This is a genomic window from Lentzea aerocolonigenes (assembly GCF_000974445.1).
GTDB lineage: Bacteria > Actinomycetota > Actinomycetes > Mycobacteriales > Pseudonocardiaceae > Lentzea > Lentzea aerocolonigenes.
The window spans coordinates 57,672-101,655 of the sequence record NZ_BBOJ01000032.1 but is presented as its reverse complement, the minus strand read 5'-3'; the positions used below and the strand labels follow the sequence as shown (position 1 = coordinate 101,655).

44 protein-coding genes (1 of these 44 running past the window's edge) are annotated in these 43,984 nt (G+C 69.2%); 18 read left to right on the top strand and 26 right to left on the bottom strand.

The window, feature by feature from the left end:
* The first annotated feature begins 554 nt into the window (after positions 1-554).
* Entirely contained in the window at positions 555-1,742 is a 1,188-nt protein-coding gene (locus tag AOM45_RS44040; protein WP_059362998.1) for an IS481 family transposase, read from the top strand.
* Positions 1,743-2,011: 269 nt separating this feature from the next.
* On the opposite strand, the gene pcrA is transcribed toward AOM45_RS44040, so the two are convergent.
* Together pcrA and AOM45_RS44030 are read right to left on the bottom strand one after the other, a co-directional pair.
* Positions 2,012-4,318, bottom strand: a complete 2,307-nt coding sequence (gene pcrA / locus AOM45_RS44035; RefSeq protein ID WP_030471956.1) for a DNA helicase PcrA — start codon at positions 4,316-4,318, stop codon at positions 2,012-2,014.
* 60 nt (positions 4,319-4,378) lie between these two features.
* On the bottom strand, positions 4,379-4,870 hold the full coding sequence (locus tag AOM45_RS44030; protein ID WP_156094257.1) for a hypothetical protein: 492 nt from the start codon (positions 4,868-4,870) through the stop codon (positions 4,379-4,381).
* 204 nt (positions 4,871-5,074) lie between these two features.
* Between AOM45_RS44030 and AOM45_RS44025 the strand changes: the two genes are divergently transcribed.
* A complete protein-coding gene (locus AOM45_RS44025; RefSeq protein ID WP_269083678.1) occupies positions 5,075-5,374 on the top strand; it encodes a chorismate mutase in 300 nt (99 codons plus the stop codon).
* A gap of 19 nt (positions 5,375-5,393) precedes the next feature.
* On the opposite strand, the gene AOM45_RS44020 is transcribed toward AOM45_RS44025, so the two are convergent.
* A complete protein-coding gene (locus tag AOM45_RS44020; protein WP_030471959.1) occupies positions 5,394-6,446 on the bottom strand; it encodes an arginase family protein in 1,053 nt (350 codons plus the stop codon).
* 70 nt (positions 6,447-6,516) lie between these two features.
* Here AOM45_RS44020 and AOM45_RS44015 point away from each other — a divergent pair, with 70 nt between their 5' ends.
* The 6 genes from AOM45_RS44015 to AOM45_RS43990 all read left to right on the top strand — a co-directional run bounded on the left by AOM45_RS44015 (position 6,517) and on the right by AOM45_RS43990 (position 13,060).
* Positions 6,517-6,843 carry a hypothetical protein gene (locus AOM45_RS44015; RefSeq protein WP_030471960.1) on the top strand — a complete coding sequence of 109 codons (327 nt, stop codon included), beginning with the start codon at positions 6,517-6,519 and terminating at the stop codon, positions 6,841-6,843.
* Between the two features lie 103 nt (positions 6,844-6,946).
* Positions 6,947-7,798, top strand: coding sequence for a hypothetical protein (locus AOM45_RS44010; RefSeq protein ID WP_030471961.1), 852 nt, complete (start codon positions 6,947-6,949; stop codon positions 7,796-7,798).
* A 172-nt stretch (positions 7,799-7,970) separates the two neighbouring features.
* A complete protein-coding gene (locus tag AOM45_RS44005) occupies positions 7,971-8,780 on the top strand; it encodes a hypothetical protein (protein ID WP_030471962.1) in 810 nt (269 codons plus the stop codon).
* A gap of 166 nt (positions 8,781-8,946) precedes the next feature.
* Positions 8,947-9,846 carry a hypothetical protein gene (locus tag AOM45_RS44000; RefSeq protein WP_030471963.1) on the top strand — a complete coding sequence of 300 codons (900 nt, stop codon included), beginning with the start codon at positions 8,947-8,949 and terminating at the stop codon, positions 9,844-9,846.
* Positions 9,847-9,990: 144 nt separating this feature from the next.
* The gene (locus tag AOM45_RS43995) at positions 9,991-11,313 is read left to right on the top strand and encodes a serine/threonine-protein kinase (RefSeq protein WP_030471964.1); all 1,323 of its coding nucleotides are present in this window, start codon (positions 9,991-9,993) and stop codon (positions 11,311-11,313) included.
* A 118-nt stretch (positions 11,314-11,431) separates the two neighbouring features.
* The gene (locus AOM45_RS43990) at positions 11,432-13,060 is read left to right on the top strand and encodes a serine/threonine-protein kinase (protein WP_030471965.1); all 1,629 of its coding nucleotides are present in this window, start codon (positions 11,432-11,434) and stop codon (positions 13,058-13,060) included.
* On the opposite strand, the gene AOM45_RS43985 is transcribed toward AOM45_RS43990, so the two are convergent.
* Positions 13,061-13,963, bottom strand: a complete 903-nt coding sequence (locus AOM45_RS43985; RefSeq protein WP_030471966.1) for a LysR family transcriptional regulator — start codon at positions 13,961-13,963, stop codon at positions 13,061-13,063.
* Positions 13,964-14,044: 81 nt separating this feature from the next.
* Here AOM45_RS43985 and AOM45_RS43980 point away from each other — a divergent pair, with 81 nt between their 5' ends.
* The 3 genes from AOM45_RS43980 (at position 14,045) to AOM45_RS43970 (ending at position 17,000) form a co-directional block, all read left to right on the top strand.
* Complete coding sequence (locus tag AOM45_RS43980) at positions 14,045-14,971, top strand: DMT family transporter (protein ID WP_030471967.1); 927 nt, start codon at positions 14,045-14,047, stop codon at positions 14,969-14,971.
* A gap of 121 nt (positions 14,972-15,092) precedes the next feature.
* Complete coding sequence (locus tag AOM45_RS43975; RefSeq protein WP_030471968.1) at positions 15,093-15,512, top strand: SsgA family sporulation/cell division regulator; 420 nt, start codon at positions 15,093-15,095, stop codon at positions 15,510-15,512.
* Positions 15,513-15,713: 201 nt separating this feature from the next.
* On the top strand, positions 15,714-17,000 hold the full coding sequence (locus AOM45_RS43970; protein WP_051784441.1) for a serine/threonine-protein kinase: 1,287 nt from the start codon (positions 15,714-15,716) through the stop codon (positions 16,998-17,000).
* Here the strand turns inward: AOM45_RS43970 and AOM45_RS43965 are convergent.
* The 3 genes from AOM45_RS43965 to AOM45_RS43955 are packed head-to-tail and all read right to left on the bottom strand — an operon-like array spanning position 16,984 to position 19,397.
* The gene (locus AOM45_RS43965) at positions 16,984-17,574 is read right to left on the bottom strand and encodes a phosphatase PAP2 family protein (protein ID WP_301314640.1); all 591 of its coding nucleotides are present in this window, start codon (positions 17,572-17,574) and stop codon (positions 16,984-16,986) included. The two genes, AOM45_RS43970 and AOM45_RS43965, sit on opposite strands and share 17 nt — an antisense overlap.
* A 6-nt stretch (positions 17,575-17,580) precedes the next feature.
* Positions 17,581-18,231, bottom strand: a complete 651-nt coding sequence (locus tag AOM45_RS43960; protein ID WP_030471971.1) for a response regulator — start codon at positions 18,229-18,231, stop codon at positions 17,581-17,583.
* On the bottom strand, positions 18,228-19,397 hold the full coding sequence (locus tag AOM45_RS43955; RefSeq protein ID WP_372497490.1) for an ATP-binding protein: 1,170 nt from the start codon (positions 19,395-19,397) through the stop codon (positions 18,228-18,230). The genes AOM45_RS43960 and AOM45_RS43955 overlap by 4 nt, the downstream gene beginning before the upstream one ends.
* Positions 19,398-19,529: 132 nt before the next feature.
* On the opposite strand from AOM45_RS43955, the gene AOM45_RS43950 reads away from it, so the two are divergent.
* Entirely contained in the window at positions 19,530-20,699 is a 1,170-nt protein-coding gene (locus AOM45_RS43950; protein ID WP_030472042.1) for a PspC domain-containing protein, read from the top strand.
* Positions 20,692-20,886: a hypothetical protein gene (locus AOM45_RS43945; protein ID WP_035912919.1), complete on the top strand. Its 195-nt coding sequence runs from the start codon at positions 20,692-20,694 to the stop codon at positions 20,884-20,886. Before AOM45_RS43950 ends, AOM45_RS43945 begins: the two co-directional genes overlap by 8 nt.
* A gap of 33 nt (positions 20,887-20,919) precedes the next feature.
* Here AOM45_RS43945 and guaA read toward each other — a convergent pair whose 3' ends face one another.
* Positions 20,920-22,479: a glutamine-hydrolyzing GMP synthase gene (gene guaA / locus AOM45_RS43940; protein WP_030471974.1), complete on the bottom strand. Its 1,560-nt coding sequence runs from the start codon at positions 22,477-22,479 to the stop codon at positions 20,920-20,922.
* 19 nt (positions 22,480-22,498) lie between these two features.
* Here guaA and AOM45_RS43935 point away from each other — a divergent pair, with 19 nt between their 5' ends.
* Both AOM45_RS43935 and AOM45_RS43930 read left to right on the top strand, forming a co-directional pair.
* Complete coding sequence (locus AOM45_RS43935; protein ID WP_162185737.1) at positions 22,499-23,167, top strand: phosphotransferase family protein; 669 nt, start codon at positions 22,499-22,501, stop codon at positions 23,165-23,167.
* Positions 23,168-23,176: 9 nt separating this feature from the next.
* Complete coding sequence (locus tag AOM45_RS43930) at positions 23,177-24,622, top strand: aldehyde dehydrogenase family protein (RefSeq protein WP_030471976.1); 1,446 nt, start codon at positions 23,177-23,179, stop codon at positions 24,620-24,622.
* Here the strand turns inward: AOM45_RS43930 and AOM45_RS43925 are convergent.
* From AOM45_RS43925 to guaB, 9 genes are all read right to left on the bottom strand, one after another.
* Positions 24,613-25,866: an FAD-dependent monooxygenase gene (locus AOM45_RS43925; protein WP_051784443.1), complete on the bottom strand. Its 1,254-nt coding sequence runs from the start codon at positions 25,864-25,866 to the stop codon at positions 24,613-24,615. The genes AOM45_RS43930 and AOM45_RS43925 overlap by 10 nt on opposite strands.
* Positions 25,863-26,822, bottom strand: a complete 960-nt coding sequence (locus AOM45_RS43920; protein WP_030471978.1) for an MBL fold metallo-hydrolase — start codon at positions 26,820-26,822, stop codon at positions 25,863-25,865. The genes AOM45_RS43925 and AOM45_RS43920 overlap by 4 nt, the downstream gene beginning before the upstream one ends.
* 12 nt (positions 26,823-26,834) lie before the next feature.
* Positions 26,835-28,511 (bottom strand): FAD-dependent oxidoreductase, encoded by a 1,677-nt coding sequence (locus AOM45_RS43915; RefSeq protein ID WP_030471979.1) that lies wholly within the window; start codon positions 28,509-28,511, stop codon positions 26,835-26,837.
* A gap of 33 nt (positions 28,512-28,544) precedes the next feature.
* The gene (locus AOM45_RS43910; RefSeq protein WP_030471980.1) at positions 28,545-29,084 is read right to left on the bottom strand and encodes a type II toxin-antitoxin system RelE family toxin; all 540 of its coding nucleotides are present in this window, start codon (positions 29,082-29,084) and stop codon (positions 28,545-28,547) included.
* Positions 29,077-29,397 carry a type II toxin-antitoxin system Phd/YefM family antitoxin gene (locus AOM45_RS43905; protein ID WP_030471981.1) on the bottom strand — a complete coding sequence of 107 codons (321 nt, stop codon included), beginning with the start codon at positions 29,395-29,397 and terminating at the stop codon, positions 29,077-29,079. The genes AOM45_RS43910 and AOM45_RS43905 overlap by 8 nt, the downstream gene beginning before the upstream one ends.
* A gap of 30 nt (positions 29,398-29,427) precedes the next feature.
* Complete coding sequence (locus AOM45_RS43900; protein WP_156094258.1) at positions 29,428-29,625, bottom strand: hypothetical protein; 198 nt, start codon at positions 29,623-29,625, stop codon at positions 29,428-29,430.
* A 39-nt stretch (positions 29,626-29,664) separates the two neighbouring features.
* Complete coding sequence (locus AOM45_RS43895; RefSeq protein ID WP_236704046.1) at positions 29,665-29,967, bottom strand: hypothetical protein; 303 nt, start codon at positions 29,965-29,967, stop codon at positions 29,665-29,667.
* A gap of 102 nt (positions 29,968-30,069) precedes the next feature.
* A complete protein-coding gene (locus AOM45_RS43890) occupies positions 30,070-31,203 on the bottom strand; it encodes a GuaB3 family IMP dehydrogenase-related protein (protein WP_030471983.1) in 1,134 nt (377 codons plus the stop codon).
* A 41-nt stretch (positions 31,204-31,244) separates the two neighbouring features.
* Positions 31,245-32,756, bottom strand: a complete 1,512-nt coding sequence (gene guaB / locus AOM45_RS43885) for an IMP dehydrogenase (protein WP_030471984.1) — start codon at positions 32,754-32,756, stop codon at positions 31,245-31,247.
* Between the two features lie 141 nt (positions 32,757-32,897).
* Here guaB and AOM45_RS43880 point away from each other — a divergent pair, with 141 nt between their 5' ends.
* Positions 32,898-33,281, top strand: coding sequence for a DUF5319 domain-containing protein (locus AOM45_RS43880; RefSeq protein ID WP_030471985.1), 384 nt, complete (start codon positions 32,898-32,900; stop codon positions 33,279-33,281).
* Positions 33,282-33,638: 357 nt separating this feature from the next.
* Here AOM45_RS43880 and AOM45_RS43875 read toward each other — a convergent pair whose 3' ends face one another.
* The 5 genes from AOM45_RS43875 to AOM45_RS43855 all read right to left on the bottom strand — a co-directional run bounded on the left by AOM45_RS43875 (position 33,639) and on the right by AOM45_RS43855 (position 37,930).
* Complete coding sequence (locus tag AOM45_RS43875; RefSeq protein ID WP_051784444.1) at positions 33,639-34,520, bottom strand: anti-sigma-D factor RsdA; 882 nt, start codon at positions 34,518-34,520, stop codon at positions 33,639-33,641.
* Positions 34,521-35,093 carry a sigma-70 family RNA polymerase sigma factor gene (locus AOM45_RS43870; RefSeq protein ID WP_030471987.1) on the bottom strand — a complete coding sequence of 191 codons (573 nt, stop codon included), beginning with the start codon at positions 35,091-35,093 and terminating at the stop codon, positions 34,521-34,523.
* Between the two features lie 308 nt (positions 35,094-35,401).
* Positions 35,402-35,998 carry a response regulator transcription factor gene (locus AOM45_RS43865; protein ID WP_030471988.1) on the bottom strand — a complete coding sequence of 199 codons (597 nt, stop codon included), beginning with the start codon at positions 35,996-35,998 and terminating at the stop codon, positions 35,402-35,404.
* Positions 35,999-36,079: 81 nt separating this feature from the next.
* Positions 36,080-36,976, bottom strand: coding sequence for a hypothetical protein (locus AOM45_RS43860; RefSeq protein WP_051784445.1), 897 nt, complete (start codon positions 36,974-36,976; stop codon positions 36,080-36,082).
* Positions 36,977-36,988: 12 nt separating this feature from the next.
* Positions 36,989-37,930 (bottom strand): MerR family transcriptional regulator, encoded by a 942-nt coding sequence (locus AOM45_RS43855; protein WP_051784452.1) that lies wholly within the window; start codon positions 37,928-37,930, stop codon positions 36,989-36,991.
* 180 nt (positions 37,931-38,110) lie between these two features.
* On the opposite strand from AOM45_RS43855, the gene AOM45_RS43850 reads away from it, so the two are divergent.
* Positions 38,111-38,407 carry a WhiB family transcriptional regulator gene (locus AOM45_RS43850; protein ID WP_030471991.1) on the top strand — a complete coding sequence of 99 codons (297 nt, stop codon included), beginning with the start codon at positions 38,111-38,113 and terminating at the stop codon, positions 38,405-38,407.
* A 195-nt stretch (positions 38,408-38,602) separates the two neighbouring features.
* Here AOM45_RS43850 and groL read toward each other — a convergent pair whose 3' ends face one another.
* Both groL and groES read right to left on the bottom strand, forming a co-directional pair.
* A complete protein-coding gene (groL, locus tag AOM45_RS43845; RefSeq protein ID WP_030471992.1) occupies positions 38,603-40,225 on the bottom strand; it encodes a chaperonin GroEL in 1,623 nt (540 codons plus the stop codon).
* A 244-nt stretch (positions 40,226-40,469) separates the two neighbouring features.
* The gene (gene groES / locus AOM45_RS43840; protein ID WP_030471993.1) at positions 40,470-40,763 is read right to left on the bottom strand and encodes a co-chaperone GroES; all 294 of its coding nucleotides are present in this window, start codon (positions 40,761-40,763) and stop codon (positions 40,470-40,472) included.
* 173 nt (positions 40,764-40,936) lie between these two features.
* On the opposite strand from groES, the gene AOM45_RS43835 reads away from it, so the two are divergent.
* Positions 40,937-42,442: an alkaline phosphatase D family protein gene (locus AOM45_RS43835; protein ID WP_030471994.1), complete on the top strand. Its 1,506-nt coding sequence runs from the start codon at positions 40,937-40,939 to the stop codon at positions 42,440-42,442.
* Positions 42,443-42,622: 180 nt separating this feature from the next.
* Here AOM45_RS43835 and tsaD read toward each other — a convergent pair whose 3' ends face one another.
* Together tsaD and rimI are read right to left on the bottom strand one after the other, a co-directional pair.
* Complete coding sequence (tsaD, locus tag AOM45_RS43830; RefSeq protein ID WP_030471995.1) at positions 42,623-43,678, bottom strand: tRNA (adenosine(37)-N6)-threonylcarbamoyltransferase complex transferase subunit TsaD; 1,056 nt, start codon at positions 43,676-43,678, stop codon at positions 42,623-42,625.
* A protein-coding gene (gene rimI, locus AOM45_RS43825; protein WP_030471996.1) for a ribosomal protein S18-alanine N-acetyltransferase crosses the window boundary here: on the bottom strand, positions 43,671-43,984 show its 3' portion. The gene runs 145 nt beyond the window's last position; 314 of the gene's 459 nt are visible here — the last part of the coding sequence; the start codon falls outside the window, past its right edge; its stop codon occupies positions 43,671-43,673. The genes tsaD and rimI overlap by 8 nt, the downstream gene beginning before the upstream one ends.

Genomic DNA, 43,984 nt, shown 5'->3' with positions numbered 1-43,984 from the left:
CCGCCACCGGCACCGCGGCTATTCCCCCCTCAGGACTGGACTGACCACCTACCCCGCATCCACACCGCGATCGCGGCCATGCGCATCCCACCCCGCCGCCACCGCACCTGCCCCCGCGCCGTCAAACGCATACGCCACAACAGCTACCGCGTCAAACAGCACAACGAACCCGCCAGCACCCGCCACCCCGGACCCGCCACCATCCGCTTCTACTTCCTCCAACCCCACACACCAAGATCAACTTAAGCTACGCGGCATTGGCCCCAGACCCCGCCAATCTGATCAAAGACCGGTCCAGCGCCGTCGGCAGGCTGATGGCACGCCGGTTGCTTCGGGCGGCTTGCTGTTGCGCAGGTGGGTTGCGTAGGCGTGGGGTGGTCCCGTCACGAGTCGCGCCAGAGCGAGCCACACCCGAGAGGTCAGGTCAAGCCGACGAAAAGCGTGTCTCTTCAGTCTCAGCTGAGTTGACACAGTTCGTGTCGCGGAGCAAGTGACGCACCCTGGTCGGGTGGTGTTGCGGGATCTGTCGCTTGATCGGCGTTGTGGTTGCGGCCATGGCGCGGAAAGAGGCGATGATGCGGCTGATGGACGCGATGCATGCCGCCGGGGTGGAGATCCCGAACGTGTCGGAATGGTGCCGAATCAACGGGGTGGACCGGCGCACGTTCTACCGGCATCGGGCCCGTGCGCTGGCCGAGGGCCAGTGGCGGCCGCGGTCCCGGCGCCCGCACACGATCCCGCACGCAACCCCGCAACCGGTCGTGGCCGAGATCGTGCGGTTGCGCGAGTCGCTGGCCCAGGACAACGGCGCCAGCTACATCCGTGACGCACTCACCGTCCTGGCCGGGGAACAAAGCTGGTCAGGGAAGGGCTGGCGGGTGCCGTCGCGGGCCACGATCAACCGGATCCTGGACCGGCACGGCCTACTGCAGTCCAACCCCCGCAAACGACCACGCTCGTCGTGGCGGCGGTTCAGCTATGCCCGGCCACGCGACTGCTATCAGATCGACGCCACCGAAACCACGCTCGCCGACGGCACCACCGCCGTGATCTTCGACGTGCTCGACGACCACTCCCGGCTGCTGGTCGCCTGCCACGCCGCCCGCGCGGAGACCAGCACAGCCGCCACTTCCGCGATCACCGCCGCGTTCATCGAGTACGGCGTGCCAGGGATCGTGTTGTCCGACAACGGAGGCGCGTTCACCGCCCGCTTCATCCGTGACAACGCCGGGCCCACCCGGTTCGAGCTCGCCGTCACCGGCGCCGGCGCCCGGCTGATCCATTCAAGCCCCTACCACCCGCAAACCTGCGGCAAGGTCGAACGCCACCACCAAACCCTCAAGAAATGGCTGGCGCACCAGCCCGCACCCGCCACCCTGGCCGAGCTGCAGACACTGCTGGACACCTACCGGGTCCGCTACAACACCGCACGCGCGCATGGCGCACTCGGTCGTCGCACACCACAACACGTCTGGGACGACGCCGAGCACCACGGCGGCCCCAGCCATCCGCCCGCCCAGACCGACGCCACCGTCCACTACCTCAAAGCCGACCGCCGTGGCGGTGTCAGCATCGGCAGGAAACTGCAGTTCCGCGTCGGATCCGAGCACGCCAACCAGGCCATCACCGTCATCCGCGACCTCAACCGGATCACCGCCTACACCTCAGACGGCCACCCGATCGGCTACATCCACCTCGACCACACCAAGACCTACCAAGGCACCCTCATCCCAGCCGCCTAACCTGAGTCACAACAACCGAGACAAAACCGCGGCAGATCAACCGAGACACGACAGACGAAAAGCGTGTCGGCTTGACCTGACCTCTCGGGCGCGGCCTGAGCTGTGGCACGACTCGTGACGGGACCACCCCACCAACGTTGTTTGCCAAGAACTGCTCGGCTCCGCCATCGCTTCGGCTCGCCTTCGGCCTCGCCTTGGGGTGGCTGGCCTTCGTCCTCGGCGAGTGGTGGCTCGCCTTCGGCTTCGCGCTGGGGTGTGTGGCGTGTGGGTTAGAGCTTGGTCATGGGGACGCTGCCGATCAGCATCAGGCGGACTGTGCCTGAGCCGCCGAAGTCGATCGTGGCTGTCGCCCTCAGGCCCGCGCCGTCCACTGCCACCACTCGGCCCAGGCCGTACTTGTCGTGGGTTACTCGGTCGCCCACTTCCAGCTTCATGGCCGGGGCGTCCTTCCAGCCCGTTTTGGACGGGGCTGGGCGGGTCAGGCCTCGGGAGGCTATGCCGCCTGAGGCTGAGCGGCCCCACGTCGTGGCGGCTGCTGGGGCTGAGCGGGAGGGCTCTACTCGGCGCCAGTCGAGCAGGTCTTGGGGGATTTCGCCCAGGAAGCGGGAGGCCGGGTTCGCTGAGGGCTGGCCCCAGGCCGAGCGGACCAGGGCCCTGGAGAGGTAGAGGCGGCGTTGGGCCCTCGTGATGCCCACGTAGGCCAGGCGGCGTTCTTCTGCCAGCTCGGCCGGATCGCCCAGGGCTCGCATGTGGGGGAAGACGCCGTCTTCCCAGCCCGTGCTGAAGACGACCGGGTATTCGAGGCCCTTGGCCGTGTGGATGGTCATCAGGGTTACCACGCCGTCGGATTCGGCGTCTGGGATCGAGTCGGCGTCTGCCACCAGGGAGACGCGCTCCAGGAAGGCCGGGAGGGACGGGACCGGCTCCGCGCCTTCCGGGAGTTCCAGTTCGGTGAACTCGCGGGCGACGGTGACCAGCTCGTTGAGGTTTTCGATCCTCGTGTGGTCCTGGGGGTCCTCGCTGGCTTCCAGCTCGGAGCGGTAGCCGGTCTTTTCCAGGACCGCTTCGAGGATGTCGGCAACGTCGTCCTCGCGTGCCACCATCTCGCCGAGCTCGTCCATCATCTCCACGAAGCCCGCGATGGCGTTGCGGGAGCGCGGGTTCAGCATCGGGACTCGGTCGAGGTCGCGCAGGGCCGCGGCGAAGCTGATGCGTTCGCGTTCCGCGTAGGCCGAGACGCAGGCTTCCGCTCGCTCGCCGATGCCGCGTTTCGGGACGTTGAGGATTCGGCGCAGGGAGACCGTGTCGTCCGGGTTGGCCAGCGTCCTCAGGTACGCGAGGGCGTCGCGGACCTCTCGGCGCTCGTAGAAGCGGACGCCGCCGACGACCCGGTACGGGAGGCCGAGGCGGATGAAGATCTCCTCGAAGACTCGCGACTGGTTGTTGGTGCGGTAGAAGACGGCGATCTCGGAGTTGTTGACCTCGCCGCCGTCGACCAGGCGGTCGATCTCGTTGGCGACGAAGGCGGCCTCGTCGTGTTCGTTGTCGGCCACGTAGCCGACGATCTTCTCGCCCTCGCCGAGGTCGGACCACAGGGTCTTGTCGCGGCGGTTGGGGTTGCGGGAGATCACCGCGTTGGCCGCGGTCAGGATGTTCTGGGTGGAGCGGTAGTTCTGCTCCAGCAGGATCGTGGTGGCGTCCGGGTAGTCGCGCTCGAACTCCACGATGTTGCGGATCGTGGCGCCGCGGAAGGCGTAGATGGACTGGTCCGCGTCACCGACCACGCATAGCTCTGCCGGTGGGATCTCGCCGCCCGCCTTGCCGACCAACTCGCGCACCAGCGTGTACTGCGCGTGGTTCGTGTCCTGGTACTCGTCCACCAGGACGTGGCGGAAGCGGCGGCGGTAGTGCTCGGCCACGTCCGGGAACGTCTGGAGGAGCTCGACGGTCCTCATGATGAGGTCGTCGAAGTCGAGCGAGTTCGACTCGCCCAGACGCCGTTGGTAGACCGTGTAGACCTCGGCCACGCGGCGTTCCAGGTCGTTCGTGGCCTGGGCCGTGGCGGTCTCGGGGTCGATCAGCTCGTTCTTGAGGTTCGAGATGTGCACGGCCAGGGTGCGGGCCGGGTACTTCTTCGGGTCCAGGTCGAGGTCGCGGGCCACGAGCGTGATGAGCCGGCGCGTGTCGTCGCTGTCGTAGATCGAGAAGTTCGACGACATGCCCAGGGTCTTCGCCTCGCGGCGCATGACTCGGACGCACATCGAGTGGAACGTCGACACCCACATCGAACGGGCGCGGGCGCCCACCATGTCGGCGACGCGCTCCTTCATCTCCGCGGCGGCCTTGTTCGTGAACGTGATGGCCATGATCTCGCCGGGGTGCACGTCACGTTCCGCGAGCAGGTACGCGATCCGCCTGGTGAGGACACGCGTCTTGCCGGAGCCGGCGCCGGCCACCACGAGCAGGGGTGAGCCGGCGTGCTCGACGGCACGGCGCTGCGCGGGGTTCAGATCGTCGAGCAGATGACCCGCGCGGGAAACGGGAGGACTTGAGGGCAAGTCGAACAAGGCGCTCATCGTCCATCCACGGTACCGGGCGGCACCGACGAATCCGGTACCGCCCGACCACGTGTTCGATCAGGTGCTCAGATCGATGCGGTACGGAACGCCCGTGTGCGCGCTGTACTCACCCGTCGTTTCCGCGTACACGTCGAGGGTGTCGGTGTGGTGCTCACGTCCCTTGGTGTGGACTTTGAGCGTCGGGAACGTCTCGTCCGGCACGGCGAGGAAGCCGTCCGTCGTGCAGTGAAGGCCCTCGTAGCCGGGATGCCCGACGACGTCCCAGCACGTCCAGTAGTCGCCCTCGTAACCGGTGACCTCGAGCTTGTCCGGCGGGAACGAGAGGCGGACGTACAGGTCGCTCACGTCGTGACTCGACCTGTTGGTGATGTCGATGTCGATCGTGCCCGGCCAGCCACCCCGCATGTACCAGTAGCCGGTCTGCAGGACCTTCCACCCTTCGACCGGCGTCATCTCGACGCTCGCCCAACCGGACTCCGCCGCGGTGGCGGGAACAGCGGAAGCCGACAACATGAGCAGTGCTGTCGCAATTCCCAGTACGCGTTTCATGGTGACCCCCGACGGTCGCTCGCTGAGACGGGCGGCAGAGTACTCGGCGACGGTTGCAACACAAGAGGCTTCCCTGTGGCACACTGAGCCCATGCGCGCGACGTTCTTCGAGTTTTTCTACGGGACCCGGACTCCGGCTCCCGTGGTCGTCTAGCGCTGAAAAGCCACCACGAAGCCCCGGAGTCCTCGGACACCGGGGCTTCGTTGCTTCCGGGCCAGGACTCGAAGAGTCGAGAGGTCACCACCATGGACACCACCACCGAGCCGGACATCAACGAGCTGCGCCAGGAGATCGACCACCTGGACGCGGAGATACTGCGCCTCGTGCAACGCCGCGTCGAGGTATCCAAGATCATCGGTGCGGCCCGCATGGCGGCCGGCGGCACGAAGATCGTGCACAACCGCGAGATCGACGTCCTCAACCGCTACAAGCCGCTCGGCCCGGAGGGCAAGGACCTCGCGCTGATCCTGCTGAAGATGGGCCGCGGCCCGCTCGGCAGGTAGGACAAGCGCCGGCCCGGCGTCACAGCACGCCGGGCCAAAAAGGCCTCAGGGCCTGAAGAACGCGAGCGAAGTCCGCGTCCACGAGCTGGGAGTCGTCCGGCAAGTAGGCCAGCGGATCCTCGAGCAACGGCTCCGGCAGGTCCAGGAGGCCCTCGACCAGCGCGTGCAGGCACAGCGCTGCGTATCCGCGCAGGTAGCCACCCTCCTGCGTGAGCACCGCACGCGTGCCGAACGACGCCACCCGGCGTCCGATCTCGCGGTAGCCGGCGGCCGTGAGGTTGTGGCGGCCGTTGGGGTCGAACGTCGATCCGTCGAACCCGGACGCACACACCAGCAGGTCCGGTTCGTACTCGCGCAGCAGCGGGAACGCGATCTCGTCGAGCGCGCGCATGTACGCCGTGTCACCCGCCCCCAAAGACAGTTCGATGTTCACGTTCCGCCCGTTGGCGCCCACCTCGGAGGGCGCACCCGTCTGCGGATGGTTCGTGCCCCACGAGCCATGCCGCATGTGCACGGAGATGGTCAGCACGTCCGGCCGGTCGTAGAACACCTCCTGCGTGCCGTTGCCGTGGTGCACGTCCCAGTCCAGCACCGCTACCCGCAGCCCCTGCCGCCGCGCGGTCTCCGCCACCAGCGCCGCGTTGTTCACGAAGCAGTAGCCGTCCGCCATGTCCGGTTGCGCGTGGTGCCCCGGTGGTCGCACGAGCGCGTACGCGAGCTGTGCTCCCGACTCGAGCGCCGCCAGCGACGTCCCCGCCGCCGCGCACACCGCACGCCACGTCTCCGGTCCCACGACCGTGTTCACTTCCAGCGCCACACGCGTCGACACGCGCAACGAGTCCAAGTACCCGGCCGTGTGCACGCGCAGAAGCTCGTCAACGGACGCATGCCGTCCCTCGTGCCACTTGAGGTGTGACGCCACCGGGCCGTGCATCAGCGCGTGCCGGAACGTGCGCAGCCGCGCGGCGTTCTCCGGGTGCGGCTCGGCGACGTCCAGCCACGGCCAGGAGCCCGGCAGCTCCCACAAACCCTCGCCGGCGTCGTGCTCGAGGCAGTCGTCGTGCCAGAACATGTCCACCCGAACCGGATATCAGGGCGATCACGGATGGTCCACCGAAAAAATCTGGGGGCACACTGGAGACATGGGCCTCATCGCCGCACTGATCGCCATCGCCGGCCTGCTCGCCGCCTTGGCGCACGACGCATACCTGGGCTTGCTCGGCTCGGCCGCGAACAAGAAGGGCCTCGCCGGAGCACCTGTCTCGCAGTTCGTCCGCAGCCGCTGGAAGACCGCCATCCTCACGACCGCAGGCGCGGTGATCGGTCTGCTGATCACCAACGGCGACTCGCTCGGCGCCGACGTGATCGGCGCGCTGATCGCGGGTGGCAGCGGCCTGGCTGCCATCAACGGCGTGCAGAAGACGCACAAGCAGTTGAACAGCGGTCAAGCGCAACTCCCGCCTCGCTAGAAACTCCACACGATCGAGTGTCACTCGTCCTGAACGCCCCCTTTTGGTTGCTTCGGCACCTCCGGACGGCCCTACCCTGATTGCGTCGCAGAGGGGTGTCGGGATGGACGAACAACCGGGCAAACATCGTCTCGGCGACGGTGCCGCCCCGCCGCAGGAGGCGCAGGCGCGGCCCGTCGTCGGTGGTGACCGCATCCCGCTGCCCCGGCGCCGCCAGATCGACCCGCTGCAGGACACCGACGGCCTGCGGAAGTTCAACATCGGTCTGGTGCCCGCCTCGGTCACGCCTCCGCGCACCTGGAAGCGCGCGGCGTGGTTCGCGGTCATCTCGTCCGTGCTCGTGCTGGTCGGGCTGAGCGTCGCCGCGGCCAAGCTGGTCGGCGGTGGCGGCGAGGTCGAGACCGTCGGCCTGCCCGGCTACCCGTCGGACGTGCCGTTCATCTCCGGGCTGCCCACCAGCCCGCCGAGCCCGTCGGTCACCGGCACGCGTCCCTCGGCCGCCAACACCGGCCGGGGTGCGGCCGTGCCCGGCACCGGCGCCAGCGCGCCGGGCAGCAGCGCCGCGGGATCCGCACCGGGCACCGCACCGCCCGGGACCGCACCGCCCGTGATCACCACGGTGCCCGTCAGCCAGGCGCCGGTCGTCGACGGCGGCAAGATCGCCCAGCGGACCGCGAGCTTCTACCAGGAGATGGCGACGAACGCGGACACCGCGCTCGCCCTGACCACGGACACCGTGCGCTCGAACGCCGGCGCGCTGCTCGAAGGGCGCCTGGCCGACATCTCGCTGATCGAGGTGAAGGAGATCGCGGTCGACCCGAGCAAGGGCCTCACCGTCAGCCTGCTGCAGGTGACGAAGAAGGACGGCTCGGTCAGCACGGAGAAGCGCGAGCTCAGCTTCACGGTCGGCGAGCTGCCGTTGATCAACGGTGAACGGTTGAAGCTCGGCGGCTGAAGTGGCTAAAGGTCACGGCCCGAGTTACCGACCGTAAGAAGTAGCACCTTCGAGCGAATCCCAAGCACCGCTGGACGCCACGAACGGCTGAAGTCCGTTCAGATGCTGGCGTCTGAGCGCGATGCCACGGTACGTCTTCTGGTGACCACGGAGAGTACGGAGGACGAGTCCAGTGCAGCGTCCCGCGACGACCGGACGGCGGCACAGCCGCGCCGGATCGATCAGCGTGGCTGAGCTGATCAAGCAGCAGCCGATGCGCATCCCGTCGAGCGAGGAAGCCGCGACCGACGCACTCGTCACATCGCTGCTCGGTCCCACCGAGAACATGACCGCGACGACCGCGGTGATCCCGGCCGTGCCCGGTCGCCGCCGCCGCTCGAAGAAGAACCGCCTCGCCAAGGCCGCCGGCCTGCTGACCGGTGCGATCGTGCTGGTCTCGTCCGTCACCGGTGCGGCGGTCCTCGCCGGCAAGCGCCCGGTGAACACCGGCATCCCCGTCTCCGAACGCCCCGTCGCGCTGTCCGGCGCGAGCGCACTGCGTCCGGACGTCCTGTCCGCCCAGCTGCCGAACGAGCGCCCGCCGCTGCAGACCGCCGCCGACACCCCGATGCCGCAGCCGTCCGCGCTGCTGCTGGAGACGCCGGAACCGACCACCCCTGAGGTCTCGGTCGGCCCTCAGCCGCAGGTGGACGTGGTGAAGCGGTTCTACGAGCTGCTCACGACCAAGCCGAACGCGGCGGCCAAGCTGCTGTCACCGGACCTCGTCGGCAAGAACCCCAAGGAGTTCGTTAAGGCCTGGGGAATGATCAAGACGGTGAACGTCGACCAGACGTCGGTCCGGCCGGACGGATCGGTGCTCGCGGTGGTGTCGATGCAGGAGCTCGACGGGAGCTGGCTGCGCATCGAACAGCTCTTCTGGCTCACCGACACGACCCAGCCGCGGATCATCGGCACCGAGGTCCTTTCGGCGCAACGGAGTTAGGTCGCACCCAACTGGGATCGCCGTTCGCAGTCGAACGGTGACCGCTCGTCGCGGAAACCCAGTTTCGGACGTGAAAATTCCCCCGAAGGGGTTACATCTCGGGTCACGATTCGGTATCCATGTTCCCGCCAGTGCGCAGACGCGAACTTGGAAGGGTGAACGAGCGGTGTCGATTGAGGACCATCGTCGGCGGCTGAACGGTTCGGCGGAGTCGACCGGCCAGCTGTCCGTCGCCGAGCTGATCGCCCGCCGCGAGGCGGAAACCGTGGAGATCCCGGTGATCACCGACGACATCACCCCCGAGGCGTTCGAGCCGACGGTCAAGTTCAAGCCGGTCAAGGCCTCCGGCAGCAAGCTCCGCAAGCAGCCCATGAAGGAGCTGCACATCACCGAGCTGCTGCGTCGTGAGGGCAAGGCCGACGACACGCAGCGCGGCGGGTTCACCGTCGGCAAGCTCGCCGTCGCGGCGAGCGGTGGCGTGGTCCTCTGCGGGTCGATGGCGTTCGCCGCCTCCTCGTGGCTGTCCTCGCCGGACGAGCGCCCGCTCGCCGAGGTGCGGTTCGACGAGCGTGCGCAGGCCCGTGGCGCGAGCGCCGGCACCGAGGGCGTCGTGAAGCTGCCGTCGAACAAGACCCAGCAGGCCGACTCCACCGAGACGCAGGCCGACCCGACGACGGAGCAGACCCAGACGCGCGTCGCCCCGTACGTCCAGACCCAGCAGCCGCAGCGTCCGACGCAGCAGACCCAGCAGCCGACGCAGCAGCCCACGTCCGAGACGACTCCGCCCGCGAGCACGCCGTCGACGTCCACGCAGACAAGCCAGCCGAGCACGCCGCCGTCGAGCGAGACGCCGCCTCCGCCGCCGAGCTCGTCGACCACCACCCCGCCGACCAAGACCAACGGCAACGGCAACGGCAACAGCAACGCCAACCCGCCCAGCTCGACCCCGCTGCCCGCGCCGGCCAACCCGGTCGACGTCAGCGTGGACCTCGGCATCCTCGACCCCGTGTTGAACACCGTGGGCGACACCGTCGGCGGCTTCGACTTCTTCACCCCGGTGAACTGACGCACGACGGGTAGCTCAGCGGCGGCCTGCGACAGGTACCCTGTGCGGGCGATTCCGGACGACCGCTGACTACCGCACGAGGAGCACGAGCGTGGGACCTGCTGCCGCAGCCGCAGTCACGCTGTGGACCGCCTGGGTGGTCTTGTGACGACGTCCGACACCTCGGACGGCCGTCTGATCGCCGACCGCTACCGCTTTCTCGACCGCATCGGCTCCGGCGCGATGGGCATCGTCTGGCGCGCCCACGACGAACGCCTCGGCCGCGAGGTCGCCGTCAAGCAGCTGCTGCTGGCGCCCGGCCTGGACGAAGCCGAGCAGGACGAGGCCATCCAGCGCGCCATGCGCGAGGGCCGCATCGCCGCCAAGCTGCACCACCCGAACGCCATCGCCGTGTACGACGTCGTCGAGGAAGACGGCGTCCCGTGCCTGGTCATGGAGTACCTGCCGTCCTACAGCCTCGCGGACGCGCTGGCCGAGGGCGGGCCGATGGACCCGATCGAGGTCGCCCACATCGGTGCCCAGTGCGCGGCGGCACTCGCGGCGGCGCACGCGGCGGGCATCGTCCACCGCGACATCAAGCCGGGCAACGTGCTGATCGCCGAGAACGGCGTCGTCAAGATCACCGACTTCGGCATCTCGCGCGCTTCCGACGACATCACGGTCACCAAGACCGGCCTGATCGCCGGCACGCCCGCGTACCTCGCGCCGGAGATCGCACGGGGCCAGGACCCGACGCCGGCCTCCGACGTCTACTCGCTCGGCTCGACGCTGTTCGCCGCCATGGAGGGCGAGCCGCCCTATGGAGTGAGCGAGAACACTCTCGGTGTTCTGCACGCCGTCGCGGCCGGGCGGATCAACCCGCCGACCGTCGACCACCCGCTCGCCGACACGCTGCTGTACCTGCTGAACTTCGAGCCGGTCGACCGGCCGACCATGCCGCAGGCCCGCGAGCTGCTGGCCGCGGTCGCGAACGGCCGGTCGCCGTCGTTCAGCGGTCTGCCGGTGCCCGCCGGACCCGATCCGACGGCGATCGTGGAACCCGATCGGACCCGCGTGGTTCGTCCTGTCGCCAGGGCCACCGCGCCTGCCCGCACCGCGCCGCCGATGGCGCCCGCCGGCAGGCAGCAGGACAACCGACCGCTGGTGATCGCCGCGATCGTGCTGGCGTTGTTGCTGGTCATCGGTGGGCTGATGGTCGCGCTGGGTGTGTTCAACAAGGAGCAGAAGAACCCGTCCGCGCCTCCGACCTCGAGCTCGCAGACGGTGCAGCCGACCTCGTCGACGACCGAGGTGACGACCACCACGCCCGAGGCAACGACAACACGCGAAACGACGTCTAGCACTACGACGACTACAACTACGACCACCACGACGACGACAACGACGACAACGCCGCCGCCATCGTCGACCACTACGACGACCACTACGACAACGACGACGACAGCTGCCAAGCCGTCGACGCCCTAGCGGCTGTTCTGTCGTAGATATCTCGTAAGGTGGGTACCCGCACCGATGGGTGATCTGAACCCGGACGTGTGACGAGCCGTTGAACAGAGAGCAAGTGACCGCACAGCGGGGAGCAACTGTGACCGACGATGGCCGATTGGTCGCTGGTCGCTACCGATTGAGCCAGCGGATCGGTAGTGGCGCCATGGGCGTCGTCTGGACCGCACACGACGAACGTCTGCACCGCACCGTCGCGGTCAAACAACTGCTCTTGCAGCCGGGACTCGCCGAAGCCGACACGGACGAGGCGAAGAGACGTGCCATGCGCGAGGGCCGCATCGCCGCGCGCCTGCAGCACCCGCACGCGGTCGCCGTCTACGACGTGGCCGAGGACGACGGCCAGCCGTGGCTCGTGATGGAGTACCTGCCGTCCAAGAGCCTCTCGGCGGTCCTGTCCGAACGCGGCACGCTTCCGCCGCGCGACGTGGCGTCGATCGGCATGCAGGTCGCCTCCGCGCTGGCCGCCGCGCACAACGCGGGCATCGTGCACCGCGACATCAAGCCCGGCAACGTGCTGCTCGGCGACGACGGCACTGTCAAGATCACCGACTTCGGCATCTCCCGCGCGACCGGTGACGTCACGGTCACCGCGACGGGCATGCTCGCCGGCACCCCGGCCTACCTCGCACCCGAGGTCGCCAAGGGCTACGACCCGGGTTCGCCGTCCGACGTGTTCTCCCTGGGCTCCACGCTGTACGCGGCGATCGAGGGCGAGCCCCCGTTCGGCCTGAGCGAGAACACGATCGCGCTGCTGCACAAGGTCGCGTCCGGCAAGGTCAACCCGCCGCGCAACGCCGGCCCGCTGACCGCGCTGCTGATGCGCCTGCTGCGCGCCGAGCCGGAAGACCGCCCCACCATGGCCGAGGCTCGCGACGCGCTCGCCGCCGTCGCGAACGGCCAGGCCGCCCCCGCCTTCACCCCCGCCGTGGTCACCCCGACGCACCCGCCGTCGTGGCGCGGCGCCCCGGTGCAACAGCAGCCGCAGCAGCAGGCCGCCACGCGCGCCCTGACGCCCCAGGCGCCGCCTCCCGCCGCGACGCGAGTGGACCTGCACACGCCGCCGCGCGCCGTGCCCACGCAGCAGCAGCCGCCGTCCAACCACCGTCCGGCAGCCGCTCCCCAGTACTCGCAGCGCCCGAAGCCGTCACCGCTGTCGTCGGTCGGCAAGAGCAAGAAGTCGACGATCTACACCGCGCTCGCCATCGTGGCGGCGGCGGTCATCGGGATCATGTTCGCGAGCATGATCTCGAACAACAAGGACAACGGCGGCCGGGACAACAGCGCCGGTGGCAACACGTCGACCCAGCAGACGTCGGACAGCACGAAGCCGTCGACGCCGCAGAAGTCCTCGGGCAAGCCCGGTCAGTGGACGCAGGCTCCGCAGCCGTCCGACCAGGAGGGCATGCTGCGCGACTACTTCGCCACGGCTCCCAAGTCGCCGGCGGACGCGTGGCAGATGACCAACGCGGCGTTCCAGGGCAAGCAGCCGGGTGGCTACTCCGGCTACGAGCAGTTCTGGAAGAGCATCGACAAGGCCGAGCTGGTCAGCGCGGAGTACGACGGCAACTTCTTCTGGAAGACCGAAGTCAAGTACACGAAGAAGGACGGTACGACCTCGATCGAGCCGAAGGGCTTTGTCATCCTGTGGCAGAGTCCGAACATGCTCATCCAGACGGAGTCGTCCCTCGGCGCCGCACGTCAGGGCTGATCAGGAGGCCCGTGCGGCCTTCTCCAGCGCTTCGGCCAACGCCACCACGGCGGGATTCCACGCGGCGTCCTCGCGGTAGACGACGTGAATGTGCCGCACCGGTTCGGGATTGCGCACCTTGCGCAGAACGACGCCCGGATGCGCATAGCCCAGGCCGAGCCGCGGAATGATCGTGACGCCGAGCCCGGCGGCCACGAATCCCTGCGCCGTCGCGTAGTCGTCGCTTTCCACGGCGACCTGCGGAGAGAACCCGGCGCCCGCGCACGCGTTCGTCACGAGGTTCTTGCACGGGCCGGAAGCGCCGTAGTCGGAGAAGATCCACGGCTCGTCGGCGAGCTCGCCGAGGTCCAGGACGCGCTTGCGGGCCAGCGCGTGGCCCCGCGGGAGCACCGCGTAGAACGGGTCCGCCAGCAGGTGCCGCGCGACCATGCCCTCCGGGGCCGGGTCCGCGGGTTCCAGGACGGTGATCGCCACGTCCGCGCGGCCCGCGGCGAGCTCCTCGAACGGGTCGGTGGGCTCGGTCAGCTTCAGGTCGAGCTCGACACCGGAGCGTTCGGCGCGGAAGGTGGCGACCGCGGGCGGCACGAGGGCAGCGCCGGCCGTGGCGAAGTAGCGGACGCGCAGGGTGCCGGCACAGCCGTTGCGCAACGCCGTCAAGGCGCTCTCGGCCTCGGCGAGCTGCTCGGCGAGGCGGGAGGCGTGCTCGGTGAGCAGCCGGCCGGCCGCGGTGGGCCGGACACCCCTGCCGACGCGTTCCAGCAGAGGCAGGCCCGCCTGCTTCTCCAGGCCGGCCACCTGCTGCGACACGGCCGACGGGGTGTAGCCGAGGTTCGTCGCGGCCGCGGTGATGGAACCGGTGCTCACGACCGCCCTGAGCACCTGCATGCGTCGCACGTCCAGCATCCCCCAACCTTACAGCTTCGCTTAAAGGTTATGCACAACAATTAAATTGTGTTTACGGATCTGCGGGCGCATCGTTGACGTGTGAACCAACGCGGAACGTTGATCAGGATGGGTGTGCTCGCCCTGCTGTGGGGATCCAGCTTTCTGTGGATGAAGCTTGCGCTCGGGAGCCTCGCTCCCCTGCAGATCTCGCTCGTGCGGACGTTCTTCGGAGCGCTCGTGCTGTTCGTCGTGCTCGCCACGGCGAGGATGACGCTGCCCCGTGACCGCAAGATCTGGGGACACATGCTCTTCGTGGCCACCTTCGGCAGCGCCGTCCCGTTCACCCTCTTCGCCTTCGGCGGCCAGACCGTCGACTCCGGCGTGTCCGGAGTGCTCAACTCCACGACGCCGCTGTTCGCGCTGGCCATCGGCCTGGTGCTCGGCACGGAGAAGGTCAGCAACCTGGTCCGCATGCTCGGCCTCGGCCTCGGCTTCGCGGGCGTTCTGCTGATCTTCGCGCCGTGGCAGTCGGCCAACAGCATCGCGAGCTGGGGCGCGGTGCTCTGCCTCGTCGGCGCCGCGAGCTACGCCATCGGCTACACCTACGCCGGCCGCCACCTGGTCAACACCGGCGCGACCTCGACGCAGCTCGCCGCCATGCAGCTGACCACCGCGATGGGCCTGCTGCTCCTGGCGACGCCGTTCGGCGGCCTGCAGCCGCTGCACCTGCACTGGATCGGCATCGCGGCCGTGATCATCCTGGGCGTCTTCGGCACCGGCGTCGCGTTCATCCTCAACTACCGCGTCATCGCGGACGAGGGCGCCACCACGGCGACTACCGTCGGTTACCTGCTGCCGGTGGTTTCGGTACTCCTTGGAGCGATCTTCCTCGGAGAGCAGCTCAACGTGAGGGTCGTCGTGGGCATGCTCGTGGTGCTCCTGGGGGTCGCGCTGACCAGGAGGCAGCCCGTCCAGGCAGGTCAGGACGTCTCACCAAACGAGACGCGCGACCTGGTCAAACGCTGAACGGTGAGACGCAGGTCTCCCCCAGAAGGATGGTTCCGAGACGAATCGCGTCCTTATCCCGCCGGTTGGCCGTCTCCTCTTTGTGAGCGGACATGGAGACCAGCCTGGGAAGGACATCGACATGAACAACGAGAACCTGAAGGTCACCACGCGGACGACTTTTCAGCTCCTCGCCCCCGGCGCGGCACCCGCGCCGGTCGAGGCCGAGCTCGTCTACGACCCGGAAGACCCGTACGCGGTCGCCATCGTGTTCCACACGGGCTCCGGCCGCGTCGAGTGGATGTTCGCCCGCGACCTGCTGGCCGACGGTCTGCTGACCCCGTCCGGTGAGGGCGACATCCTGGTCCGCCCCGCGTCCGACGACCCGGAGCGCGTCCTGGTCGAGCTGAACGCGCCGACCGGGTTCGCCATCCTCAGCGCGGTCGCCGAGGACGTGGCGGCGTTCCTGGACAGCTCCTACGACGTCGTCCAGCCGGGCGAGGAGGACCTGTGGATCGACTTCGACCGGGAGCTGCAGAAGCTCGTGTCGACGATCGACTAGTGCGCGGGCCCGAGGTGGCGTTCGTGGCGGGTTCGGGCAGGAACCGCGCGGAGTGCGCTCCGGGAGTGGTCTGACGGGCGCGGGGCGAGGTGCCGGTACGCGAGGCAGCTCGTCACCGGAGACCACCACTTTCACATCTCCTGCGACAGGTTCGGGCAGGAACCGCGCAGGCTGCTCTACGGCATTGATTAGTCTCGTGGTGTGACGACCATCGGGGACCGCTACACGCTGCTGGAGCGAATCGGCAGCGGAGCGATGGGGGTGGTCTGGCGCGCGCGGGACGAGGTGCTGGCGCGCGAGGTCGCGGTCAAGCAGCTCGTCACCGGCGACCACCAGCGGGCGATGAGGGAGGCGCGGAACGCCGCGCGGCTGCACCACCCGCACGCCATCGCGGTGTTCGACGTCGTGGCCAGCGACGACGAAGAGCCGTGGATCGTCATGGAGTACCTGCCCTCGCACAGCCTCTCGGCGCTCATCGCCGAGAGGGGGCCGATGAAGCCTGCTCAGGCGGCGAGCATCGGTGCCAAGGTCGCCTCGGCGCTGGCGGCGGCGCACAGTGCGGGACTGGTCCACCGCGACATCAAGCCCGGCAACGTCCTGATCGGCCACGACGGGACGGTGAAGATCACCGACTTCGGCATCTCCAAGGCCAGCGGTGACGGCACGATGACCGACACCGGCATGATCTCGGGTACCCCGGCCTACCTCGCGCCCGAGGTGGCGCGCGGCGAGCAGCCCGACGCGGCGTCGGACGTGTTCTCGCTCGGTGCCACGATCTACTCGGCGATCGAGGGCGAGTCGGTCTTCGGGCCCAGTGACAACAGCTTCGGCCTCATCTACCGGGCCGCCAGCGGACAGCTCCGCGATCCCAAGAACGCGGGCGAGCTCACCCCGTTGCTCACCCGGCTGCTCTCCGTCGACCCGAAGGACCGGCCGACCGCGCAGGAGGCCGCCGACCTGCTGGCCGCGGAACCGCAGCCGTCCCAGCCGCTGCGGATCCCCGAACCGCGCAGGCTCAAGCCGCCGAACCGCCGGATCCTGGTGATCCTGTCGGTCGTCGCGGTGCTCGCGATCGGTGGTGGCGCGGCCGCGGCGTACTGGGGCGGCACCGGCGGCGGTGACACCCCGACGAACCAGAGCCTCTTCCCCGCCGAGAAGAAGTCCCGTTCCTTCTCGGCGGACGAAGCCGTCGCCTTCGTCAAGAAGCACTACGACCTGCTGCCGGGCAATCCCGCGGCGGCCTGGCAGAACTTCGACGCGCCGTTCCGGGAGCCTCAGGCCGACTTCCTGAAGCGGTGGAGCGGTTACACCTCGGTCCAGTGCGCGGTGCTGACCGCCGAGGTCCACTCCGAGGGTCCCCGGTGGGTCGTCCCGGTACAGCTCGCCCTGGTCACGGACCTCGGCAAGCAGCGGAACATCAAGGTCAACGTCGCGGTCAACGCTGTCAACGACGAGATGAAGATCGACGGCCTCAAAGAAGTTGGCTGAGCAGCCAGAAGCTGCCGCCGCCCACGACCACGCCCATCGCCGAACCCGCCAGCACCTGCGCCGTCGTGTGGTCGCCGAGCTCGACCCGCGACCACGCCACCAGCGCGGCGGGCACCGCGAGCAGCAGCCACCACGGCCCGTAGACGACCGTCAGCGTCACGACCGCGGCCCACGCCACCGCGGCGTGCAGCGAGATCTTCCACTTCAGCCCGAACGTGATCGCCATGCTGACGATCAGCGACGCGAACATGCTGCCGGCCAGCGCGAGCATGTTCGCGGGCGCGGAACCCAGGATCATGATCACCGTGCCGGCCGCCAGCGACGCACCGGCCGTGACCAGCGGCACGAGCCGGCCTTCACGGTTCGTGACGTGGTGGCCGTCCCACTTGCCCTTGCGCGCGCCACGCACGATGACAGCCATCGGGATGACGGACGCCGTCAAGGCGACCACCAATCCCCACAGCAGCGTCATCCACAGGTTCTCAGTAGCCGCCGCAACTGCGAACGGCAGCAAAATCACCCAGACCCACGGCGCCAGCACCTCGGTGGCACCGCGGGCGACCTTTTTGATCAAAGCCCCTCAGACCAGTCTGCGATCCGTGGCCCAGCGGGAGAGCTCGTACCGGTTGGAGAGCTGGGTCTTCCGCAGGACGCTCGACACGTGCGTCTCCACCGTTTTCACGCTGATGAACAGCTCGGACGCGATCTCCTTGTAAGCGTAACCACGGGCGAGCAGCCGCAGGACATCGCGTTCCCGCGGGGTCAGCAGGTCGAGCTCCGGGTCGCTGATCGGCGCGGCACCCGGCCGGTCGGCGAACGCGTCCAGCACGAACCCCGCCAGGCGCGGTGAGAAGACCGCGTCGCCCTCACTGACCCGCACGACGGCCTTGACCAGCTCCTGGCTGGAGATCGTCTTCGTGACGTAGCCGCGGGCACCGGCGCGGATGACGTTGATGACGTCCTCCGCCGCGTCCGAGACGGACAGCGCGAGGAACGTGACCTCGGGGATCTTTGTGCGGATCTGGCGCAGCACCTCGGCGCCGCCGCCGTCGGGCATGTGCACGTCCAGCAGCACCACATCCGGCTTGTGGTGCGCGATCCCCGCCACCGCCTCGCCGACGCCGCCGGCCTCGCCGACCACCTCCACCTCGTCGGTGATCGTGTCGAGCTCGGCCCGCACCCCCGCGCGGAACAACGCGTGGTCGTCCACCAGGAACACCCTCACGCTCACGTCCTGGCCTCCGTTTTCCTCGGCATCTCGAGCTGCACCTCGGTCCCCTCTCCCGGAGCCGTGCGCAGTCGCACCTCCCCGCCGTGCCTGGTCATTCTCCCCCGGATGCTCCCCGCGAGGCCATGCCGGTCGTCCGGCACCAGATCGGGGTCGAAGCCCTTGCCGCGGTCGCGCACGAACACCGTGACCTTCTCCGGTTCGACCTCGGCGTAGACGCTGACCTCGGCCACCCCCGCGTGCTTGGCCGCGTTGACCACCGCCTCCTTCGACGCCTGGACCAGCGCGAACATCCCGTCCTCCAGCTCGCAGTCGCCGACGACGACCTGGGAGACGGCGATGGCGAAGTCGTCCTCGACCTCCGCGCACACCTGGGCGATCGCCACGCTGATCGAGTGCGGCTGCTCGCCCACCTCGCGGCCGTACAGCCAGCTGCGCAGCTCGCGCTCCTGGCTGCGGGCGAGCCGCTTGACCTCCCGCGACGACTCGGACTGCTTCTGGATGAGCGCGAGCGTCTGCAGCACGGAGTCGTGCAGGTGGGCGGCGATCTCGGCGCGTTCCTCCGTCCGGATGCGGGCGCGGCGTTCCGCGTCCAGGTCGCGCACCAGCCGCATCCACAACGGCACGGTCAGCACGGCCACGCCGGCCAGCGTCGCGACCACGGAGAGCACGACGGTCGACAGGTTCTGCACGGAGTCGTTGACGACCAGGAACGCGGCGACCCCCGCCACGACCAGAGCGCCTCCCGCCACCGTCCGCACGATCCCCGTCTTCCCCTGCGCGAACGCCCCGTCCTTCCAGCGACGCCGCTGTGCCTCGTCAGCCTCGCGCCACACGACCGCGGCGCCCACGAGTGCGATGGCGATCGGGCCGGTGATCCAGCCGCTCCACGCCCCGTTGAGCAGTCCGGTGAACACCGCGACGCCGATGCCGAGAGCGGCGAGGCCCACGGCCTGCTGCCACTCCTTGCGGTCCTCGTCGGTCTCCGGTTCCGCCACCGTCGACTGCGGGACGAACATCCAGAGCAGTCCGTAGGCGATGATCCCGATCCCGCTGAAGGCGGCGGCCACGGCGAAGACCGCGCGCACCCAGAAGACGGGTGCGCCCAGGTGGTCCGCCAGTCCGCTCGCGACGCCCGCGACCACCCGGCCGGTGCGTCGACGGCGCATCGGCTCAATCCGTGCACTCACCATCCGATCGTCACACGTCCCGGCGAGTTGTTCATCAGGGATGACCCCGGTTCCGCGAATCAGGGCTGGTCCCTGATGTGGTTCCAGGCGTGACAGCGCAACCTTGTCAACGTGAGCGGGACTGAGAAGGCGTTGCAGGGCGTGGCGGACACGCTCAGAGAGTTCTGGGCCCACCGTCCGGTGCGGCCCCGCGCAGGCCGCAAGCTCGGAGGCGTTGCCACCGGGATCGCGCTGCGCTACCAGATCGACCCGGTGATCGTGCGGATCGCGTTCGTCGCGCTCGCGCTGTCCGGCGGGGTCGGCCTGCCGATGTACCTGCTGGGCTGGCTGGTGCTGCCGGAGGAGGGCGACGAGGTCTCGCCGCTGGAGTCGCTGATCAACAAGGGCCACAGCTCGATGTCCCAGGCCCAGACGGTGCTGCTGGGCATCCTGCTGTTCCCCGCGTTCGCGTTCACGGTCGGAAGCGGCGGGTTCCAGGTCTTCGTGACGCTGGCGGCGTCGGTCGCGTGCATCTACCTGCTGCAGAAGAACCGCGGGCACCTGGCGCCGGCCACGCTCGTCGAGCCGCCGCCCGTGACACCGGTGCCGGGGGCGCCGGCCTGGGACCCGCTGGGGGCCGCACCGTTCGCGTGGGACCTGCCTGAACCGGCTCCGCGACCGCAACCTCCCGCACCCCGTCCGCGCAAGCCGCGCGTCGGCCTGGCGACGCTGGGAGTGGCGACGCTGGTGGTCGCCGGGTCGGCGATCGCGGGGGTCTGGTCGCCGTGGTTCACCGCGCCGCACGTCATCGGCCTGGTGATCGCGGTGCTGGCGGCGGGCCTGCTGATCGGGTCGTTCACCGGTGGCGGGCGCGGCCTGATCTGGATGCTGGTCCCGCTGTCCGTGATCGGGTTCGGCATGACCACGATCAGCTTCAACGGTCCCACCGACTTCGGCGACATCTCGCCGACGCCGAAGACCATCGCCGAGGTCAAGGGCCGGTACGAGGTCAGCGTCGGCAGCGTGAAGCTCGACCTGCGCGAGCTGCCGAACTCCGGTTCGGTGACGACCGCGGTGGAGGCGAATCTCGGCGAACTGGTCGTGCACGTGCCGAAGAACGCCGACGTGACGTTCCGGTGCGAGGCCACGTCCATCGGCGAGCTCAACTGCCTCGACCGGAGGGCCGACGGCGGCAGCGTCCAGGTCGACGGCACGGATCTCGGCGCGGACGGCGAAGGCGGGTTGAAGATCGACCTGGACGTTCTGACGAACGTCGGAGAGGTGAAGGTGCTCCGTGACTGAGCCGGTGATGCGCAGGCGGATCGACCCGCTGGGCCTGGTCTTCGGGATCGGTGGCGGACTGATGGCGGCCTACGTGCTGAGCAACGGGACGTTCTGGTTCGACTTCCGGTGGGCGCTGGGAGGAACGGCCATCGTGGTCGGCGTGGTGCTGCTGACCAACTCGTTGAGACGGAAGTCCCCGAAATGAGAAAAGGCCCCGGGAGACCGGGGCCTTTTCACGTCACTCCCACTCGATGGTGCCCGGCGGCTTCGACGTCACGTCCAGCACCACGCGGTTGACCTCGGCCACCTCGTTGGTGATCCGGGTCGAGATCCGCTCCAGCACCTCGTACGGCAGGCGCGTCCAGTCCGCGGTCATCGCGTCCTCGGATGACACCGGGCGCAGCACGATCGGGTGGCCGTAGGTGCGGCCGTCGCCCTGCACACCGACGCTGCGGACGTCCGCGAGCAGCACGACCGGGCACTGCCAGATCTGCCGGTCGAGGCCGGCGAGAGTCAGCTCCTCGCGGGCGATGGCGTCGGCCTGGCGCAACGTGTCCAGGCGGTCCTGGGTGACCTCGCCGATGATCCGGATGCCGAGGCCGGGGCCGGGGAACGGCTGGCGCTGCACGATCGTCTCGGGCAGGCCCAGCTCGGTGCCGACGCGGCGCACCTCGTCCTTGAACAGCGCGCGCAGCGGCTCGACCAGCTCGAACTGCAGGTCGTCCGGCAGGCCGCCGACGTTGTGGTGCGACTTGATGTTCGCGGTGCCCGCGCCGCCGCCGGACTCGACGACGTCCGGGTACAGCGTGCCCTGCACCAGGAAGCGGTAGTCGCCCTCGGCCTTGAGGTCGCGCTCGGCCTGCTCGAACACGCGGATGAACTCGCGGCCGATGATCTTGCGCTTCTCCTCCGGGTCCGTGACGCCGGCCAGCGCGTTCAGGAACCGCTCGCGGGCGTCGACGGTCACCAGGTTGATGCCCGTGGCGGCCACGTAGTCGCGCTCGACCTGGGCGCGCTCACCGGAGCGCAGCAGACCGTGGTCGACGAAGACGCACGTGAGGCGGTCACCGATGGCGCGCTGCACGAGGGCCGCGGCCACGGCGGAGTCGACGCCGCCGGACAGGCCGCAGATCGCCTTGCCGTCACCGATCTGCTCGCGGATGCGGGTGACCTGTTCGTCCACGATGGACGACGTGGTCCACTGCGGACGGATGCCCGCGATCTCGTGCAGGAACCGGCGCAGCACCTCCTGGCCGTGCGGCGAGTGGTGCACCTCCGGGTGGTACTGCACACCGGCGAAGCGGCGCTCGGTGTCCTCGAACGCGGCGACCGGGGCGCCCTCGCTGGTCGCGGTGACCGTGAAGCCCTCCGGCGCCTTGGTGACGGCGTCGCCGTGGCTCATCCACACGGGGTGGCTGCCGGGCAGCTCCTCGTGCAGCGAGCCGCCCGCACCCGTGACGCCGAGCTCGGTGCGGCCGTACTCGCGGGTGCCGGTCTGTTCGACCGCGCCACCGAGTGCGCGCGCCATGGCCTGGAACCCGTAGCAGATGCCGAAGACCGGGACGCCGGTCTCGAACAGCTTCGGGTCGACCTGCGGCGCGCCCTCCTCGTAGACGCTCGACGGGCCACCGGACAGAACGATGGCCAGCGGGTTCTTGTCGAGGATCTCGCTCACCGTCGCGGTGTGCGGGACCACCTCGGAGTAGACCTGGGCCTCGCGCACGCGGCGGGCGATCAGCTGCGCGTACTGGGCGCCGAAGTCGACGACGAGAACAGGGCGGTTGCTGGTGTCGGACACGTCGCCAAGGATGTCATGCGTGGACGGGGAGCTGCTGACCGGTGGCGGGCTGAACCAGGTGTTCAGGGTGGGTGAGGCGGTGCGCAGGCCCGCCGGTCCGTGGGCGCCGCGGGTGCACGAGCTGTTGCGGCACTTGGCACCGCTGGGGATCGCGCCCGTTCCGCTCGGGCTCGACGAGGACCACGAGCTGCTCAGCTACCTGCCCGGTGACGTTGGCCACGTGTTTCCGTCCGACGACGCGTCGTTGATCGAGTCGGCCCGGATGCTGCGCCGGCTGCACGACGCCACGCTCGATCTGGTGGACGTGCGCGACGGGTGGCAACACCCCGCCAGGGAACCGGTCGAGGTGGTGCTGCACGGCGACTTCGCGCCGTACAACACGACGTATCGAGACGGCCTGCCCGTCGGGATCTTCGACTTCGACTCCGCCCATCCGGGACCGCGCTGGTGGGACGTCAGCTGGGCCATCATCCAGTTCGTGTTCGGGCTGCCCCACGAGCGCGAACGGCGTGCGCTGCTGTTCTGCGAGGCCTACGGGTGCGACTACGACGACGAACACGTCCTCACCCGCCTGGACGACGCGATCCGGACCATTCGCGAGCATCCGGCGTTCGTGAAGCAACGCGCGGAACGCCACGATCTTCATTACCGCGGGCTCATCGAGTACGTGCAGGCCAACAGGGCTTAACGTGATCCCATGGACGCGTTCACGCCGCAACCCAGGCCGTGCTGGATCGCCGGCCGCCCCGAGCAGGGCGAGCAGGCGTTAGAGGTCTCCCACCCGTTCGACGGCACCGAGGTCGCCTCGGTCGCCGTACCGGGCAGAGACCAGGTCGAACGTGCGGTGGCGGCGGCTCACGCGGTGGCGAAGCAGTTCCGGCGAACACCGGCGCACGTGCGGGCCGAGGCACTGCTGAAGGTGTCGAGGACGCTGGCCGAACGCGCGGAGGAGATCGCCGAGACGATCACCGCGGAGAACGGCAAGCCGCTCAAGTGGGCCGAGATCGAGGTCTCGCGCGCGGTCAACACGTTCCGGTTCGCCGCGGAGGAGGCCCGCAGGTTCACCGGTGGGCTGCAGCGGCTCGACACCGACGCGAACGGCGTCGGGCGGATGGCGATCGTCCGGCAGGTCCCGCGCGGGCCGGTGCTCGCCGTGGCGCCGTTCAACTTCCCCCTCAACCTGGTGGCGCACAAGGTCGCGCCGGCTCTCGCGGTGGGTGCGCCGGTGATCGTGAAGCCGGCTTCGGCAACACCTCTGAGCGCGTTGCTGCTCGGCGAGATCCTGGCCGAGACCGATCTGCCGGAGGGCGCGTTCTCGATCCTTCCCGTGCGGGGCAAGGACATGGACGCTCTCGTCAAGGACGAACGGCTGCCGGTCATCTCGTTCACCGGCTCGACGAAGGTCGGCTGGTCGCTGATGGAGGCCGCGCCGCGCAAGCACGTCGTGATGGAGCTGGGTTCCAACGCGGCCGCGATCATCTGTCCCGACTGGACGGACCTGGACCACGCGGCGCAGCGCATCGCGACGTTCGGCAACTACCAGGCCGGGCAGTCGTGCATCGCCGTGCAGCGGGTGATCGTCGACCGCTCGAAGGCGGAGGAGTTCGTGCCGAAGCTGGTGGAGGCGGTCGGCACGTTGAAGACCGGCGACCCGCACGACCCCGAGGTCGAGGTCGGCCCGCTGGTCGACGAGGACAACGCCCGGCGCGTCGAGGAGTGGGTCCACATGGCCACCGACGCGGGCGCGAAGGTGCTGCTCGGCGGCAAGCGGACGGGCACGACGGTCGAGCCGACCGTGCTGACCGACGTGCCGAGGACCGCGAAGGTGTGGACCGAGGAGATCTTCGGGCCGGTGCTCGTGGTGTCGGTGGCCGACGGTGTCGAGGACGCGTTCGCGCAGGCCAACGACACCAAGTACGGCCTGCAGGCCGGGGTGTTCACCCGTGACGTGCAGGTGGCGTTCGAGGCTGCCGCCGAGCTCGAGGTCGGCGGCGTGATCATCGGGGACGTGCCGTCCTACCGCGCCGACCAGATGCCGTACGGCGGCGTGAAGGGCTCGGGCACCGGACGTGAGGGCGTCCGGTCCGCGATGGAGGACTTCACCGAGGAACGCATCACCGTGCTGACCGGCATTCAGCTGTAGCCCAACGCCCGGCGCCGCACGTCGTCGCTGTCCTCGCCGGCGACGTGGCCGTCGGGCCTGATCACGCGCCCGTCCGCGACCGTGAAGCCCGGTCCGGCGGCGCGTGACCCGGCGATCAGCTCGCCGCCGTCGGTCGTCAGCGGCGAGTCGGTGTAGGCGAACGGCGTGAAGAGCTTGCCCGAGTCGATGCCTTCACCTGTTTCGAGCGCGCGTTGCCTGCGCTCTCGTTCTTCCGCGGTGCCCGGGACGAGGAACCGCATGGTGTCGCCGGTGATGCGCAGGTTCTCGTCGGCGGCGGCACCGCGTTCGACGTCGTAGGACGCCAGCAGCCCCGGTCCTGCCTCGCCCCGCCGGTTGAAGACGATCTTCCACGCCGCGTTGTCGGCGTCGCAGATCCCGGAGTTCAGGCCGCGGGCGCCGAACGGGCTCATCACGTGGGCGGCGTCGCCTGCGAGCAGGATCCGGCCTGCTCGCAGGGTTCTCGCGCGGCGCTGGTGGAAGCGGTAGGTGGACTGCCAGACGACCTCGTACGGCTTGTCGCCGACGATCGCACGGATGTGGTCATCGGTGAGCTGGACGTCCTCCGCCACCTGCCAGTCGATGCGCCAGACGCCCTTCGGTTGCGGGTGCAGGAGGACCTGGCGCCTGGGGTTCCAGGGCGGGTCGAAGTAGAAGCGGCGTTCGGGCGTCTCGAAGTCCAGGTCGACGCGGACGTCGGCGATGATGAACCTGTCCTCGAACGAGAAGCCGTCGAACGGGATGTCCAGCAGCTGCCTGACCGTGGAGTGCACGCCGTCCGCCGCGATGCAGTGCGTGGCTCTGATTCCGTCCTGAGTGGACACTCCCTCGTCGTCCTGGGTGAGGCCGGTGAGGGCGTGCCCGTAACGGAGTTCGATGAGCGGTTCGGCGCGGACGCGTTCTTCGAGGAGCTGCTCGACGACGGTCTGCGGGGTGTTCACGAACGGCGGGAAACCCTCGGCCTCGGGGAAGGTCAGGGTCAGCACCTCGCGATCGCGGTAGTAGGTGCGGCCGGTGTACCAGGTGACACCCGCGTCGGCGACGGCCTGGCCGACACCGATGCGTTCCAGGATCTCCAGCACGTCGCGGTGCACGCAGATCGAGCGGCTGCCCTGCTCGTTGCGGTGCTCGGCCTTCTCCAGGACCACGCTCGGGACTCCCGCGCGGGCCAGGAACAGGGCCGCGGTGAGCCCGACGGGTCCGGCGCCGACGACGAGGACCGTCATTGCAGGGCGTCCCAGACGGCGCGGTCGCGTTCGGCGGTCCAGATCTCCGGCCAGTCCTTGCCGTCGCACTCGTCCCAGTAGCGCTTCACGTCGAACGGCAGGCAGTGCTCGAAGATCGGCCACCGCCCGTACCGGCCCACGAGCGTCCGGTGCGCCAGCTCGAACGCCTGCTTGAGCGTGCCGCCCTCCGCGTGAACCCCGCCGACCGTGCGGCGCAGCTCGTTGAGGAAGTGCCTGCTCTGGTTGATCGCCGCCTCGACCTCGATGCGGTCGCGCGCGACCTTGCCGCGCCCGCCGACCAGCACCTCGGCACCCAGGTCCTCGATCTCGTCCAAAGTGGACGTCGCCCACTCGTCGTGGAACGCGTCACCGGTGTAGAGCGCGGCCTGCGACTCGACCAGGTCGCCCGCGAACAGGATGCGTTGCTGCGGCAGCCACGCCACGATGTCGCCCGCGGTGTGCCCGCGGCCGAGGTGCTGGAGCACGAGGTCGCCGCGCTCGCCGCCGAGCGGGATCGACATCCGGTCGGAGAACGTGAGCGTGGGCCAGGTCAGGCCGGGGATCTCCTCGGGCTTCTCGAACAGCCGCGGCATGCGGCCGAACTCGCTCTCCCAGTCCTGCTGCCCGCGTTCGGCGATCAGCACGCGCGTCATCTCGTGCGCGACGATCTCCTGGGCGTCGAACGCGCTGGCGCCGAGCGTGCGGACGGCGTGGTAGTGGCTGAGCACGAGGTAGCGGATCGGCTTCTTCGTGTACTCGCGGAGCTGCGCGAGCCACCGGCGCGCGGCCGCGGGGGTGGCACGCGCCTCGAAGCAGATCAGGAAGTCCTCGGCCTCGATCGCCCCGACGTTGGGGTCGCCTTCGGCGGTCAGGGTGTAGACGCCCTCGGCGAGCTCGACGAAGACCTCGTCCTTCGGGGCGAGGTCCGCGCTGGAGGCAAAAGGCTTTTTGGCCATGCCTCCACCGTGTCAGGACGCCTTCACGATCGGCAACCGCAATGCGGCTGGAGCTTGATCGGGAACCGCCGGGTTCTTCGGCTTGGCCGGGTTGATCCGCTTGTAGGGCTGGTCCTGGGCGGGTCGCTGGTCCTGTTCGCCCTTGTTCGGCCACAGCGAGAACGCCCGCTCGGCCTGCGCGGTGATCGTGAGGCTCGGGTTGACGCCGAGGTTCGCACTGATCGCCGCACCGTCCACAACGGACAGTCCGGGGTAGTTGAAGACGCGGTGGTAGGGGTCGATCACGCCGCCGTCCTGACTGTCGGAGATCGCACAACCGCCGATGAAATGCGCGGTCAGCGGGATGTTGAACAGCTCACCCCACGTTCCGCCGGCCATGCCGTCGATGTGCTTGGCCGCCAGCAGGTTCGCCTGGTGCCCGGCGGGGATGAACGCCGGGTTGGGCTCGCCGTGCCCCTGCTTGCTGGTGAGCTTGCCGCGCTTGAGGAACGTGGTGATGGAGTTGTCCAGGCTCTGCATGACCAGCAGGATCACGGTCCGCTCGCTCCACCGGTGCACGCTGAGCAGCCTTGCCAGCCGCATCGGGTGCCTGATCGCCTGCTTGATGAACTGCAGCCACCGCGGGGTGCTCGCCGCGCCGTCCGTGGCGAGGGTCTGCAGCATGCCCATGGCGTTGCTGCCCTTGCCGTACCGGACGGGTTCGATGTGCGTGATCTCGTCGGGGTGGATGGAACTCGTGATCGCAACGCCCTTGGTGAAGTCGTTCTCGGGGTCGACCGTGTACCGCGCCGCGCCGATGATCGACTCGGAGTTGGTGCGGGTGAGCTCGCCGAGCTTGTCCGAGATCTTCGGCAGGGTGCTCGCCTTGGCCTTGTGGAGGAGCTGCTGCGTGCCCCACGTGCCGGCGGCGACGACGACCTGGTCGGCGGTGAAGGACTTGGTGGCTCGCCCACCGGTCATCTTGGTGTCGATGGTCCACTTGCCGTCGTGCTCGTGGAGCTTCGTCACCGTGGTCAGTGGGAAGACCTGCGCGCCCAGCTTCTCCGCGAGGTAGAGGTAGTTCTTGACCAGCGTGTTCTTGGCGCCGACCCGGCACCCCGACATGCAGCTGCCGCACTCGGTGCACCCTGTCCGCTGCGGCCCGGCACCACCGAAGTAGGGATCGTCAGCGGTCTTCCCCGGCTCGCCGAAGAACACCCCGACGGGCGTCGGGTGGTAGCTGTCCTCGACTCCCATGTCCTTCGCGACCTTCTGCATGACGACGTCGCTGGGCGTCGTCGTGGGGTTCGTGACCACCCCGAGCATCCGGCTCGCCTGGTCGTAGAACGGCTCCAGCTCCTCCTGCCAGTCGGTGATGTGCGCCCACTGCCGGTCCTCGTAGAAGGGCTTGAGCGGCCGGTACAAGGTGTTGGCGTAGACGAGACTGCCGCCGCCGACACCGGCGCCGGCCAGCACCATGACGTTGCGCAGAGTGTGGATGCGCTGGATGCCGAAGCACTTGAGCTGCGGCGCCCACAGGTACTTGCGCAGATCCCAGCTGGTCTTGGCGAACTCGTCGTCGGCGAACCGCCTGCCGGCCTCGAGCACCGCGACGCGGTAGCCCTTCTCGGTCAGCCGGAGCGCGGCGACGCTGCCACCGAACCCGGAGCCGACGATGACGACATCGAAGTTACCGGCGAGTTCACCCATGAACCGGAGAGTAGGCGTTACTTCCGGTAACGCCTAGTCCCCGATCGGTTCAGAGGCGGAAGGAGAAGCGACGAAGGCGGTCCAAAGGTCGACCGCCTGCTCGAGGCTCAGGGCCGCCACCTGCTCAACGGGTACACCGGCGGTGTGCACGAGTCGCTGGGCCAGCCAGTCGGGGACCGGCTCCCGCACCACAGGCTCATCGACTGCCACATCCCCTGCGAGACGGCCGAGCCTGCCGATCACGTCCGCCAGCCTGGCCAGCGTGGAATCCTCGTCCGCCAGTGCGGCGACCCGCGCCGACGCTTCGGCGTAGACCTCGGCGTCCGAGCGCACGCCCACGCACCAGACTTCACAGACCTCGACAGCACCGTCAGCGGTGATCCGATAGACCACTCGCCAGTGATTGCGCCCCACGACCAGCTTGCGAAAGCCGGTCAGATCACCACCGAGTGGATGACCCGCCTGCGGGTTGTCGAACAGGATCTGAATCTTCTTGAGCACCTTGGGCACGACGTCCGGCCCAAGCCGACGCAGGTCATCGACAGCAGCGTCGGTGAACAGGACCTCAGCCATCGAGCGAGTCGTCGTCCTCCACCGCTGCCAACGATTCACGTGTGTGCCCGAACGCCGCGAGGACCTCGTCGAAGGAGGTGCGACGGCCCGAGTCCTCCGCCGACCGCGCGAGCACGAGCGCCAGATCTCTCAGATCGGCTGCCGCCTCGTCGATCTCAGCCAGCCTGCTCACCGGTACGACCGCGGCCACCGGACGACTGTGCCTCGTGACGACCACCGGGCCACCCTGCTCGGCGTCGGCGACCAGACCGGCGACGCCACGCTTGGTGGCCTCGGTGACGGTCAGTTCACGGGCCTCGCCGAAAGTGGTCATGTACGTAACTGTACAGAAAAATGTACAGGTCTACAGGACCAGGCCTTCGATGACCCACACCATGAAGGCCACGACCAGCGCGGTGATCACCACACCACCGCTGATGAACAGGGCGAGCACCTTCCACCCGATGCCGTTCTCGTCCGCGGGCTCCTCGGGCAGGTCGTCGATCTCCGGTTCCTCGACCGCGTCCACGTCGCTGTCACCGAACAAGGCATTCAATTCCACGGTGACAAGGACGCGCGGGGTGGCGGTCAGGTTGCAAGATCAGCTCTGCGACCAGGCGGCGACCGGAAGACTGAGGTAGACGCCCACCTGAGCCAGTCCTGTCGCCTCCTCGACGGCCTCGCACAGGCCGTCGGCCCGGTCCTGGCGGTTCGAGGCGCGGCTTTCGAACCACTTGGACCGCACCTCGACCACCACGTCCATCTCGCTGACGTCGAACTGTCCGCGCGACCGGAAATACAGCTCCACGTCGCCGGGCTGCAGGTCGCCGTCGTAGGGCTCCTCGGGGCACTCCACCGCCACCGAGACGGCGTGCGGGAGCACCTCGGCGAGCTTCCTCAGCACCTTGTGGGGGAGGTTGGGGCGTAGGTGATCTCAACGAGCGGCACGGTTCCAGCAAAGCAGAAGGGCGCGTCCCCGCAGGAACGCGCCCTTCCGGAGCTCACGTCAGCCGCGGATCGTCAGGCCAACCTTCTGGAACTCCTTGAGGTCCGAGTAGCCGGTCTTGGCCATGGCCCTCTTCAGCGCGCCGAACAGGTTCGTCACGCCGCGCGGGTCCGCCGACGGGCCGAACAGCAGCTGGCGCAGGTCCAGCTCCTGGTCCACGGCCTCGGCGACGAGGCTGCGCGGGACCGACGGGTGCGCGGACGAGGCCGTCCAGTACAGGCCCTGGCCCGGTGCCTCGGTCGCGGCGGCGAGGGGTTCGCCGAGCATCACGGCGTCGGCACCGCAGGCGATGGCCTTCGCCACGTCGCCCGAGGTCGTGATGCCGCCGTCGGCGATGACGTGCACGTAGCGGCCGCCGGTCTCGTCGAGGTAGTCGCGGCGGGCGGCTGCGGCGTCGGCGATCGCGGTGGCCATCGGCACGCCGATGCCCAGGACCGAGTCGGTGGTCGTGACGCCCGGCGTGTAGCCGTAGCCGACGATCACGCCCGCCGCGCCGGTGCGCATCAGGTGCATCGCGGTGCGGTAGTCGCCGACACCGCCGGCGATCACCGGGACGTCGAGGTCCGCGATGAACGACTTCAGGTTCAGCGGCTCACCGCCACGCGACACGTGCTCGGCCGAGATGATCGTGCCCTGCACGACCAGGATCTCCACGCCCGCGGCGAGGAGGTCCGGCGTGAGCTCGGCGGCGCGCTGCGGGCTGACGCGGGCCGCGACGGTGACGCCCGACTCGCGGATCTGCTTGATCGCCTCGGCGATCAGGTCCATCCGCAACGGCGCAGCGTGCAGCTCCTGCAGCACCTTCACGGCCGCGGCCGGGTCGTCGCTGTCCTCGGTCGCCTGGACCAGGCGGAACAGCGCCTCGTCCACGTCGCCGTGACGGGCCCAGAGACCCTCGGCGTTGAGCACGCCGAGGCCGCCCAGCTCGCCGACCGCGACCGCCGTGCCCGGCGACACGATCGCGTCGGTCGGGTGGGTGATCAGCGGGATGTCGAAGCGGTAGGCATCGATCTGCCACGTCGTGGAGACGTCCTTCGACGACCTCGTCCGACGGGACGGGATGATCTCGATGTCGTCCAGCTCGTAGGCCCGCCTCGCGGTCCGGCCCATGCCGATCTCGACCAGATCGCGCACCTGTGGTTCCTCTCCAGAGCTCTAGAACAAACCGGACGACTCTAACGGGTGGTGTAGTTCGGGGCCTCGACGGTCATCGTGATGTCGTGCGGGTGCGACTCCTTGAGCCCCGCCGCCGTGATCCGCACGAGCTGCGCGTCCTGCAGTTCGGTGATCGTCCGAGAACCCGTGTAGCCCATCGCCGCCCGCAGGCCGCCGTTGAGCTGGTGCACGACCTGCGACAGCGGGCCGCGGAACGGCGTGCGGCCCTCGATGCCCTCGGGGACGAGCTTGTCCTCGTTGAGCACGTCGTCCTGGAAGTAGCGGTCCTTCGAGTACGACTTGGCGTCGCCGCGGGACTGCATCGCGGCCAGCGAACCCATGCCGCGGTACGTCTTGAACTGCTTGCCGTTGACCAGGATCAGGTCGCCGGGCGCCTCCTGGGTGCCCGCGAGCAGCGAGCCCAGCATCACGGCGGACGCGCCGGCCGCGATGGCCTTGGCGATGTCACCGGAGTACTGGATGCCGCCGTCACCGATGACCGGCACACCGGCCGGGCGGCAGGCCAGCGAGGCCTCGTAGATCGCGGAGATCTGCGGCACACCGACACCGGCGACGACGCGCGTGGTGCAGATCGAGCCGGGGCCGACACCGACCTTCACGCCGTCCGCGCCCGCGTCCACCAGCGCCTGGGCACCGGCACGCGTCGCGATGTTGCCGCCGACGACGTCGACCGAGTCGCCGAGCTCCTTCTTGATGCGGGCGACCATCTCGAGCACGCCGCGCGAGTGGCCGTGCGCCGTGTCGACCATCAGCACGTCCACACCCGCGTCGGCGAGCGTCATCGCGCGCACGAACGAGTCCTCGCCCACACCCACGGCGGCGGCGCAGAGCAGGCGGCCGTCCGGGTCCTTGGTGGCGTTCGGGTACTGCTCGGTCTTCACGAAGTCCTTGACCGTGATCAGGCCCTGGAGCTTGCCGTCACCGTCGACGATGGGCAGCTTCTCGACCTTGTGCCGGCGCAGCAGCCCCAGCGCGGCGTCGGCCGACACGCCGACCTGCGCGGTGACCAGCGGGCCCTTGGTCATGACCTCGCTGACGCGCTTGGTGTGGTCGAGCTCGAACCGCATGTCGCGGTTCGTGATGATGCCCACCAGCTTGTTGCTGGCGTCGGTCACCGGCACACCGGAGATGCGGTAACGGGCGCACAGCGCGTCGACCTCGGCCAGCGTCGCGTCCGGCGAGCAGGTGACCGGGTCGGTGACCATGCCGGCCTCCGACCGCTTCACCGTCTCGGCCTGGCGCGCCTGGTCCTCGACGGACAGGTTGCGGTGCAGCACGCCGATACCGCCCTGACGCGCCATCGAGATCGCCATCCGGCCCTCGGTGACCGTGTCCATGGCGGCGCTGGCCAGCGGAATCTTGAGGGAGATGTTGCGCGAGATCCTGGTGCTCGTGTCGACGGCGCTCGGGACGACGTCCGACTCGGCAGGCAGCAGGAGCACGTCGTCGAAGGTCAGCCCCAGCATGGCGAACTTGCTCGGGACTCCATCAGCGTTGAGCTCGCTGGTCATAGCGGGTGACATGCCTTCCGTCGTGCGGTCTGCGCTCCGCCTGACTTTCGGCGTCCTACGGGTCCAGTTTCCGCAGGCGGAGGCGGTGCTGCCCATGGTATCTGGACGGCCGTGGGGGTACGGCGGGTACCGTGCGGGGTCGTGCCGCAAGACGCGTTGCCACCAGACCCCTTCGCGGGTGACCCCGAGGACCCCGCGCGAGCCCTCGGCGAGCCCGACCACGACCATCCGCCGATGGACGACGACGAACGAGCAGAGCTGGTCAGCGACCTGAGCGACCTCGCCGTCTACCAGGCCCTGCTCGAACACCGCGGGGTGCGCGGCATCGTCGTGGACTGCGGCGAGTGCCAGGAGCCGCACTACCACGACTGGGCCCTGTTACGAGCCTCACTCGAACAGCTGCTCGCCGACGGCAGGATGCGACCGCACGAGCCCGCGTTCGACCCGGATCCCGGCTCCTACGTCAGCTGGGAGTACTGCCGGGGGTACGCGGACGGCGTGACGGCCACCGAGTCGGCCCGCTGACGCGGCTGAGCAGGGCGGGAGTGCGCACGGTGAATCTCCCCACGACCGGCGTGAGCAGGCCAGACCGCACCACACGGGCGAGCAAGCCGGCCCGCGGCCACGAGTGCTCACGCTCGCGGTGACCCTGCCCACCACCTGGGTGAACAGGCCGGCGCGGCGCGACGGCCAGGAGAGCTCACGGCGGCCGTGACCCCCGGCCGAGCGGACCGGGTTCGCGGTGCTGCCGCCGACGGGCCGGTTCTGCGACCAGGAGTGCTCGCGGTGGCCCCGGCCGGTCACATTCCACCCGACGTGTGAACACCCGGACGTGTGAACGGCCCCTGACCTCGAAAGATCAGGGGCCGTTCACAGTGCGTCTCAGTTGGTGCCGGTCTCTCCCACGGTCTGACCCGTACCGGTCGACCCCGGGGTCTGCGATCCGGGCTCCGGGTTGGGCGGCGGCGGTGGCGGCTGCTCACCGTTCGACGTCGGCGGCGGAGGGGTCTCCGAGGACGTCGAGGGGGACGGCTGCGTCGTGGTCGGCTCGGTCGTCGTGGTCGAGGTCGGCGTCGACGGCTGCGTCGTGGGCTTCGGCGGCTTCGGAGTCTTCGTCGTCGAGGGCGGCGAGGTCGTCGAGGTGTTGGTGTCGAGCTCCTTCTCGAGCTCCTTGTGCTTCTCCTCGAGCTGCGCCTTGCCGTCGGCCGTCGAGACGGAGTCCAGGTGGGCCCCGACCTTGTCGAGCTTCTCGCGAGCCTCGTTGACCTTGCCCTCACGCAGGGCGAGGCGGGCCGAGTCGAGGTCGCTGCGCACGATGGCCGCGGCTTCGATCGACTTCGCGTGCTCGGAGTAGAGAACTCGGGTGAGACCCCAGAGCGTGTCGCCGGGCTGGGCGTCGCGGGCCACCAGGCTCACGCCGGTGAAGGCGATGGCCAGGACCGCGGCGGCGCTCGCCAGCGGAATCAGGTAGCGGTGCCTGCTCACCGGCTGCGGGCGGGCAGCCTGGATCGTGGCGATGGCGGTCTCGGTGTCGACGAGCTCGCCGAACGGCGCCGTCTCCACCTCGTTGCGCCACGCCAGCAGCAACGCGTTCAGTTCGTCGTCGACCAAGGAGCCGGCCGCACCCGGTGTCGCGGACCCCAGCGCGTCCAGCAGCCTGTCATCGGCCTGTACAGCCGAAAGATCGTCTGCGACGGGTTCGTGCGGGGTTCTACCGTCCTGTCCGCGCACTTCCTCGTCGTCCTTTCCGTGCTCGTCGGCCACTCAGACCACCTCCTCCGCTGCCAGCGACTTGCGGAGCCGAGCAAGCGCGCGGTGCTGCGCCACCCGGACCGCACCCGGCGTCGAACCGACCGCCTCGGCAGTTTCCTCGGCGGAAAGCCCGACCACCACCCTCAACAGCAGGATCTCCCGCTGCTTCTCCGGCAGGACGCGCAGCAGGACTGCCATCCGGTCGGAGAGTTCGCCCTGCATCGCCCGCTGTTCCGGACCAGCTTCGGTCTCCGGCGCGTCGGGAACTTCGGGAACGGGCTCGGAGCGGTTCCTGGCGGCAGACCGATGTGCATCGGCAACCTTGTGCGCCGCGATCCCGTACACGAACGCGAGGAAGGGCCGACCCTGATCGCGGTAGCTGGGCAATGCCGTGAGCACCGCGAGACACACCTCCTGGGCCACATCGTCCGCCGAAGCGAAGCTTCGCTCCTGCCTTCCAACTCTGGCGCGGCAGTACCGCACCACAAGAGGACGAATGGAGGCCAGCAGGCGTTCGATCGCCTGGCGGTCGCCGTCGACGGCCGCGCCCACTTCGGCGTCCAGTCCGTCCCCCAAGTTGGTCATCGCAGACAACAGCCCTGGTGTTACTTGTTGGCGTACCGACATGAAACAGCACGAGTCACTCACAGCGACCCGATGCATCTGCCTCACCGTACCGGTCTCGGCGCCCTCTGTTCATCAGTGGGGTATGGACACCCCGCGTGACCAGCAGACACGCCCTGACGACATCAGCCCGGCGACATTGTCACCGGGCTGGGCTAAATGCGCGACCCGAAGATTCCACCTCAGGCGCAGGTGAGACGCCTCACGCCACCGGCCCCGCTTCCCCACATGCGGCATATGAGGACGCGGGGCCGGTGCGGCGAGTGCGACTACTGGACGAGGCCTCGCCGGAAGCCGTGCGCGACCGCCTGAGCGCGGTCACGGACACCGAGCTTGCGGAAGAGACGACGGGCGTGCGTCTTCACCGTGTCCTCCGACAGGTAGAGCTCGCGGCCGATCTGACCGTTGCTCTTGCCCTGGCTCATGCCGCGCAGCACCTGGAGCTCGCGCTCCGTCAGCTGCACGCCGGGGTCCGACGGCTGACGCGGCGCGGGCACGGAGGTGCTGGCGAGCGTGTGCGCGAGGGCTGCCACAAGCTCGGGACGCGACGCGTCCCACCTCAGGTAACCGCGGGCACCACCGGCGATGGCGGCGGCGATGCTGCCGGCGTCGTCAGGTGCTCCGAAGACGATGACGTTTGCCTGCGGATTCGCGGAGACGAGCCGACGGGTTGCTTCCACCCCGGTCGGGACGGCGCGCTGGGTTCCCACCAGGACGACGTCGACCGGCTGCCTTGAAAAGCGAGCCAACAACTCGTCACCGTGCGCTACGCAGTCGATGCGGCTAACCCCGGGGACAGCCGACATCACGCGGGTGAGACCCTCCCGCACACTGCGCCGGTCGTCGCAAATAAGGACCGTGGTCACGGGGACTCCTTTCCTGCAGCCGAGTGACGTTCCATCTCCCCTATCGGACGCTCGACGCCCAACCTTGACACGATCCGGTGCTTAATCCGTCAAGAAGTTCTTCTGAGGGTCTGCGTTCGGGGGTTCCCCGGAACGGAGCAGCCCACTCGGCACCCACGGGGAATCAAGAGCGACCTGACGGCTGACGGGATCAGCTCTCCGTAACACGCAGCTCAGAGCCTCCGTCGCCCGGTCGATGGCGACTGCGCCCACCGTGGGGGCATGGCCCACCAGGACAAGAGCGCTCGGCCAGATCAACGGATGAAGCCTCTTCGTGACGCTGTGATTTAGCTCACACTCGACTAGTTCAACGCCTCTTGTCAGGCCGTCGGGTGTCCCCCACACGACCAACGAGGTGCCCAGGACCAGTGCCGACTTGAGCTGGTGACGCAGTGCCTTCCTGCTGGTCGCCACGTCGTACGCCTCCTCGGCGGGGGCGACCGCGGCGTGGGCCCGACCGGACACGAGCTCAACCTCTGCGGATACCCACCCCCTCCGGACCTCAGCCCTCCACGAACCGCCCGTCTCAACACGGGCGAGCAGCCGCCGGGCCTCCTCCGGCCGTCCCGCCCCCAGCGAGTCGGCCGCGAGACCGAGCAGGGCGTCCACACGGGCACCGTCCGCGTCGATCCCGTCGGGGTCGCCGCCGCCGGTTCCCCCGGCGCGGGTGAGGGCGGCACCGTCGAGAGCGCGGGCGAGGTGATGCGCTCCGAGCTGGCGGTGGTGAGAGGCGCGCGTGGACAACGCCAGCGACGCGATCACCGGGTCCGGGTCGTGCCGGAGCGCGTCGAGGACGGTGGCCGCGGCGGCGTAGTGGCCCTGGCCGCCCAGGACGACCGCGGCGAGCCAGCGCACCCGCGAGCTGGACGACGACAACGCCGGCCAGACGTCGAGATCGGGTGAGTCACCGAAGGCGGCCCGGCGCAGCTCCTCTTCCACCGGGGAAGTCTGTCAGGTGACCGCGGCCTCCACGGCCGCCGCGGCATCGGCGAGGTCGTCCACGCGCTCGGCCGGCGCCGTCACCACACCCCGCTGCCAGCCCGGCCCGCCCACGAACAACCGCACCTGCTGCCGGGTGCGCGGCAGTGCCGCAATCACTCCTGGATCGGCGTACCGGGGCAGCTGCGCCCACAGCACCACCGCGGAAGGAGCGGTGCGGCGCACGGCGGCCGCCAGCGCGTCCACCGGCAACGCCGCCCCGAGCTGCCGGACGACCACGCCGCGCTGCGCGAGCTCGGCGGCCAGCGGATAGAGGGGAAGGTTGTGCCTCTCCTCCGGCATGCACGCCAGCAACACGGGCCGATGGTTGCGCCCGAGAGTGACGAGCGGTGTCGCGCGCACGAACGACGCGAGCACGCACTCGTTGAGGAGGTGCTCCACCTCGACCCCGGCGCCGGAGAGCTGCCACCGCGCGGCGACTGCGGTGAGCACCGGGCGCACGACCTCGTTCCAGGTCGCGATCACCCCCTCGGACGCCAGCGCGTCGGCGAGCATGCCCTGCACGGCGATGGAGTCCATCGCGAGCGCCGCGCGCCCGAGTCCGCGCGCCAAACGAGACGCTCCGGGCATTTTCAGTCCGCGGCCACCACCCGATGGTGCGACGGGAACCTCGCCGTGCGTCATCGACGATTTCGAGTCGAGCGCGAAACGGGCCGCCTCGGCCGATGAGGCGCCACGAAGAAGAGCGCGTTGCATCAATTCCAAACGAGCCACGTCCCGCGGCCCGTATTTCCGGTGCCGCCCGGTCGTGTGACCGCTTGGGCCGAGCCCGTAGCGACGGTCCCAGGTGCGAAGGGTGGCGGGAGCCACGCCGAGTCGCCTGGCCACCGCGGCCACTGAGAGAAGGGGCTCACTCGTGTGACCACCGGCAGACCTGTGCTCCGGCTGTGTCATCACGAGAGCCATGTTCCGTTCACCTCATCCGGGCGGCAACTCCGGGCGGTGAGTGATCGAACACGCGTGCCGTCACCCATCAGTTGATTTGGGTCTTCAGCCTCTTGAACAAGTTTTGACGCGGTTCTACGGTGGATCATCGTTAAGCCGAATGGAGCAGTCGTCACGGAGGCGGTCTCGATGGCGGACACCCGAAGGCTCCCCGGTCCCAACGCAGATCTCTGGGACTGGCAGATGCGCGGTTCGTGCCGGGGCATGGACAGCGCGTTCTTCTTCCACCCCGACGGTGAACGGGGTCCGGCGAGAGCACGACGGGAAGCCCGGGCCAAGGCCGTCTGCCTCGCCTGCCCGGTGCTGGAGCTGTGCCGCAAACACGCACTGGCGGTGCAGGAACCCTACGGAATTTGGGGCGGGCTCTCGGAATCGGAGCGCGACCACATCATCAAGGCCCGCAAGCGCCAATTGGCGATCGTTTAACCACAAAAAGCCGGGGCGAACACCGTCGAGGTGCCCGACCCGGCTTTCGTTTGAGCGGAAACCGCGAGTTCGCGTCAGTCGTCCGGTCACCCGCTCACGTCGAAATCGGCGAAGCCCATTTCGGCGTGAGCGAGTCGGCCAGACGGCTGACTTCAAGGCGAACTCGCCGCCGTCTGCGAAGCAGCGGCCAAGAACTCAGTGGCCGTGCCCGTGGCCGTGGCCGTGGCCCGCGGCCGGAGCCTCTTCCGCCTTCTTCTCGACGACGGCGCTCTCGGTCGTGAGCACCATGCGCGCGATCGAGGCGGCGTTCGCCACCGCGGAGCGGGTGACCTTGACCGGGTCGATGATGCCCTGCTCCAGCAGGTCGCCGTACTCGAGCTTGGCGGCGTTGATGCCGAAGCCCCAGTCGCCCTCGCGGACCTTGTTCACCACGACGGCGCCCTCGAGGCCCGAGTTCGCGGCGATCCAGAACAGCGGCGCGGACAGGGCCTTCGCGACGAGCGCGACACCCGTGGCCTCGTCACCGGTCAGGTCCAGGCCGCCGTCCAGCACCTTGGCGGCGTGGACCAGCGCGGAACCACCACCGGGCACGATGCCCTCCTCGACCGCGGCCTTGGTAGCGGCGACCGCGTCCTCGATGCGGTGCTTGCGCTCCTTGAGCTCGGTCTCGGTGGCGGCGCCGACCTTGATCACGGCGATGCCGCCGGAGAGCTTCGCGAGGCGCTCCTGGAGCTTCTCGCGGTCCCAGTCGGAGTCCGTGGCCTCGATCTCGCGGCGCAGCTGCTCCGCGCGGCCGGCGATGTCGGCCTTGGTGCCGCCGCCGTCCACGATCGTGGTGTCGTCCTTGGTCACGACGACGCGGCGGGCGGAGCCCAGCTGGTCGAGCGTGGTCTCGGACAGCTTCAGGCCGATCTCCGAGGAGATCACCTCGCCGCCGGTGACGACCGCGAGGTCGTCCAGGAACGCCTTGCGGCGGTCGCCGAAGAACGGTGCCTTCACGGCGACGACCTTGAGTGTCTTGCGCACCGCGTTGACCACCAGCGTGGACAGGGCCTCGCCCTCGACGTCCTCGGCGATGATCAGCAGCGGCTTGCCGGACTCCGCGACCTTCTCGAGGATCGGGAGGACGTCGGCCAGGGCCGAGATCTTCTCGCGGTGCAGCAGGATGCGGACGTCTTCGTAGACGGCCTCCTGCGCCTCGAGGTCGGTCGAGAAGTGCGTCGACACGTAACCCTTGTCGAACTGCACACCCTCGGTGATCACGAGCTCGGTCGCCAGCGTGGACGACTCCTCGACGGTGATGACACCGTCCTCGCCGACGCGCTCGATGGCCTCACCGAGCAGCTGGCCGATCGACTCGTCCCGTGAGGAGACGGTGCCGACCTGGGCGATGTTGTCGCGGCCCTTGACCGGGGTGGCCTTGCCCTTGAGCGCGTCCACGACGGCGTCGGAGGCGGCCTGGATGCCACGGCCGAGCGCGGTCGGGTTCGCACCCGCGGCGATGTTGCGCAGGCCTTCCTTGACCAGCGCCTGCGCCAGCACGGTGGCGGTGGTGGTGCCGTCACCCGCGACGTCGTTGGTCTTGGTGGCGACCGACTTGGCGAGCTGCGCGCCGAGGTTCTCGAACGCGTCGTCCAGCTCGATCTCACGGGCGATCGTGACACCGTCGTTGGTGACCGTGGGGCCACCGAACTTCTTGTCGAGCACGACGTGGCGCCCGCGCGGGCCAAGGGTGACCTTGACCGTGTCCGCGAGCTTGTTGACGCCGCGCTCGAGCGCCCGACGAGCGTCCTCGTCGAAGCTGATCTGCTTGGGCATTACCTGAAGCCTCTCTGGGTAGCGAAACGCCCCGGATGCCCCGGATGGGGCGCCGGGGCGTCAGGCATGACAGCCGAGCGTCGTAGTGCCATAGCCCGGCACGTTGGCGGTCAATTCACGCTCAGCGGAGCGGCTCGCGGCACCGCCCCCGCGCCCCCATACGTCCAGTATGAGGACGCGGGGGCGGCACCACGATCCACTCGTCTGACCGCGAATTGCCACGGCAACGTGCCGGTCTACGGCACTAGTTGACGACGGCCAGCACGTCGCGGGCGGAGAGGATGAGGTACTCCTCGCCGTTGTACTTGACCTCGGTGCCGCCGTACTTCGAGTAGATGACGACGTCGCCGACGGCAACGTCGACCGGAATGCGGTTGCCCTTGTCGTCGATGCGGCCGGGGCCGACCGCGAGGACCTTGCCCTCCTGGGGCTTCTCCTTCGCGGTGTCCGGGATCACGAGGCCGGAGGCGGTGGTCGTCTCGGCCTCGGAGGCCTGAACGACGATCTTGTCCTCGAGCGGCTTGATGTTCACGCTCACCGGGATGACCTCCACGGGTCGTTGGCAGGTTTCGTTGTTACGGCTCCTGCCACCCCGCCGTCGCGGGGGTCGGGGCGGTGCTGGTGCCGTGCAATTGGCACTCTACCCACGAGAGTGCCAACCCTTCAACGAGGGCCCCGAACCGGTCACCCGTCGGGAGCCGTATTCAGGGCATGCCCACCTTGACGCGCCGGACTCTGCTGCTCGCAGGCGTGGCGGGAGTCACAGCGTTCTCGGCCACCGCGTCCGCCAGACCCGCCGACCCTTTCACACTCGGTGTGGCCTCGGGCGACCCGACACCCGACGGGGTGGTGCTGTGGACCCGGCTGGCCGTGGAACCGTTCGCGGAGGACGGCCTGGGAGGCATGCCGGCACGGCCGATCGAGGTGGGGTGGCAGGTCGCGGACGACGAGCGGTTCACCCGGATCGTCCAGCAGGGCTCGACCGTCGCCCGACCGGAGGAGGCGCACAGCCTGCACCTGGAGCTCTCCGGGCTGGAACCGGGCCGCGAGTACTTCTACCGCTTCAAGGCGCTCAACCACCTCTCACGGACGGGCCGCACGCGCACGGCTCCTCCTCCGAACACGTTGCAGGCACCGCTGACGATGGCCTTCGCGTCGTGCGCGCAGTACGAGCACGGGTACTTCACGGCGTACCGCAGGCTGGCGGAGGACGAACCGGACCTGGTGCTGCACCTCGGCGACTACACGTACGAGTACGAGGCCGGCATCCACAAGTCGCCCAGCGGCATCGCCCGCCACGTCGACGGCCCGACGACCGTGACGCTCGCGGACTACCGGCGGCGGTACGCCCAGTACAAGGCCGATCCCGACCTGCAGGAGGCGCACGCCGTCGCACCCTGGTCGGTGGTCTGGGACGACCACGAGATCGCCAACAACTGGGCCGGCCTGCAGCCGGACACCCCGCAGGCGAACTTCGCCCACCGCAGGGCCGCGGCGTTCCAGGCGTACTACGAGAACATGCCGATCCGCAGGTCACCGAGGCTGTACCGGCGGATCCGGTGGGGGTCGCTCGCCACGTTCCACATGCTCGACACCCGCCAGTACCGGACCGACCAGGCCTGCGGGGACGGGCTCCAGCTGTGCCCGGAACGGCTCGCTCCCGAACGCACGATGCTCGGCGACGACCAGGAAGGCTGGCTGTTCAACGGGTTCCGCGGCTCGCAGGCGCGCTGGGACGTGCTCGGCCAGCAGGTGTTCTTCTCACAGTACGACTACATCCCCGGTGACGTGGACAAGTTCCTGCTGGACGCGTGGGACGGCTACGCCGCCGACCGGGACCGGGTGGTGGCGCGCTTCGCCGACGTGCGGAACCCGGTCGTGCTGACCGGTGACGTGCACGCGGCGTGGGGTGCCGAGGTCAAGGAGCGCTGGGACGACCCGTCGTCGAAGACGCTCGCGACCGAACTGGTGACCACGTCGATCACCGCCGGTGGCGACGGGTCGGAGGAGTACGAGGACACGGCCGCGTGGCTGCGCGAGAACCCGCACGTGAAGTACTTCAACAACCGGCGCGGGTACACGCTGACCAGGTTCACGCCCGATGAGCTGCGCACGGAGTTCCGGGGGCTCGACTACGTGACGCGGCCGGGATCGCCTGTCCGCACCAAGGCCTCGTTCGCCGTGGAGGACCGCGTCCCCGGCCTCAACCGCGTTTAGCGACCGCACGCGGGGCCCTTTCGTGCACCAGGAGAGTACGAAAGCTCCCCGCGTGCACTTCCCCAATTCCGCATTACGGAAGCAACGCAGCAACCGCGCAGCGCCTCCGTAGTGCACGCGGGGAGCTTTCGTTCGCACTGAGCGCACGAAGGGGCCCCGCGTGCCGTCCGGATCAGCGGGTCAGAGGATTTGGACGGTGTTGACCGGGAGGCCTGGGGTGGTGGACAGGTCCATCGGGGACGGCTTGGCGCCCGCCGCTACCAGGTGGGCGCCGAGCGCCGCGATCATCGCGCCGTTGTCCGTGCACAGCCGTGGCCGCGGCACGCGCAGCTCGATGCCCGCCTCGGCACACCGCTCGGCCGCGAGACCGCTCAGGCGCGAGTTCGCCGCGACACCGCCGGAGATCACCAGCGTGTCGACGTTCAGGTCCTTCGCGGCGCGGATCGCCTTGGCGGTCAGCACGTCCGCGACGGCCTCCTGGAACGACGCGGCGACGTCGGCGAGCGGAATCTCCTCGCCGGCGCGTTCGGCGCGCTCCACCCAGCGGGCCACCGAGGTCTTCAGGCCGGAGAACGAGAAGTCGTACTTCGCGTCGCGCGGACCCGTCAGGCCGCGCGGGAACGCGATCGCGCACCCGTTGCCCTGCTTGGCGAGCTTGTCGATGGGTGGGCCGCCCGGGTACGGCAGGTCGAGCAACCGCGCGACCTTGTCGTAGGCCTCACCGGCCGCGTCGTCCACGGTGGACCCGATCTCGGTGATCGAGTTCGCCAGGCCGCCCTCGACGAGCAGCAGCTGCGAGTGGCCGCCGGAGACCAGCAGCGCGAGGCAGCGCTGCGGCAACGGGCCGTGCTGCAACGTGTCCGCGGCGACATGACCGGCGAGGTGGTTCACGCCGTAGAGCGGCTTGTTCAACGCGGCCGCGTACGCCTTCGCGGCGGCCACGCCGACCAGCAGCGCGCCGGCGAGACCCGGTCCGGCCGTGACGGCGATGGAGTGGATCTGGGAGAGCTCGACGCCGGACGCGTCCAGTGCGCGGCGCATGGTCGGGACCATGGCCTCGAGGTGGGCGCGCGAGGCGACCTCGGGCACGACGCCGCCGAAGCGGGCGTGCTCCTCGACGCTGGAGGCGACCTCGTCGGCGAGCAGTTCGAGCGAGCCGTCCGGACCGAGGCGGACGATGCCGACGCCCGTCTCGTCGCACGAGCTCTCGATGCCGAGGATCAAACGATCAGACACTTTGAGCAGGCCTTCCCATCGTGTACGCGTCGGCACCCGACGGCTGGTAGTAGCGGCGGCGCAGGCCGAGGTGTTCGAAGCCGTGCGCCAGGTACATCGCGATCGCGGGCTCGTTGTCCGTGCGGACTTCCAGGTACACCGGCACGCCGATCTCGTCGACGCGGGCCAGCAGGTTCCGCAGCAGCATCTTGCCGACGCCCCTGCCCTGCCAGTGCCGGATCACGGCGATCGTGTGGATGCTCGCCTCGTGCGGGCTCGCGGCGAGACCGGCGTAACCGATCAGCTCGTCGTCCGCGTACGCGCCCA

Excerpts from the sequence above, each read along its gene's own strand:
- AOM45_RS43855 (WP_051784452.1), bottom strand. The coding sequence starts at position 37,930 with ATGACACAGCCGGAGCACAGGTCTGCCGGTGGTCACACGAGTGAGCCC.
- AOM45_RS43975 (WP_030471968.1), top strand. The coding sequence starts at position 15,093 with ATGAACAACGAGAACCTGAAGGTCACCACGCGGACGACTTTTCAGCTC.
- AOM45_RS44030 (WP_156094257.1), bottom strand. The coding sequence starts at position 4,870 with ATGAAACGCGTACTGGGAATTGCGACAGCACTGCTCATGTTGTCGGCT.
- AOM45_RS43850 (WP_030471991.1), top strand. The coding sequence starts at position 38,111 with ATGGCGGACACCCGAAGGCTCCCCGGTCCCAACGCAGATCTCTGGGAC.
- AOM45_RS43910 (WP_030471980.1), bottom strand. The coding sequence starts at position 29,084 with ATGGCTGAGGTCCTGTTCACCGACGCTGCTGTCGATGACCTGCGTCGG.
- AOM45_RS43930 (WP_030471976.1), top strand. The coding sequence starts at position 23,177 with ATGGACGCGTTCACGCCGCAACCCAGGCCGTGCTGGATCGCCGGCCGC.
- AOM45_RS43985 (WP_030471966.1), bottom strand. The coding sequence starts at position 13,963 with ATGCTGGACGTGCGACGCATGCAGGTGCTCAGGGCGGTCGTGAGCACC.
- AOM45_RS43915 (WP_030471979.1), bottom strand. The coding sequence starts at position 28,511 with ATGGGTGAACTCGCCGGTAACTTCGATGTCGTCATCGTCGGCTCCGGG.
- AOM45_RS43925 (WP_051784443.1), bottom strand. The coding sequence starts at position 25,866 with ATGACGGTCCTCGTCGTCGGCGCCGGACCCGTCGGGCTCACCGCGGCC.
- pcrA (WP_030471956.1), bottom strand. The coding sequence starts at position 4,318 with ATGAGCGCCTTGTTCGACTTGCCCTCAAGTCCTCCCGTTTCCCGCGCG.
- AOM45_RS43870 (WP_030471987.1), bottom strand. The coding sequence starts at position 35,093 with ATGACCAACTTGGGGGACGGACTGGACGCCGAAGTGGGCGCGGCCGTC.
- guaB (WP_030471984.1), bottom strand. The coding sequence starts at position 32,756 with ATGACCAGCGAGCTCAACGCTGATGGAGTCCCGAGCAAGTTCGCCATG.
- AOM45_RS43905 (WP_030471981.1), bottom strand. The coding sequence starts at position 29,397 with ATGACCACTTTCGGCGAGGCCCGTGAACTGACCGTCACCGAGGCCACC.
- AOM45_RS44010 (WP_030471961.1), top strand. The coding sequence starts at position 6,947 with ATGGACGAACAACCGGGCAAACATCGTCTCGGCGACGGTGCCGCCCCG.
- AOM45_RS44040 (WP_059362998.1), top strand. The coding sequence starts at position 555 with ATGGCGCGGAAAGAGGCGATGATGCGGCTGATGGACGCGATGCATGCC.
- AOM45_RS44015 (WP_030471960.1), top strand. The coding sequence starts at position 6,517 with ATGGGCCTCATCGCCGCACTGATCGCCATCGCCGGCCTGCTCGCCGCC.
- AOM45_RS43920 (WP_030471978.1), bottom strand. The coding sequence starts at position 26,822 with ATGGCCAAAAAGCCTTTTGCCTCCAGCGCGGACCTCGCCCCGAAGGAC.
- AOM45_RS44020 (WP_030471959.1), bottom strand. The coding sequence starts at position 6,446 with ATGTTCTGGCACGACGACTGCCTCGAGCACGACGCCGGCGAGGGTTTG.
- AOM45_RS43835 (WP_030471994.1), top strand. The coding sequence starts at position 40,937 with ATGCCCACCTTGACGCGCCGGACTCTGCTGCTCGCAGGCGTGGCGGGA.
- groL (WP_030471992.1), bottom strand. The coding sequence starts at position 40,225 with ATGCCCAAGCAGATCAGCTTCGACGAGGACGCTCGTCGGGCGCTCGAG.
- AOM45_RS43955 (WP_372497490.1), bottom strand. The coding sequence starts at position 19,397 with ATGCGCCGTCGACGCACCGGCCGGGTGGTCGCGGGCGTCGCGAGCGGA.